The 43507-nt window shown below is 49.2% G+C and carries 34 protein-coding genes, 1 tRNA gene and 1 other annotated feature; of the genes, 15 read left to right on the plus strand and 20 right to left on the minus strand.

The window, feature by feature from the left end; genetic code table 11:
* The first annotated feature begins 282 nt into the window (after positions 1-282).
* The 5 genes from A7K91_RS00750 (at position 283) to A7K91_RS00770 (ending at position 4044) form a co-directional block, all read left to right on the plus strand.
* Complete coding sequence (locus tag A7K91_RS00750) at positions 283-1266, plus strand: serine hydrolase domain-containing protein (protein ID WP_068678689.1); 984 nt, start codon at positions 283-285, stop codon at positions 1264-1266.
* Between the two features lie 406 nt (positions 1267-1672).
* Entirely contained in the window at positions 1673-1870 is a 198-nt protein-coding gene (locus tag A7K91_RS00755) for a helix-turn-helix transcriptional regulator (protein ID WP_245697140.1), read from the plus strand.
* Between the two features lie 7 nt (positions 1871-1877).
* Entirely contained in the window at positions 1878-2165 is a 288-nt protein-coding gene (locus tag A7K91_RS00760; protein WP_156739218.1) for a hypothetical protein, read from the plus strand.
* 17 nt (positions 2166-2182) lie between these two features.
* Complete coding sequence (locus tag A7K91_RS00765; protein WP_068678694.1) at positions 2183-3100, plus strand: ABC transporter ATP-binding protein; 918 nt, start codon at positions 2183-2185, stop codon at positions 3098-3100.
* The gene (locus A7K91_RS00770) at positions 3100-4044 is read left to right on the plus strand and encodes an ABC transporter permease (protein ID WP_068678696.1); all 945 of its coding nucleotides are present in this window, start codon (positions 3100-3102) and stop codon (positions 4042-4044) included. The genes A7K91_RS00765 and A7K91_RS00770 overlap by 1 nt, the downstream gene beginning before the upstream one ends.
* 296 nt (positions 4045-4340) lie before the next feature.
* On the opposite strand, the gene A7K91_RS26310 is transcribed toward A7K91_RS00770, so the two are convergent.
* Genes A7K91_RS26310 through A7K91_RS00780 form a run of 3 tightly spaced genes read right to left on the minus strand, consistent with a single transcriptional unit; the run spans position 4341 to position 6648 of the window.
* On the minus strand, positions 4341-4502 hold the full coding sequence (locus A7K91_RS26310) for a hypothetical protein (RefSeq protein WP_156739222.1): 162 nt from the start codon (positions 4500-4502) through the stop codon (positions 4341-4343).
* A 29-nt stretch (positions 4503-4531) separates the two neighbouring features.
* A complete protein-coding gene (locus tag A7K91_RS00775) occupies positions 4532-5377 on the minus strand; it encodes an NAD-dependent epimerase/dehydratase family protein (protein WP_068678698.1) in 846 nt (281 codons plus the stop codon).
* A 17-nt stretch (positions 5378-5394) separates the two neighbouring features.
* Positions 5395-6648, minus strand: a complete 1254-nt coding sequence (locus A7K91_RS00780; protein ID WP_169833358.1) for an MFS transporter — start codon at positions 6646-6648, stop codon at positions 5395-5397.
* Positions 6649-6781: 133 nt separating this feature from the next.
* Here A7K91_RS00780 and pdxR point away from each other — a divergent pair, with 133 nt between their 5' ends.
* The gene (gene pdxR, locus A7K91_RS00785; protein ID WP_068678699.1) at positions 6782-8173 is read left to right on the plus strand and encodes a MocR-like pyridoxine biosynthesis transcription factor PdxR; all 1392 of its coding nucleotides are present in this window, start codon (positions 6782-6784) and stop codon (positions 8171-8173) included.
* Positions 8174-8470: 297 nt separating this feature from the next.
* Positions 8471-8704 (plus strand) — a binding site (T-box leader).
* Positions 8705-8801: 97 nt separating this feature from the next.
* Positions 8802-10355, plus strand: coding sequence for a 2-isopropylmalate synthase (locus tag A7K91_RS00790; protein WP_068678701.1), 1554 nt, complete (start codon positions 8802-8804; stop codon positions 10353-10355).
* A 71-nt stretch (positions 10356-10426) separates the two neighbouring features.
* On the opposite strand, the gene A7K91_RS00795 is transcribed toward A7K91_RS00790, so the two are convergent.
* The 5 genes from A7K91_RS00795 to rlmD all read right to left on the minus strand — a co-directional run bounded on the left by A7K91_RS00795 (position 10427) and on the right by rlmD (position 15595).
* Positions 10427-10810 carry a VOC family protein gene (locus tag A7K91_RS00795; protein WP_068678703.1) on the minus strand — a complete coding sequence of 128 codons (384 nt, stop codon included), beginning with the start codon at positions 10808-10810 and terminating at the stop codon, positions 10427-10429.
* Positions 10811-11106: 296 nt separating this feature from the next.
* Positions 11107-12105, minus strand: coding sequence for a restriction endonuclease (locus A7K91_RS00800; protein ID WP_245697136.1), 999 nt, complete (start codon positions 12103-12105; stop codon positions 11107-11109).
* Positions 12106-12545: 440 nt separating this feature from the next.
* On the minus strand, positions 12546-13133 hold the full coding sequence (locus A7K91_RS00805; protein WP_068678705.1) for an ATPase: 588 nt from the start codon (positions 13131-13133) through the stop codon (positions 12546-12548).
* On the minus strand, positions 13126-13302 hold the full coding sequence (locus A7K91_RS26665) for a hypothetical protein (RefSeq protein WP_169833359.1): 177 nt from the start codon (positions 13300-13302) through the stop codon (positions 13126-13128). Before A7K91_RS26665 ends, A7K91_RS00805 begins: the two co-directional genes overlap by 8 nt.
* A gap of 469 nt (positions 13303-13771) precedes the next feature.
* Complete coding sequence (rlmD, locus tag A7K91_RS00810; RefSeq protein ID WP_082967155.1) at positions 13772-15595, minus strand: 23S rRNA (uracil(1939)-C(5))-methyltransferase RlmD; 1824 nt, start codon at positions 15593-15595, stop codon at positions 13772-13774.
* 209 nt (positions 15596-15804) lie between these two features.
* On the opposite strand from rlmD, the gene A7K91_RS00815 reads away from it, so the two are divergent.
* Both A7K91_RS00815 and A7K91_RS00820 read left to right on the plus strand, forming a co-directional pair.
* Positions 15805-17385 (plus strand): hypothetical protein, encoded by a 1581-nt coding sequence (locus A7K91_RS00815; RefSeq protein WP_068678707.1) that lies wholly within the window; start codon positions 15805-15807, stop codon positions 17383-17385.
* Between the two features lie 78 nt (positions 17386-17463).
* Positions 17464-17730 (plus strand): hypothetical protein, encoded by a 267-nt coding sequence (locus tag A7K91_RS00820; RefSeq protein ID WP_068678709.1) that lies wholly within the window; start codon positions 17464-17466, stop codon positions 17728-17730.
* On the opposite strand, the gene A7K91_RS00825 is transcribed toward A7K91_RS00820, so the two are convergent.
* Positions 17710-20406 (minus strand): glycosyl hydrolase family 95 catalytic domain-containing protein, encoded by a 2697-nt coding sequence (locus tag A7K91_RS00825; RefSeq protein WP_245697138.1) that lies wholly within the window; start codon positions 20404-20406, stop codon positions 17710-17712. The genes A7K91_RS00820 and A7K91_RS00825 overlap by 21 nt on opposite strands.
* Positions 20407-20546: 140 nt before the next feature.
* On the opposite strand from A7K91_RS00825, the gene A7K91_RS00830 reads away from it, so the two are divergent.
* The gene (locus A7K91_RS00830) at positions 20547-21437 is read left to right on the plus strand and encodes a helix-turn-helix transcriptional regulator (protein ID WP_068678713.1); all 891 of its coding nucleotides are present in this window, start codon (positions 20547-20549) and stop codon (positions 21435-21437) included.
* Between the two features lie 106 nt (positions 21438-21543).
* Here the strand turns inward: A7K91_RS00830 and A7K91_RS00835 are convergent, their stop codons facing one another.
* The 8 genes from A7K91_RS00835 to A7K91_RS00870 form a co-directional block, all read right to left on the minus strand.
* A complete protein-coding gene (locus A7K91_RS00835; RefSeq protein ID WP_068678715.1) occupies positions 21544-21864 on the minus strand; it encodes a cupin domain-containing protein in 321 nt (106 codons plus the stop codon).
* Positions 21865-21931: 67 nt separating this feature from the next.
* Positions 21932-24361 (minus strand): hypothetical protein, encoded by a 2430-nt coding sequence (locus tag A7K91_RS00840; protein WP_068678717.1) that lies wholly within the window; start codon positions 24359-24361, stop codon positions 21932-21934.
* Positions 24362-24381: 20 nt separating this feature from the next.
* On the minus strand, positions 24382-26511 hold the full coding sequence (locus tag A7K91_RS00845) for an alginate lyase family protein (RefSeq protein WP_068678719.1): 2130 nt from the start codon (positions 26509-26511) through the stop codon (positions 24382-24384).
* Between the two features lie 132 nt (positions 26512-26643).
* Positions 26644-28044: an ABC transporter substrate-binding protein gene (locus A7K91_RS00850; RefSeq protein ID WP_068678721.1), complete on the minus strand. Its 1401-nt coding sequence runs from the start codon at positions 28042-28044 to the stop codon at positions 26644-26646.
* A gap of 154 nt (positions 28045-28198) precedes the next feature.
* Entirely contained in the window at positions 28199-29833 is a 1635-nt protein-coding gene (locus A7K91_RS00855; RefSeq protein ID WP_068678723.1) for a response regulator transcription factor, read from the minus strand.
* Positions 29830-31593 carry a cache domain-containing sensor histidine kinase gene (locus A7K91_RS00860; protein ID WP_068678724.1) on the minus strand — a complete coding sequence of 588 codons (1764 nt, stop codon included), beginning with the start codon at positions 31591-31593 and terminating at the stop codon, positions 29830-29832. Before A7K91_RS00860 ends, A7K91_RS00855 begins: the two co-directional genes overlap by 4 nt.
* Positions 31594-31654: 61 nt before the next feature.
* Positions 31655-32491 (minus strand): carbohydrate ABC transporter permease, encoded by an 837-nt coding sequence (locus tag A7K91_RS00865; RefSeq protein ID WP_068678746.1) that lies wholly within the window; start codon positions 32489-32491, stop codon positions 31655-31657.
* Between the two features lie 19 nt (positions 32492-32510).
* Positions 32511-33401, minus strand: coding sequence for a carbohydrate ABC transporter permease (locus A7K91_RS00870; protein WP_068678726.1), 891 nt, complete (start codon positions 33399-33401; stop codon positions 32511-32513).
* Positions 33402-34886: 1485 nt separating this feature from the next.
* Here A7K91_RS00870 and argS point away from each other — a divergent pair.
* Positions 34887-36638, plus strand: coding sequence for an arginine--tRNA ligase (gene argS, locus A7K91_RS00880; RefSeq protein ID WP_068678729.1), 1752 nt, complete (start codon positions 34887-34889; stop codon positions 36636-36638).
* A gap of 74 nt (positions 36639-36712) precedes the next feature.
* Positions 36713-37843 (plus strand): hypothetical protein, encoded by a 1131-nt coding sequence (locus A7K91_RS00885; protein ID WP_156739224.1) that lies wholly within the window; start codon positions 36713-36715, stop codon positions 37841-37843.
* Between the two features lie 92 nt (positions 37844-37935).
* Here the strand turns inward: A7K91_RS00885 and A7K91_RS00890 are convergent, their stop codons facing one another.
* From A7K91_RS00890 to A7K91_RS00895, 3 genes are read right to left on the minus strand one after another with little or no spacing between them, the layout of a single operon-like run.
* The gene (locus A7K91_RS00890; protein ID WP_068678734.1) at positions 37936-40296 is read right to left on the minus strand and encodes an ATP-dependent helicase; all 2361 of its coding nucleotides are present in this window, start codon (positions 40294-40296) and stop codon (positions 37936-37938) included.
* On the minus strand, positions 40265-40450 hold the full coding sequence (locus A7K91_RS26800; protein WP_211274490.1) for a hypothetical protein: 186 nt from the start codon (positions 40448-40450) through the stop codon (positions 40265-40267). The genes A7K91_RS00890 and A7K91_RS26800 overlap by 32 nt, the downstream gene beginning before the upstream one ends.
* A gap of 47 nt (positions 40451-40497) precedes the next feature.
* Positions 40498-41313 (minus strand): polysaccharide deacetylase family protein, encoded by an 816-nt coding sequence (locus A7K91_RS00895; protein ID WP_068678736.1) that lies wholly within the window; start codon positions 41311-41313, stop codon positions 40498-40500.
* 140 nt (positions 41314-41453) lie between these two features.
* On the opposite strand from A7K91_RS00895, the gene A7K91_RS00900 reads away from it, so the two are divergent.
* The 3 genes from A7K91_RS00900 to A7K91_RS27410 all read left to right on the plus strand — a co-directional run bounded on the left by A7K91_RS00900 (position 41454) and on the right by A7K91_RS27410 (position 43076).
* Positions 41454-42428: a substrate-binding domain-containing protein gene (locus tag A7K91_RS00900; RefSeq protein WP_068678738.1), complete on the plus strand. Its 975-nt coding sequence runs from the start codon at positions 41454-41456 to the stop codon at positions 42426-42428.
* Between the two features lie 134 nt (positions 42429-42562).
* Positions 42563-42636, plus strand: a tRNA-Pro gene (locus tag A7K91_RS00905).
* 356 nt (positions 42637-42992) lie between these two features.
* The gene (locus tag A7K91_RS27410) at positions 42993-43076 is read left to right on the plus strand and encodes a putative holin-like toxin (protein WP_425415633.1); all 84 of its coding nucleotides are present in this window, start codon (positions 42993-42995) and stop codon (positions 43074-43076) included.
* Positions 43077-43507 lie beyond the last annotated feature (431 nt).

Raw genomic sequence — 43507 nt, forward strand, 5'->3', positions numbered from 1 at the left:
TATTCCAGGATTTCCAGCTCCACAGATTCGTCGCCCCCACTTCCACCCCTTTAGCCCGGCTCTAATTCCGAGAGGCTATTAAAGCAATTATACACTAATCATCCCTAAAATTTAACAAATGAACTAAATCCCTGGAACTCATAATTACAAATAAAAAAGGAGGTCTGTGTAGGCCTCCTTACTTCTATTTTACCACAACGGCGAAAAAACTATAAGACTTGTTTTACCAATGATTTCCCATATGATAATAGATAGATCTTTAAAATACTGGGGGATGAATGATTGCGAACTCTAGAAAGCGAAATTCATGATTTCTTTACATCTTTGGAAAAAAACGAAGAATACAGCGGAAGTGTGTTGATCGCTAAGGATGAGAAAATATTGTTTAATCGCGGATACAACTTTGCGAATCGAGAGCACCAAGTAAAGAATACACCTGAAACTAAATTCAGAATTGGATCGATAACAAAGCAGTTTACAGCGATGGCTATCACAATACTTCAGGAGCATGGTGAACTAAACGTAGCAGATCATATCTCCAAGTTTATACCCTCATACAAATACGGTGATCAAATTAAGTTACATCATTTATTGACACATTCATCAGGCATCCCCAATATCACACAACTCCCTACTATTGGAGAATTAATGAAGCAACCAACCACAACTGAAAAAACAGTTCGTTTAATAATGGACATGGAGCCGGAGGTTAATCCAGGTTTTAAATTCCAATACAGTAATTCGGGCTATATTTTATTGGCTTATATTATAGAAAAGACTACAGGACTTTCTTATGGAGAATTTTTAAGGAAGCATATCTTTTCTCCGTTGGGTATGAACAATTCAGGCTGTGATAACCAAAAAGAAATAATCCCCAACAGGGCACAAGGTTATGAATACGATAATGGCATTGTTAATGCAGAGTATATTGATATGAGTTTCCCAATGGGTGGTGGAAATCTTTATTCGACCACTGAGGATTTATTCAAGTGGGACCAGGCATTGTATACAGATAGATTAGTTACAAAGGAAAGCCTTGAAACTATATTCACTTCCCATGGCTTTGGTTATGGTTACGGTTGGTTTATAAATGAAGACCCGAATCGGAGTAGCATTTATCATGGCGGAGGCATTGTTGGCTTCAAAAATGAGATCATCCGATATGTTAATGACAGGATAACAATCATAATATTGAACAATTTATCAACTACAAATGTGGAACAGATTAGAAATGATCTAACAAAAATGGTTTTTCAAAAATACTAATGCGCCATATATTCCAAACAAATATACGTTAATGCAATAATCACTCGGGGCTGTCCAAAAAGTCTGTTACGGTGAATAATGATTCAGCAAAGCCGATTCCTGCCGGAACTCTCTGCTGAATCATTATTCGTTCCGCTTGACTTTTTGGTAAGCCCCGTTTTTGTTCAATAAAAAAGAGGGGTTCAGCACCTCAATCTCCTATTTCCGCCAATTCATCTCCGCTATTAGCCTTTCCCGACAAACAGTGAGCAACACTCCACATAACTCCTCCGAGTAAGCTATTTCTAACTAAATGAAATAAATTTTTAACCTAAAGAAATATATTCTTGACTGAATGTATGAAATATATTACACTTTAGATAAAGGAGGGAGTCACTTGACAGAGTTATTGAGTAACAACATTTATATGCTGCGTGCTGAACGAAGGTGGTCACAAAAACATCTAGCTGATCTGGTCGGTGTCAGTAGACAAACTATCGTTTCACTTGAAGCAAACCGCTACAACCCTTCCTTAGTTTTAGCATTTAAAATTGCAGAGGTTTTTGAGGTGGGAATTGAAGAGGTATTTCAATATCTCCCTCAGCAACAGAAAGGGGATGAGTGATTTGTTTATGACTTTTTTGATGCCAGCCGCTTTGTTTATCTACTTTTTGTCCAGCTTGTATTTTCTGTTTGCTTTTCCGAGGAAAAAAGATGAACGCTACAACTTAATTATGATGCATGCCTTCAAGTATGCCTACTATTCCCTGATGGTGACGCTGCTTGCAACATTTATTCTTTCAAAATTAATGAACGTCGAGGTTATAAATAAATACTTTACAGAGGCCATTCTGGTCGATCTGCTTGTAGCCCATGTCGTATTTACACTGTCGGCCATCATTTTGAATAAAAAGATGTAGGTGATCATGTGGTGAGTATGAAGCCCGTTCTTGCTGTTAATCAGTTGACCAAAAAAATGAACAAGGAGCCGATTATTCGCTCGGTTTCCTTTTCCATTGAACGAGGCACCGTATTCGGTTTAATCGGGGAAAATGGCGCAGGAAAAACAACAACCCTCGGGATGATTTGCGGATTAATTATACCGACCTCCGGCTCCATTTATATCGAGGGGATACCCGTTCGTTCACAGAGAAAACATGCGCTCAGGCACGTCGGAGCATTAATTGAAGAACCTCACTTCTACAAGTACTTGACTGGGATGGAGCATCTGCTTTACGGCAGTCGTCTCTATGGAATAGATGCAAACGAACGTCTGGATGAAGTACTTTCTTTGTTAAAGATGAGGAGCTTCATCCACAAAAAAGTGGGACACTATTCGTTAGGAATGAAAAAACGACTTGCGATAGCTCAATGTCTACTGCATCGCCCTTCCTTGCTCATCCTGGACGAACCAACCAATGGATTGGACCCGAGCGCGATGATCGAATTTCGAGAAATAATCCAGAGCATTACGACCAATTTTGAGCTTTCCGTATTGATATCCAGTCACCATCTCAAGGAAATTGAACCCATATGCGACCAATTCGGCCTCTTGCAAGATGCCGAGTTAACCTTGCTTGGCGGGAACAGCACCCGTTCTTCCAATAGCGTTGTGTTTGTTATTGAGGCTAAAGAGCTTGATAAGGCTCTCGCCCTGCTTCAACAACAAACCTACATCTTTGAGCCGCGGCTCTATCATCACGATAAAATCATGTTTAAGATGGATCGCAGCCACTATTCCTCCCTGCTCATGCTGCTTAGTCAAGTCGGAGTGCTTTCAATAAAGGAAAAGTCGTTTGATTTAGAGGAAGCATATCTGGAAATGACCCGCACGGCTGAAGGAGGTGGGAGCTGATGTTGGCATTGTTGCAGGGCGAATGGTTGAAAATACGGCGGCAGAAGGTTATCTATCTTGTTTTTTCAGCGCTTTTTGTGTTGACGATTGCACATGGGATCTATCAAGCATTCCAACAACCTGATCCGGTACCAGAGTCGTGGCAACCGGCTTTGCAGAGCGAGTTGGCCCAATTGCAGGAGAAACAGCCTGAATTGAATCCAGGGACACTAATGTATGAAATCAATCGGGACAAAATCCTGCTGTATCAATATCAGCTTGAGCATCAAATTCCGCCGGACAAGGGCCAAAACGCATGGAAATTCCTCTCCAGTAACAAAATGTTATTGACGATTACCGGATTGTATCTTATTACGATGTCCGTTTATATTGTAGCTTCTGAATACCAGCAGGGCACCGTCAAATTTCTTTTTTTAAAGCCAGTAACGCGTTTATCCGTTATGGCGGCAAAATGGTGCATTGTTTCTCTACTGCTGGTGTTCACTGTTGTTTTTTTAATTATCGTTTCATTTTTAACCGGGCTTATCTTATTCGGTAATGCTGGACCAGCTGAAACTCTTGTGGTGGTAGGGGACCAGGTAATCGTTCAAAACGCAGCCTTCGCCGCTCTCCGCTATTATTTGTTTACGGGCATAGGAATAGGCGTGATGTGTGCGGGTGCGTTTACGTTAGCCTGTCTATTAAGAAGTGTAGCTGTTGTCACGGCCATCTCGATCTTTCTGTATTATTCCGGAGAGCTGGCAACCCGGTTATTAGCTGCCAGATTTAATGGGGCTAAATATATATTATTTGCAAATACGGATCTGAATGTTTACTTTGAAGGCAACGCCTTCGCGGCTGGAATGAGCATGCCGTTTTCAATAACGATCCTCTTTGTTTACCTGCTCCTCTTTGCAGCTGTTGTATGGAGGAGCGTGCATAACAAGGATGTTCCCTTGTCGTGAACATGAGATAGGGAATGAAGCGGATTGAGGCTATGACGGGTTTTGCACCTCTTCATCTGGCCTGATCGATTTTATCGAGAATTTGTACGATATTACGTATAAAAGCTGTGCTTATGATTGCTCTTAGGGTGATGTTGTACGATAAATCGTACAACATCACCCGTTGAGAGGGAACGATCCTTTATTTTTATACGGTATTTCATACAAGTTGTATGTATTGCGGTCAATGAAATCGCATTTTGAGTGTACATTCATACAAAATATAACATCCATGACATTTCAGCAAGCAGAACCATTTATCCATAAGTCCCATCTGACACCTGAATGCCTATGGCATGTCCACGTTCATCAAAAATAAAACTAAAGATATACAATTTATCCATTTCAGGTAGCTGCATTCTCTTTGAAATTCCAGTTAAATCCTCTGTAGTTAGAAATTCTTTACCTAATTTGTTCAATTCTATCGCTTCGACTTACTTCTTTCACGTTATTCGAAAAACCCTGTCCTCCATGTGGGATGCTGAAGCTCCCAACCACACTCCTTTTTGGCTTTGCTGTTCGAAGCGCCTCTCTCCCACGGACTGCAGCCGGATTGAATTTCTGGTCTAGGCGCATGTAAGGCGTGCGCATACACGGGCAGCCACTCTGTACCTTTAGCAGGTTCATCATCAACGATGTTGTATGTTCCTGTTGACCACTCCAATGCCAGGAAAGCGGCGTTCGCAGCATCTTGCACATGGACAAATGAAGAGACTCCGTCTGTTGCCTGTACCCCCTGATTCCTTACTTTTTCAGCCATTGCCCCATCTTTGTCATACCAAGTGCCAGGTCCATACAAAGTGCCATATCGCAAAATAACATATTCCGGAAATTGCTTCACCGCTTCTTCCAGTGCCACTACACCGTTAATGGTTGTGTTTCGAGGAGCAGGCGCATATAAGTCCAAAGCGGACTCTTCCGATGCGGGACCAGAACCTGGTTCATACGCCCATGAAATGCTTTGCGCAATCATTTTGTGTACATTAGCTTGTTTCGCCGCATCTACCAGGTTTCGGGTTCCTTCAATCCGAATGCGCGCATTCTCTGCGGAGCTTCCTTCGCTCAAAGCCGTTAGTTGGTGGATAACAACATCCGGCTTAATTTCATACAAGAGGTCTGCCATCTGTTTCCGGTCAAATACATCCGCAAGAACAGCTTTTGCTCCTAATTGTTCGAGAGCCTTTTTTTGCTCCTCCTTGCGCGTCATGCCAATCACTTCGTGACCTGCCTCCATCAATTTCGGAAGTAAACTACGTCCATTAACACCACTTGCCCCAGCAACAAAAATGTTCATAATTATAACCTCCGCATTCATTTTTGTACATTTCGTCGTGGAATAATAAATAGGGACAGAATGCCCATAACTGTTGAAATGAGTACTAACCCCATTATGCCCACATGAAAATTGCCCATACGGTCATACAGATAGCCCATTAACAATGGTCCGGCCGCTCCAATAAGAAAACCAAAGCATTGGGTCATGGCTGCCCAAGCGGCCGCTTCTTCGGGTGTTGATGCGGCTTCAACCGGGAGCAAGTTGACTAATGCAAACAGCATGCCTGCCCCTAATCCACAAAGAAGTATCGCGAACCACAAATAGAGGGAAAAGAAAAAAAGCAATAGACCTGTTGTTTGCATAATGGACAATACAATGAGCCAATCCCGCCTTGAAGCATGTATGCTGAGCAGGAATTGCAGAATGATGCCGCTCGGGATTTGCACCATTGCAAACAAGGTCACCATAAACCCGGCTTGACCCCCGGATGCACCGGTTGCAGTTAGCATTAACGGGAGCCAACCCAGAAGTGAATAAAAGATAAGCGATAACATGCCAAATTGTATAGCCAGCATCCACACTTTTCCGGTTTTCCATGGCAGCTTCAGCGGCTTGCCCGAAAAGGCTTGCGGAACAGAGCCAGGATTCCGGCGTTTTTGCACACCAAACCACAGAGGTAAAGCCAAGATCGCAGGCAAACACCAGAAAGCGAGTGCCATTTGCCACGAATCCAGCCTCCAGTACAGCGGCGACGTAAGACTCGAACCCAATGCCGCCCCCAATGCCAAAGCCATGGAATAAATCGCAATCATGGAAGGAACGCTGCCAGCCATATGCTTTTTAATGAAGCCGGATAATAGAGGCCCCAGCATGGCAATGCCAATACCAGATAACAATGCCGTCAAAAATAATAAAGCGGCTGATTGAATAAACAGGCGTAACAGCGTACTTCCGCCGATGAGCGCCAAGGATAATGCGATGACCCGTTCATTGCCTAGTTTGCCGCTTAATTTTACAGAAAACGGGGCTAAAAGACCCATGCATATCATTGGGATAGAAACCAGAAAGCTGGAAATAGCGCTGCTTAACCCAAGATCATGCTGAATACTTCCCAAAACAGGTGCAATCGAGGCAACTGCCGGTCTCAAATTTAATGATGCCAAAAAAAGCGCGGTCACCCCCAGCCAACGATTCAATCCTTGCTCTTGAACGCTCGACAAAGGAATGCTGGCTTCAGGCGCAATGTTCATCATGAGTGCTCTGGAACCGTTGTGTCTACGATCTCTCATCAGTGTTAGCTTCCTTCGGCAGTTAATTTTGTAATGGCATAACTCATGGTAACATGATAAATTGGTTATCATAAGTACCACTTTCATTCAATTTGACCATACCAATTTTAAATACCAGAAGGAGGCGCCTTGGATGGAATCCACGCAAAATGAAACGAAAACAAGACAGGTGTATTCCTATATAAGGGATCGAATCTTTCAAGGAAGTTATGAGGTGGGAAGCGCCCTGCCCTCCACTCGGGATCTTGGAAAGGAACTAGGCGTTTCACGCGCGCTTATTGTAGGGGTGTATGAGCAGCTAACGGCTGAAGGCTACTTGGAAGGACGACAAGGTTCAGGAACCTTTGTAAAGGATATCGGGACAAGCAGACCGCTTCCCTTGTTTTCTGAAGACCTGCGTGCAGCAAATCAGCCAGCTTCTCACGCGGACTCTGAGCAGCTGCACAGCATTGATTTTCGTCCCAGCTTTCCTTCACTCGAGCATGTTCCGCTTACGAAATGGAAGAGAGCTGCAATGGATGTATATCATGATGCCCCCTCTTCTGCATATGGTTATCAGGAAGACATGGCGGGCTGTCTACAGCTTAGACAAGCCATTCATCAGCACCTTCTCAGTATTAAAGGCCTTTTCTGTAAGCCCTCGCAGATCATCGTCACGGCCGGAGCAACCCAGGCTTTTTCCCTATTGAGTAAGCTGTTAGTAAAGCCCAATGGCTCGGTGGCCATGGAAGATCCTACGGCAACGTTTATTCATGATATCTTCGCCTCGACGGGCGCCCGAATCCTCCCTGTGCCTGTGGATGAACACGGGCTTTGTGCAGATAGGCTTCCAACTCAGGAGCAGCCCCAATGTATTTTTGTTACACCTTCTCATCAATTTCCGTTTGGAAGTATTATGTCTATCAGCAGACGCCTGCAATTGCTGGATTATGTCCGAAGCACGGGAAGTTATATCATCGAGGATGATTATGATAGTGAATTCAGATATGGCGGAATGCCCGTTCGCGCCCTCCAAGAGCTTGATGCTGAGCGTGTGATCTATGTGGGAACGTTTAGCAAAAATTTGTTCCCTTCACTACGACTCGGTTATATTGTTGCTCCGCAAGAGCTGATAAATCCAATCGTGCAACTAAAACGCAAAGCGGATATGCAATGTCCAACCCTCACTCAGTTAACGTTGGCCCGTTTTATTAACGAAGGACATCTGGAACGCCATATTTTGAAGATGAAACGAATCTACGGCAAAAGAAGAGCACATCTGATTTCTGTCCTGACGGATACATTCCGGGATAAGGTGCAAATATCCGGTGATGCCGCGGGCTTGCACCTGATTGCGACATGGCCGGGGAAAAATGCTGATCACCTGACAGCCATTCAGCTTGAAGAGCATTGTATCAAAATCTATCCTGCCGAGCGGTATACGATTTGCAAAGATCAGTATAACGAAAGCCTTATCATGGGATTTGGCAATGTTACTGAGTCGCAGATTACCGAAGGCGTTCAGACGCTTGCACAATTTATTTAACGAAGCAGGAACTGCATTATAGCAATCGCATAATTATTTACAGTTTATACGCAAAAAAGGTACACAAAAAAGGAAAGGCGTTTCGCCCTCCCTTTTTTATGGCTATCTAATGGACTCCCTTGTTGTAAACTGTAAGAATTATGGTAACATTTTAATTTAAGCCTAAGTAAGTACCACTTTTTAATGGTTTACAGCATACCAATTCTCCTCTTAACTGAATCGTCTGGCACGCAAAATATTTGCCCAGGGCATTGACATAACGGAAATGATGCCCTATTATAAATTCAAATTCCAAATTCAAATGTTACGATTAGAAATAGTAGAAGTGATTTGACCTTTCAGAGAGCCGTTGGGTGGTGCGAAACGGTAGCGTTAGTCATTTTGAACTCGTCTATGAACAGCTGCCTGATCATGTAGGGTAAGCCGGAGTTCCACCGTTACAGGGATAGATGGTGATTGCCATCGAAAAAGATCATTTTCCAGCCGGGAAATGAATTAGAGTGGTACCGCGGATTCAACCCCGTCTCTATACGTAGAGACGGGGTTTTTTTGTTGGCTAAATTCCGGGTTTAGTCAACACCGCTTCACATATATAGGTTTAAAATCTCTTATTTGGGAGGAAATAAAGATGACGCACCGTAAAATTATCGTATTGGATACAACGCTTCGCGATGGGGAACAGGTTCCCGGCGCCAAGCTGAATAGGCATCAAAAAATAGAGCTGGCTACGCAATTAAAAAGGCTGAATGTGGACATTATCGAAGCCGGCTTCCCCGCTTCATCCCAAGGGGACTTTCAAGCCGTGCAGGAAATTGCGCGCACTGTCGGCGACACCATATCCATTACAGCACTGGCCAGGGCGGTCAAAAACGACATCGACGCTGTATATGATAGCATAAAGGAAGCAAAAAATCCGCTGATCCATATCGTGCTTGGCACCTCCAACATCCATGTGGAGAAAAAATTCAACCGCTCCAAGGAAGCGGTTATGCAAATGGGAGTCGACGCGGTCAAATACGCCAAGACGCTGCTGCCTTATGTGCAATATTCGACGGAGGACGCTTCCAGATCGGATTTTGAGTACTTGTGGAAAACGATTGAATCTGTGGTCAAAGCAGGCGCAACAATGATCAATGTGCCCGATACCGTAGGCTTTGCCATACCGGAGGAGTTTGGGGATCTCATTCGCCGTATTAACGAGCGTCTTAAAAACTTGGACGACAAGGTGATTTTGAGCGTGCACTGCCACAACGATCTCGGTTTGGCCACGGCTAACACGTTAAGCGCAATTCGTAATGGTGCGGATAAAATTGAATGCACGATCAACGGCCTTGGCGAACGTGCGGGCAATGCTTCTTTGGAAGAAGTCGTCATGGGCTTGAAGGTAAGAGAAAGCGCCTATAAAGCGTATACGGACATCAAAACGACGGAGCTTTTGCGCACCTCCCAACTGGTCACTCATCTGACCGGTCTCGATGTGCAGGTCAACAAAGCAATCACCGGCGAAAATGCGTTTGCCCATTCTTCCGGCATCCATCAGGACGGTCTGCTTAAGGATAAGCAGGTGTACGAAATTATGTCGCCGGAGGATGTTGGGGCCGATAGCATGGAATTAATTCTGACGGCCCGCTCAGGCCGCCACGCATTCAAAAACGCCGTTGAAAAAATGGGGTTTGACACGAGCGACGCAGCCGATTTCGAGAAGCTGTTCCAGAATTTTCTGACGCTGGCCGACGCCAAAAAAGAAGTGTACGACCATGATGTCTTCTATTTGGTAACGAGCCACAGAACCGTCAGCACCAGCGACAAACAGCTGTATGAGCTGGAATCGTTCCAGGTTGTCACTAATGACCTGTGTCCAACCGCTACCGTCCAGTTAAGAAAAGGGGACGAAATACTCACAGGCAGCGAAGTCGGAGACGGTCCGGTCGATGCGCTGTACAGCGTCATCAAATCGCTTGCAGGGATGGACGTTGAGCTGAAGGACTACAAGATCAACAGCTTGTCCCGTGGCAAGGAGGCCATCGGCCGCGTCAATATTCGGATTCAATATCAAGGCAAGACGTATTCCGGCCGCGCGTTGGATACCGATATTATTAAGGCAAGCGCCCTTGCGTTCCTGAACGCGGTCAACAGCGCCTTGCTGGACGCTTCGATCGAGGCGGTTGGGAGCGATACGTAAACAGATTCAAGGATATGTACAGTTAAACGAAATCGCCGCAAACCTATTTTGAGAATAGATTGCGGCGATCTTTAACCCACTTTTATTCCAAATGCTATCCATCTTCCATCTATATCTTCAATTACAAATTCTTTGTTATTATAGTCTGTATTATCTAATGAACGGACAATTTTAACATTCGAGTTAATAAACTCTTCTTGAAGTTCCTCTTGATTTTTTGTTATGAAGTAAGCGTCATATCCATAGCCATAAAGTTCTCTATGGGGAATTACTTTTTGTCCATTAGTCTTAGTTAAGATAATTTCCGTTGTATCACGGTATAAACAGATATGAGGCTCATTTGCATCCAAATACTTGACAACTCTAAATCCCATCATTTGTTCATAGAAATTTGCAGTTTTAATTATATCTGGTGTAGGAAACACACAGTGTGACTCCAATAATAAATTCTTCATTTTGCATCTCCTCCTAAAATTACGCCAGAAAACTTTCATTCATTAATCAATCGCATCGAAATTAAAGCTGAAGGGAGTTCGACAAACTTTTACAGATTCTCAAACCCTTCTGCTTATTCTTTACTCCTCACTATCAACGCACAACACTCCACATGCGTTGTCTTCCTGTCCTTTCTCTTGCTCATGGCAGATTAATTCAGTCTCACTGATTTGACTCGCTTGATGTTTTCAGAAATTCCCCACTGCTTCAGTGTCAAATGTCAGTATTCCTTTGAACGTAATAATATTACTATATCCTACACAGGCCTAGTCACCCTGCATTTAGGGAATGAAGAGCAGCCATAGAACTGCTTTCCGTATGGACTCTTTCTTAGCACCATCTCTGCACCGCATGAACAAGCATCTTTACTTGCCGCAACTTGTACTTTAGCTGTCTGTATTTCCGATCTAGCAGACGATTGGGCTGATACTCTGGACTTTCTAAAATTATCACCTGGTTGCCATTTCCCCCAAGCTTTAAGCTTATTCTCAAGAATACCACCATGCCAATATTCCACCTTGAATTGCTCGGCTTCTTTCTTAGCAGGTGCAGTCAAATCCGAAGTCGTAATAAGCAAGCTTAGGATACAGTCATGATTGCGCTTTGCACCGACCAATTCTCTCACAACAGATACCCCTACCGTATTATGAGCCGCATAGCATTTGGCTTGTACCGCGGTTTTTTCGCCGCGCTGGTCGATAATGACTAGATCCACACCGCCATCGCGCCCACCGATACCAACCTCTTGCACCTTATATCCCTGATCTCGAAAATATAACGCAAGCAATCTCTCAAACTCTGCACCGGACAATCTATCGAACGAACTTTGTAAAATCTCCTGGTCTGTTCTATTCTCTTTTCTTTGAATTCTAGGTTTGGAACTATTCGATGCATTCGATCTATTTGGGGTAGCACGTTTTTTGGATTTCGGTTTTATTTTCCTATTACGAAGCAATAGACCACTGAGCACACCAATCATAACGAACAATACAATTAGAGCAACCACCATTTGCATACCACTATAGCCGGATATTAATTTCTTTACATCGTCAAACCTACTCGAAATAAAAAAGATCACATAAAATAATCCGCCGCCACCGACAAGCCTAACTAGTATTTCAGGCACCCAGCTAAACAGATAGTAATATAGCAGCATCCCAACAAATATATAAAGAGTCATGCACATGATCATAAATATTAATGGACCTATCAAACTATCCGTAACTAACTGTGTAAGTTCACTATTCACATTCACGTTTCATGTCCCCCTCGAGATCCGATACCTAGTACTCTACTAGCAAAATCTTACTGATCATGATCTAGCTCAACCTCCACTGAACTTCGTCCCCCTCGGACACATAGAGCGCTCGGAGGCTTTCTCTTGACTGTCCATAATAACCTCACCTAGAGAAGCCGTATAGCTATATTTCGCCAAAAAATCCCAAAGTCCTCCTTGAGTAATAGGGACATAGCACTAAAAGAGGGACATCATCGCATCGTGCTACACAACCGTCCCAGTAATCGGCTGTAGAATCCAAAAATTAAAGCTCAAGCGCTGTAGGCGCCTGAGCTTCGTATGATCGGTAAATGCGACTCCAATATTCTATTTCCTCACAAGCGACACACAGCACTCCACATGTGTCGTCTGGGGAATAGTATCATGTATCGCTCGCTGTATAGATGGTACGACTTCAATCACTTCAGATATCTCTTTTCAATTTGTTCTACCCACCTTGGAATTGAATCTAAGCGATGTGTAATTGTGCCCTTGCTTATCTGAAGCACGATATCGCCTTTATCGCTGCTATTATCAATGACTATTAGATGATCGATTAAATGTGGGTTGTTAAGCAAATTCTGAATTGAAGTGTCGTGCCTTCTGATAATGTCCTCAGTCGGAATATGATGACCGCCATTTTCAACTCGTGCTGCAACCCGTTCTATGTTCAAATGATAATCACCTAAACCTACGTAAAACATTGTGGTCTCAAATTTGTTGGCTTTGGCGTCCCGCATAAGACGAATCGCGTTGCCTCCTGCCAATGTACTTTCAACGGAAAAATCTCTCCCATGACGAATACAGTCTTTGGCTAATTTAATTGCCTCTTTACCTGCAGTTACTTTTCGCCTTTCAGGGTGTAACGAATCAATCCCTCGTGCCAAGGCGTCTGGATCGATGTTCACACTGATTCCGAGTCTATCAACGATCAGGTTTCGAATCGTACTTTTACCGCTGCCATTATTGCCTGCAAAGACGTACATAATTGGTGTTTGTTCATGCATGCGAGGCATCCGAATCTACAATAGGGACTACATCTCCATTATTGTATTCTTTTACAATTTGGCCTTTCGCAGTTTTATATACAATGTACGTGTCATTTGCTTTTGCATCCAGCTTGGCGCGATCTCCTGTAAGCTTAATGAGTTTCTCCAGATCTTTAAATTTATCCATGGGCTTCACCTTCCCATAATCACAGTATCGACGTTGAATTAATTATAACACAGCATTCAGAAACCTGCCTTGGCTAAAGAGAAAGCGCCCAACAAGGGGCTCTCCATGAAGCAGTACGATTGAGCGATGAAATTGGTCCAAAGAAAGCCGCCGATCAATTAGGCATGCCTTACCATACGTTGCAGGGATGCAACAAGGTAATCCTGTCTCAAATAAATAAGCTGGAGGTGAACCTCTGGCTTATGAGGCAAAAAAAATTATGCTCCATCTTACCCATGTAACCCATGTCTTTGATGATGTGGAGAAGTATTCCTTGTACCTCCGGCAATCCCCTACACAAGGATGGCCATTCTTCCGCCCTTCTTAATGCTCGTATATACTTTGGCATGCTTTAAATCCTTATTTTTGAAATCAGGCCCATCCTTCGTAAAATTCGTAAACGGCGCAAAGTGTTGAAAACAAAGGATTTCTAGGTATCTTTGCGTTGCATTCCTATTACTACCTCCACATGGCTCGTCTGAGGAAACATATCCACCGGCTGAACCCACTCCAGCTGGTAGCCGCTCGCTAACAATGATTTGCAGTCCTTGGCAAGCGTGGAAGGGTTGCATGAGACATATACAAAGCGTTTGGGACGAGCCTCGGCAACGGCTTTTAATAACGAAGGCTCGCAGCCTGTGCGAGGAGGGTCGACCACGATAACCTCAGGGCGGAAGCCCTGGGCAACCCACTCTGACAGCAGCTGTTCAGCGCGACCCTCGTAGAAAAGCGCATTTTCGATGCCGCTTGTTCTGGCATTGTCTCTAGCGTCACGTACCGCCTCCGGGATTACCTCGATGCCGCGCACCTCGCCTGCATACGGAGCCAGCCAAAGCCCGATAGTCCCCGTTCCGCAATAAGCATCCACCACCAGCTCCGAGCCTTCAAGCGCTGCTGCCTCCTGAACCGAGTTGTACAGCTTGATCGTTTGCTCGGGGTTTAGTTGAAAGAAAGCCCTTGGCGACAACGAAAACTCTACCTTTCCCAGCCGCTCCTCCAGTCGCTCCGCTCCCCATAGCATCGTTGTCCGCTCTCCGAAAATTAGCGGAGTTTTGCCACGGTTAACGTTATGGGCAATGCTTTTGACCTTGGGCAGGGATTGTCTGATGGCGTTTACGAAGCGTCTAGCGTCAGGAAGCTTGTCGGTTGCGGTAATGATGGTAAGCTGGATTTCATCTGTTGCTCTGGCCACGCGCGCTACAATCGTCCGGACCGCGCCTTCGCGTGTCCGTTCATTATAGATCGGAATATCCAGCTCGCCCATCAAACGTTTAACCTGCTCTATGGTGTCGTTAACGGCTGGATGCTGGACAGCACAGCCTGTAATATCAACCAGTTGATGCGAGCCGGCGGCATACAGGCCAGCGATAATTTCTCCATTGCTTCGGCCCGTCTGAAGCTGCGCCTTGTTCCGGTAATGCCAAGGCTCGTCCATGCCGATAATCGGCCTCATCGGAAGCTGCTCCAGTCCGGCGTAACGGCGGAACGACTCCCTTACGATTTCCTCCTTGGCAGCCAGTTGCGCGTTGTATGACATATGCTGCAGCTGGCAGCCGCCGCAGGCTTCATAAACCGGACAAGGCGGCTTTTGGCGATGCGGCGAGCTTTTTTCGACGTCTATTAATTCAGCATTCAAATATCCAGGCTCGACAAGGCTTACCTTCGCCTTAACGACTTCGTCAACCAAAGCCCCTTGTATAAAAACGGCTTTGCGTTTGTAATAACCTACGCCTTCACCGTTAATGCCGATCCGCTTGATAGTCACAATGATCTTGTCGCCAACCGACACATCCTCCGCAGTTTTCGCAAATGTTCCATATTGCTTTGAAGCTACAGCCCCGCCCCGTGTACCCTTTGTAGATGCGGCATTACTTCTCTCTCCACTTCCCTTTGCTCCCTTGCTATACTCCTGCCTCGGAGACGGAGCTTGGCTGGTGGGAGCAGTACGTTGCGCGGGCGCAGCTTGTTTCTGGGAAGCGATTTGTTTTGCAGACGAGGCTTTTTTCACGAAAGCAGCCTGCTTCGCGGATGCAGCCTGTTTCGCGGGTGCGGCTTGTTTACCAAAAGCACCATGTTGCTTTGAAGCATCAGCCCCCTTAACGGATGCCTTCCCATTTCCGCGCAGTTGTCCGTCCGGCTGCGCGCCCCGGTTCTTTTGGCTTTTTTCCCTGCTTTTGTTTGTGCTTTTGTTTGTGCTTTTGCCGATGCTTTTGTCCGTACTTTTGTCGTTGCTTATATGTTCTTTCCGAGACATTTTTCCGTTCGCTCCATTCAACCTGATCTTCTCTTCACTATATCACAGACCCAGCGGGAAAACGTAATGATTAAGAGGCTTAGTCTTAAAGTCTGATTTCTGCGCGAAATAAGGCTTATTTTGGAAAGGCGCCCTCATCAGCCGCTTCTCTTCCATGCTATACTCAGCGTAATAAACACCTAATGGCATGAATGGAGGGATTATACGGCATGACAAAAGCCGGAAGCATCTATTGCGTATGGGAGCCAAAGCTGGGACTCCACACAGCGGTTCAGATTACGCATGTATTACAGCCGGAGAAAAAAGGAAAAGAACCAAATGTAGCCGTGCTGCTGCTGGACTGGACCGGGAGCGAGCTTCCCGCTATCGAGGAGCTGCAATCCATCAAGCCGCTCATTATTAATTTTTATTTCTGGAATGATAGGTATGACCACTATATAACGGACGGTCCCGTTCCCTCCAACTATATATACATCGGCGAGCTGCCTGTGCTGGAGGAAAATAAGCCCAATTCGTTTTCCGGCTGGCACGGAGGCTCCAGACTGATCAAGCAATTGTTATGGAATCGGATACCCGAGGATAATAGAAACGCCTTCAAAGCCGCCAGCAAGCGTTACGATGCCAGAGTCGTTATTGGAGAAAAAGAAATAAATGCGAGATCAAACTCGCTAGATTTGGCCGATTATCCGAATCTCGCCGATTATACAGAGCTGGACAAGCTTCCTTGTTTGACCACCCTCGTTGCTCCTGACTGGAATGACGGGATAGCCGCTTACTTGCGAACTCAGCCCCTCCTGTACAAAATAGAGCTGGGCCAAGGCGCCGATACCATCGACCTCACCTGTACGGCGATCACAGAGGTTGCGTTGAACATTGAGCATACAAGCAAGCTGATTTTGCCCGAAAATGTGGAGAGTCTTCGGCTTAGCGGCCTGCCCGCGTCGGGCACTCTCACCATCCGGCATGAAGGACGGAAAGGCTTTTGCAACGGAAAAGGGATGACATTGCGGCTGGAGGGCGGGCGTCCCGAAATGCTCCAAGCCATAAGCGGCCTTGATGAGCTGGACTCTCTGGAGCTATACAACGTGTCAGAAGCCGATGCTGGAGAAATTGTCTCCCGCTTCCCCGCTTTAACAAGCTTGCAGCTATGGGGCAAGCCGGGGTACATCCGCAATCTGGAGCGGCTTTCGGATTTGCCGAAGCTGGAGGTTTTAACAACAAAGGATATGTTCGGCTTCCAGAGCGAAGATTTCCCGAAGCCGGAGCAGCTTCCCAAGCTTTATATGCTCTGGATGACCAGCTTGCCTGAGGATGCGGCCAAATCCATCAAGCAAGCTTACAAAAACAGGGTCAAGCAAGGACTGGACCTGTCAATCAAGCAACCGCGCAAGCCGGAATGGCTGGCGGATAATCTGGATAATCCGCTTCGGAGCTGGGACGGCAGGGAAGGCATCTCGCCAGCCTTGTTCAAAAAAGCAGCTTCCCTCTACAGACAGCTATCCGCGCAAGCCCGAGCCTTGACGGCCGCTTCTACCAAAACCAGCCCAAGCGCTACAAACGCAAGTGCAGAGGGAATCCGGCAGAGCCTTGAGACCATGCTTGGCGAATACGTTGAAGGCTTCAACAAGCTGGACCGCCGTCACGAGTTTATATATACCGAGGAACGTGAAGAGATTATGGGTGCGGCGCAGAAGGCCGTTAAGGATACCTTCGATGCCTTAAAATCTGCGTCAGTCAATATCGACGAGCACGCCATTTGGGAGCATGTCGACGGCTTGCGAGACTTTTAAGAAAGCGTTGTTTGAGCCTGAAGTAAACCGGAAGAGGTGCCGTCTGCCCTCACTCCAAAAGAGGAGTCCGTCACCCCCATGCCAAAAGAGGAGCCACCCACCCCAGCGCCAAAAAGCGAAGGTGACTGGCTCCTCTTCTCTATATACAACGCCAACTATTCACTGGTTCATGGTCACTACTTGGCGCTCTATATACACTTGCGTTTGATGGTCCTCCCGACTCAGTCCATCGTCAATAACGTTCAGCGTTTTATTGGAGTTGAACGCCATAATTGGCATCCGCGTATTTTATTGAAATTCGACGCTATATTGAAATTCTCCGCATTATTGAAATACGACGTTTAAATCTTCATCAGCGTTTAGTGTAATCAGGATATAAGGCTTTGCCTCATCTCCAAGCACCTGGACCTCCTGTCCGTTCACAAGGGCCTTTGTCCATTGTATCCCCGCGCCAAGCCTGATTTCGTTGCCGTCGATCCCCGAACGCAAAGTCGCTTGCACCGTTCCGTTCCGCAGGTTCCACGACAAGCTTTTTACCTCTGTTTGCGTTCTCGCCATCAAGCCGTTCATAGAGCCTTCGCTCCAATGTGACGGGAGCGCAGGCGCCAGCTGTATTTCTCCCGTATTGGAGAACAAAACCGCTTCATGGACAGCGGCCACTACGCCATACGAGGTGTCCGTGCAATAGCAATGATTGCGCCGGTTGGTGTCATGGTCGGTCATAAGCGAAGGATAATAGCCCCCTTCCGCCATCATCGGAAGCAGCGAAGCTGCCATTCCATCCCCGTCCTTTAACCGGGCGCTAACAAGTGCTTTGTGCATCCAGCCATGTCCGGCCGTTGCATCCTCCGTATTGTATTTGTCCCTGTTCTGGAGGGCGATTCGGGATGCTTCGGCCAGTGACGCATCATTTTGCGTCTCATATGCAGGCCATGCCCCATACAGATGGCTCAAGTGGCGGTGGTTGTTGTTTTCCGTATATTCGGCCATCGCCCATTCACGCAAGGCGCCGTCCGCGTCAAAACGATAACGGGGCAGCTGCTCCAGCAGCCCTTCCCATTTCTCCACCGCTTTCTCGTAGCCGGGGCGTTTGACCGCTTTCTCCATCGCGATAACCATCCACAACCCGTCCCTGGCGGCGGAAATATCCATCGTTGCGTTGGCGGTAATGGTGCTGTTATAGCCAATCGGGTTATTTTCGGGCGAATAGGCCGGTATGATCATGTAACGCTCTCCGTCCTCAAGCGATGTTTTGCCTGCCTCGTAACGGGCATTGCCATCGGCATCCGTATAATATTCCGGCGCGCAGATCTGCTCCCAGAAGTTCGCCTGCCTGGTCAGAAGCGGCAGCAAAATATCCCTTTCCAAATCCAGATAACCTCTTTTTACGAGCTCCGCAAACGCCTCATCCGAAAGCCCTCCGTCTTCAACTCCCAGCAGCGGCTGCAAGGCGTGGATGTTCATGCTGTCCACAATCGGGATACGCTGATTACCGTAGCATTGCCAATATTCAAAAATGGGAAGCAGACACCAGCTTGCCCCCGCGTTCCAATATTGGAAAGGGTAGTCGTTGTCGTACTCCACATGCATCGCCCGGTCGCCGTCCGAATTAACGGATACCTGCAGCGCATCGTGCATGCCGTAAGCCATGGCGGCATTGTCTGCGAAGTCGGGCGCGTTCCGCAGGAAAAACACGATGTATCCCAGTTGAGCTTGCGTCAAATGGCCCGTATTCATAGCCGCAACCTGCAAGTTAACATTGGCATCAAGCGTATAGATGCCTCTCCAGCCCGGATTCCATTCGCCGATCCACATTCCGCACAGGCGCGGCGCGCTGGACCCGCTGGAGCACACCATGGCGTAGCGGCCCTGATGATATGCCTGCTCCATGAAGGCATGATGGATGCGGGAGCCTGCGGCTTGCTGCAAGGCAATCAGCGTTACGTTGTCCGCCCCTTTGTCCGCGTCGTCGCCAGCAAGAGTAAAGGCAGCAGCGTTGAACTCGGCGGCATGAAGTGTGGCATGCGGGGCAAGAGCAGCAGAGTATTGAAAGTGTCCGCGGGCGTCGCTATATTTTTGGAACACCGCCCGGCTTCGCCGCAATAAATCCTCCACGATGGCGTATTGCGTCATCGCCGGAAAATCCTCTATTTTCCCCATCGCATGAGTACGGTCCGAGCCTGTAATGAGGTAAACCTCATCGGCGTCCTGAATCTGGATAGCCGGATTTTGCTCCTGTCCCACATTCATGACTTCATGGCTTTCGTCCAGCAGCACTCTTTTTTTCGTGCCCCCAATGACGACGACTCTAGTAACGCCCGCATAACCGCCCTCCGCAAGCTCGCTTCCTTCATAGGACGGATAATGGACAACCTGAGCAATGTATTCAGCCTCTTGGTCCACCAGCTTCTTGTAGCGCAGCGCCTTGACCTCGGACATGCCGTTATGAGCCCGGCACATCGCGGAAATATCGTCGATGGATATGATCAGGTTTAATTTTGCCCCCGTGCTTGAGCGCTCCAGCTTTGTAATCGACACATTGTCTTCGCGCGAGGCAAACGAGGTTCTTGTCCAGCGGCCGTGCTCGTCCGTAAAGCTGACGCCGGTTTCCGCCGTTTCGTGATTGGTCCAGCGCTCGTAGCCCGACACGCTCCCGCGCTTCTCTATATTCAGGCGGAGCTGATGGCCGGGATGGTAGCTGTAATAAAACGTTCTCCTTCGGGTTTGGCCATGCTCGTCCTTGATTTTCCATTGATCGTTCAGACCAAACACGTTTTGCCTGGCTTCCTCCAATTGTCCCGTCAGCTCTGCCGGAATCTGTCTAGGCTCCGGGGAAGGGTAATTAAACCACATATGCTGAAAAATAAAGCTGTCCATATAAGGCGAGCCCGATGTAACGTATCCGATTTCCCCATTGCCGCTAACCATGCCGTCCCGCCAGGCATAACCCGGATTGATGAGAGGCACCTCCGTCCAGCTTCGGGCGTAGTTTCCTTTTTTGAACCTGTGTATAGCTTCCATTGGCGTCATAGCCTTCACCCGTTTCCGATATACTTGGTATTTCGCTATAATTATAACGGGGCAAGCAATTTTACGTTATTAACGGAAGCGACGAATAGCGACATCCGGGCGTCGCATTTAGACAGAGGGGGAATATTGGCATGCGTCCGCCTTTTATTGATATAGACCATATAGCTATCAAGCTTGAAGTCGGAGAACTGCTCCTAAACGTTCTTTTTTTCAAATACGGCTATTTCCATGAGTCAGTGCGGGAGCACAGCCACAGCCGGGGAAGCTACGAGCTGCATTACATCCCTGCCGGCAAGGGCACCCTGATTGCGGATGGGGAGCGTTATCCCTTGACGCCCGGCACCTTATTTGTGACAGGCCCTCATATTGTGCACGAGCAAATCCCGGATACCGATGATCCCATGGCGGAATATTGCGTATTTTTTGAAGTGTTGCCCATAGAAACCAGGCCAAACGAGGGAAAACGCCGTCCCCGGAAGGAGGCGGCTTTATCCGATTTGCTGGTGGCCACCCCGTTCTGGATCGGCGCCGACAAGGAAAACCTGCTGGCTTTATTCGAGATGCTTGCTCATGAATTGTCCGCAAAACGCATCGGCTTCTATCATATGGCAACCAACCTGCTGGAAATGATCGTAACGCGGACAATCCGGCAATACGCCGAGCACGGTCCATCACGGCTCCATGCTCCGGTCAAAACATTGGACGACAGCCGGCTGCTGACGATTGAATATTGCTTTCTTTACGAGTACCATTCCCTTACGCTCAAGCAGCTTGCGGACAAAATCGGGTTAAGCACCCGGCAGACCGAGCGGACGGTGCGGAAGCAATACGGTCTTTCCTTCAAGGACAAAAGGCAGCAATCCCGCATGAGCGAAGCTGCGCGTCTTCTGCTGTCAACGAATTTGCCCGTCAGCGCCGTCGCCGCCAACACGGGTTTTGCCACACTGGAGCATTTTGGCCGTTCGTTCAAGCAATATTATGGCGTTACAGCCTCTCAATACCGGAGCCGGGAGAAGCAATAATCTAACAAAAATGAAAAGCCCGGGAATGCTGTGAAATCAACATTCCCGGGCCTGTCCCCTGTCGGGGCTTGCGCCTATACGTTATTTATAGGAATAGCTCGCAGCTCTACAAGCGGCCAAGCAAATCCAGTCTGAGCGGAGTGAAGGTATCCAGCAGCTTGCTGGCCTTTAGCGCGCGGCAGCCATGCTCGGCATTGCCCGGGATAACGATGGTTTCGCCTGCGGAAAGAATCGTTTTGACCCCATCAATTGAAAACTCCAGCTGTCCTTCGATACAATAGGACATTTGCTCATGCGGATGGCTGTGCAGGTAGCCCTCGGCTCCTTCCTGGAAATGAACCTCCATCATCATCACAGCTTCGCCGGGATTAAAAATTTTCCTTTTGACCCCTGGCTCCGCGTTTTCCCATTCATTCAGCTTTTTCATCCCTAGTCTCCTCCCATGCTTAAATCCTGTGTCGTTTCCTTCCAAACTAAATCGGATCAGACCTGGCTTACACGTATTGCGTCTTGTTTGTATGACGAATAAAGGTCAAACTGTACCCGTCGCTTGCCTCCAGCATCAGCGTCCGCGGATTAAACTGCGGCGCAAGGCTCAGACAAGCCTCGCGGAAAGCATTGAAATTCCCGTACTCCTCGCGGGAGCCCAGCTTGCAATAATAGGCGGAAAGCCGATTGTACGCCCGGTATTCACAATGGAACAGGAGGTCGTCATGAGGCGTCAGCCCTTCGCTGCACCAGATGCCGATGTAGCCGCCGTCCTTATGGCCGAACAGCCAATGGCCGTCCCGTTCAAAGCCGTCCAGCTTGTCCTCCGGGAAAAACAGATGCGTAAACGCTACGGGATGATCGTCCGCGATTTCGTAAATAGCGCCTAGCACGCTGCCAGCCTGCCGGATGGCCGGCATAATGCCGTTGCCGTACCAATAGCCGGGCCTCATGCCGCCTTCGTCGGCAAGCTCGCCGGGATGATTGCTGAAGATAACCGTATCGTTGTCCAGCGCGGCGTACCACATATGCTGCTGATACCCGTACACGCCCGGCTCGAAGCGCGTCGTACCGTGAAACCTTTCGTTAAACGACTTTACATAGTCGTTCGATTCCACGTCCACCCCTTCATCAAAGCTGATATTATCCCAAAATACTTGCGGCTCGTCCCATCTCGGCGACTGTACCGAAGTCAGCATGTACCGGCTCTGCTTGTTCAGCTTCACCCAGGCATTTCCCGTCCGGTACGCTGTCTCCAGCGGCGCATCCATAAGCTCGCTGACGGAATAAGGAAGATGATAACGGCTGTTCATCAAAAAGACAAGCCACTCGCTGTTTCCGGCCGGCGTCTTTGGCTCAAGCAAATGCATAAGCGACTGGGCCGCCTGTGTAAACGGCAGGATAACCGAACGATAAATGCGGGCTTGCGGCGCAATGATAGAGCCCCGGAACGTATGGCGGGCGAATGCCGCCAGCATGGAATCAATGAGCGCCATCGCCCGGCTCGACTCCGGCTCGTCCATATAATCCGCCACATTAAGCAGCGCGCCCATCGTAACGCACATATAATCGGCGCTCAGAAATTCCTCGAAGCCCCACTGCTCTACATCCTCCAGCCATTCGCGGATTTTGCCCAGAGCAACCTCCTCAACCTCCAGACCGCTTCGTCCCGATCTGTCGAAATGCCGGTCCCGGTATTTTTTTCCCGCCATATAAGTGCAAATGTAAAACATAAGCGCGTGGTTTTCACTCCAGAAGCACATCGCATCGGAGCCTTCCTCTGTCATCCAATACCGGTAGCTCAAAATAGCGCGCTCCGCTCTTTGCTCCAGCGCCTCCGGCAGCTCATGCTGCGCCATAAGGCGAAGCAAACCTGCCAGGAAAAAATCTGAGCAATCCTCGCGCTGCTCAATTTGACCCAACGCCCGCGAGATATGCTGCTCGTCGCATGGAGCTCTCAGTCCCAAATTCCAGCGCGCCAGCACGTAAAACAGACCAAATCGCAGCGGCTGGAAAACTTCCCCGGCTCCAATTTGCGCCAGCTCGCGAAACAGCTCATTTTTAACCGTTTCACGGTCAACTCCCTCGCGGTAAACGGGGCGCTGATTGTGCAGCAGCTCGATTTTACGGCTCAGTTTATTGTCTCCAATCACTCCGTACACTACGGCAAACGGTGCACCGTCGTGAATTTGAAACGGTACACTCTCTTCAATGGAGCCGGGGATGGAGATATCGGTAATCTCCTGACCACCCTCCGCTTCATCCCCATAAGCAAGGAACACCCGGCATGGAGGATCGGGGGGAAGCAAAAGCTGCCCTTCTCTATAGCCAATGCCCGACAGCCAGCGGTCCAGACTCAGAAACGGAGCGGCGGCTTCGGTATCCGGCACGCCTGCCGTTAGCTTGTCCAGTCCGTCCAGCAGTTGAATGCCAAAAATCGAGCGGGTATCCCGCACCGCAAGATTTTGCATGGACACAACCAGATTATTTTCTCCCTTACGCAGTCGAAGCGTCATGGCCGTCTTCCCGATTGGCTTGTAGACGGGATCTTGCACCGAAGCCGTTTTTTCGCCGTTGAGCCACACATCCACTGCCGCGTATGTCCAGAGCAAGGCGGCGGCATCCACTTCCTCATCGGCATGAAGGACGGTCGAAGCCAGCAATTCCACCTTGCCCAGCGTTAGCGCAAAATGGCTGAAGTTGACAAGCCCGCTGCAGGGGTACAAAAACTCCCACGGCTCTCCAAGCTTGCTTGCTTTGCCCAGCGCAATATCCTCCGCGCGGACAGGAAGCTCCTGATTTCGGTCGGCAACAAGCGATCTCAAATATTGCTCGTACTGAATGCCGTTTTGACTTCGATTGGCGTGTCCGTCAAAGTGGCTAATCCGTGGTCCCGAGACGAGATAATGCGTCAAAAAACCGCTTTGCTTGTCCATTGTACTGGCCCCCTATGTCCTTATTCAGGCAAAACAAACGTCTTTTCTTCGCCGTTCCTTCTTAACAGGAGCGCCGGACTTCCCGCTTCGTCCTGCTGAATTCTCCAATGGGATGGCTCCAGTCCCTTGCTCCCTGCATGAGGCTTGATCACCGTAGCAAACCAGCTTCCCTTATCCGATGCCGACAGCCCTTGCACAACCTTCAGCGGCGTCATCGTCATGGGATGCACCGATTCCCAGCTATCCTCGACATCCAGCTCCATTCCTTGGGGGCCAAATAGAAGAAGCTCGCAGCCCTGCAATTGCGGAGCTTGCAGCCCTGTCTTTTGCGCTTCCGTCTGCGGTTGCGTCTGCGGTTGCGTCTTCTGTGCTTCCGACTTCTGCGGTTGCGTCTTCTGCGGCTCCGCCTTCTGCCGCTCCGTCCCAATGTCCGGCCCGCTTCCATCCGCATAATAGCAAACGGTCTCTTGTTGACCGCCGGTATCGGCATTCAGCCGCTTGACGTCCCACTCCAGCAAGCGGGCATGCAGTCTGTGCTGATACACATGCTCCGTCCCGGCCTCCGCAGCAAGCCGGTCAAGAATCACCCATTCCCCGCTGTCCAGAAACCAGACCGCCCGGCGATGCATGACCCCGCGCAGGGCATAGCCGTCATGCTCCGCGCATATCAAGCCTTGCTCCGGCTCCCACCGGACAAGAGCAACCGAAGCTTCGGGCGCGCCCCAGCGCTGCGTACGCAAATAAGGCGTCTGATCCTGGCCGTCGACCAGGACGGTATTATGCGCGGCGGTGCTTTTGAAGTAGCGGCGCCATGGATTTTCCATGTAGGTGTATGTTCCGGGATCAACAAACAAAGCTTCCCCAAAAGCACATAGCTCAAACGACAACGCATCGGCATGACCATGCGGACCACCAAGGGCGCCCGCATCAAAGATCATCTGCTGGCCGCCCCCGCCAAGGCCGTAATACCCCGCGTGCGGGAATGCAAACGGCAGCTCCACAAGCGAGTTACGGGGAGCCTCCCCCGCCTCCATCGATTTATCGGCGCTTGCGTTTGGCTCAGTCGCTACTCCAGTTGTTGTCGCTTCTCCTGCCTTAACGTTCCAGGCAGCTTCTCTGTTCAGACCCGCTGTCTCCTCCGCCGCCGCAACCAGAGCATGGATGTCATCCGGCCCGACGGTCCACATCTGCTCGTGAAGCTGGTCGTGCAGCAGCAGCTCGGGACGTTTGTAATACAATGCCGCGGCGTTGAGATCAGGGGGCTGATTGGCGAAGGAATCCGCAAATGGAGCCATGCTGCCGTCCTGCCTTTTCATGGAATAGGCAAACCGGGCCATCCCGGCCAATATATCCTCATAACGCTCCGAAAATGACATACCACGTTTTTTAAGCATGACCGCGCAATCGACGAACAGCTCCAGAGACACCATATGATAATGAGGCGTCAACTCCGCATGTACGCCGTCCGGCAGCACCTGAACGGCAATACATTCCTCCAGCCGCCGGATCGCCGTTTTGGTCCACTCCCCGCTTTCCTCCCAGGAATGAAAGGTCAATGCGGCGCTGAGCAAGCCGATCATGTGCATAATGGAGTGATTGATTTCGATGCTGGCTTTATAATCGGCGAGGAAATGAGCGTGCTCCTTGACCGATGCCAGGAAGCGGCTTTTCCCCTCCTCCGTCCAGCTGTCCGATCCATCGAAAAAATGATAGGCATACGTCCATTGACGAAGGCGCAGTCCTGTTTCCAGAAGACGCCAGGGACCCGGCCTTTGGAAATAGGTCAGCTCTTCGGCAGGCAGGCCATGGGGACAAGGCTGCGTTTCAATCCAGCTCAGGATATGCTCCAGCGCCTTGGCGGCATATTTCTCATCGCCGGTACAGGCATAGGCAATACCCAAGGAACGGAGATGCTTGAAGCGGTTGATTCCCCAAGTAAATTCCTTGTCTCCCGTTGGGTTGTACAGCCAATTGATTGGCGTGCCCAAGTCGATCAGTTGATTTTTCCATAGTATTTCGCCGCTTTGGCACCAGCGTTCCGCCTCAATGATCGCCTGCTTGGCTTGCACAGGAAATAACCTCGCAAACGTCTTCCCCCATTCCGCTCTCTGTCCCGGTTCAAAAAACAAGTAGTCCTCCACTGCCCCCATCCTCTCTCCTCATCTTTTTGCGTGATAGCAGCAGAAGCTGCCCCTTGGGACAGCCTCCTGACTAGATATTATAAAGGTTCATTCCTGAAGTTTATTGGTTATTCCGGGATGCTTAATAGTTGTTCCTGATGCTTATTTGCCTAATGTGCCTTGCAGCTTTTTGGCGCTGAACGAAGGATCGGCTTTAATATCGGTCAAACCTTCGGATCTTGCGGCTGCAAGCGCCTTGCCGTAACGGCTGTTCAAATCGGAGATTACGGCTTCAATATCCTGATTTCCAGTCAAAATATATTCGTTAAACAGATCCGCAGCTTTCTTTCCTTCCAGCTTGGTTTCCGTAATGGAAAGAGGAGTTGCCGGATAAATACCGTCGTATTGAGTCGGCAGGAAGCCTTCGATTCCTTTCAGCTCCGGTTTGCCCGCTTTTTCGTTGACGAATGGCAGCACGGACAAGCCAAGGCCTTTTTCCTGATAATCGACGCGTAAATCCTCGCTGTACAGATATTCAACAAACTTGGCCGCGGCTTCCTTATTCTCGGACTTGTCGCTAATGCCTACATAACCCGTCGCATTTACCCAGCTTACGCCGTCGATTACGCCGTCTTTGGTTGGCACCGGGGCAGTCGACCAGTTAATATCGGTCGGGAATTGCGATGAATAGACCGCCGGTTCGCCGGAATGGTTAACATACATTCCAATTTTACCTTGAGCAAACTGGGCGCGCAGCGGATCGATATCCAGCGATTCAGCCCCCGGCAGCAAGCTGCCGTCGACTTTGATTTGGCGAAGCGCCTCGCTAATATCGCGGTACATGCCAAAATCGAATTCTCCCGTCTGGAAGTTGTAGCCCTCATGGCCGGTTTCCGAGTCAAGCGTGCCGCTGGCAAAAGCCGGACGAGTAAAGCCGGAGCCGGATTTGAAGTTGCTCGCGAAGCCGTAAATGCCCTCCGCCTTGCCTTGCTCCGTAATTTTTTTGGCTGCGTCCACCATTTCATCCAACGTTTTAGGCGGCTCGGAATAACCCGCTTTCTCCATCAAATCCACATTGTAGAGCAAGCGCCAGAACTGGCCGGTATTGGGCAGCGTATACACTTTTCCATTCAGCTTGTAGACGTTGTCCACCAGCAAGCCGTCAAACTTTGCCATCAGATCGGCGCTAAGCAAGCCGTCAAGCTGAGTCAAATAGCCTTTATTGACATAGGTCTGAAAATCATAAATTTTCAACACGTCGGGAGCCTGGTTGCTCGCAAATGCTACTTCAACGGCCTGATTGTAGTTGTCGGCCATAACCTTCATTTCGACTTCGATATTATCGGTGTTTGTTGCATTATATTCATCCACTTTTTTCTGCATATAATCCATATCATGCCGATCCGCCGTCCAATAAGCGATTTTTGTTTTTGGAGTCGCCCCCGCGCTTTCCTCAGGCTTCGGATCGGAACCTTTGTTTGTGGAGCAAGCCGCCAGTGTAAGCGCAGTCACCAGCAAGCAACAGATCAGAAACGAGCTACGTGCAAGCATTCTTTTTTTCATCTGTCTAACCTCCCCTTTGTTTGACAAGCATAAGGCCTCCTGTCGCCGCAGTCTCCTTGCGGAAGCCTTGGTCAAGCCCTGCTTGCTGACCTCATTGTAGCATCGAACGCTTTATGTCCATGAAGGACAAAGATACGATTTAGGGAGGGTAAAATCACTCTGATTCCCCGTGCAAGGAAGCTTGTCCATATTTGCCCCGGAATTCCGTAGGCGTTAATCCTGTGTGCTTTTTGAACAGCTCGGTAAAATAAGGACGGTCCTTGTAGCCTAGCTCAAACGTAATATCCTGCACCTGCATACCCTCCAGCAGCAGCTCCTTCGCCTTGTCCATACGGGCCGAAGTGACGTATTGCATAAAGGTCATTCCCGTCTCCTTTTTGAATAGATTGGAGAAATAACTGGGGCTAAGATGCACTACGCCCGCACATTCCTGAACGGTCAGCTCGCTGCCAAGCTTGGAGGCTATATAACTCAAGGACTGGTGAATCAGCTGTCCCACATTGTTTTTTTGCCGCTTCTGCACCCACTCGCAGCCCGTCATGCCCAACGCTTTTACATCCTGAATCAGATCCGAGGTGGAGGAATACCTGCCCTTTTTGATGACGCTTAACCTCTCGTCCAGCCACACTCTTTGTTTGTCATCCGCTTTTTCGGCCACAACCCGGTAGATGGTAAACGCCAAGCCATAGAACAGATTGGTCATGACTTCCGGGTCCGGCGGCGCCGGGTATCGCAAGCACTCTTCCGAAATGGCATCCAGCAAGCTCTCGACGCCTTCCCGGTTTCCCGACCGCAGGCAATAAAGCAGCTCCACTTCCTTGTCCAGCGAATATTGAGGGGTGATATGGGCTTGCGTGGCAATATCGCTGTAGGATATGATGCAGCCGCCGTCGGAGTAGAACTGATAGCTGATTGCTGTTTTGGCCTGCTCGTAGGATAACGAAATGTCGCAGATTCCATCCACCGGCCCGCCTACTCCGATCGAAAGCTCGCGTTTGGCGTATTGTCTGACATTGTGACGGCATGCTTCCGCCAGCGCCATCGCCTGGCTATCTTCCTTCAGATTAAGCAGCAGGACAAATTGTCCCAAATGCTCCCTGAATACAACACCTTTTGTTTCCTTGCGGAAGGTCTCCTCCATAATATTTTGCACCGCAAAACGGGCAAGCTCCACCTCCCGCACAGATAAACGGGCGTTTTCATCCATAAAGCCGTCTAGTTGGGCTACCATGGCTACAAATCCGCTTTTGTCCAGCTCGATGCCGAGAAAATCCCACTTTTCACCCGCACGCTCCGGCAGCTCGCCATGCCGGATCAGCAAGCGGAAATATTCCTGTCTCAGGTAAGGCAGGCTTTCCCGGACCTTGCGCTCCAGCTCCATGCGGTTTGAACGCGCCAAACGCTCCGCCTCGATCTGGGCCTTGGCGCGCAGCGCCACCTCCAGAATTTGAGCCGAGGTGAACGGCTTCACCAAATAATCGAACGCTCCGAGACGGACAGACTCCTTGGCGCATTCAAAATCGGAGTACCCGCTGAAAAAAATGACCTTGGCCTCCGGCTCGGAGCCATTCCGCATCTCACGAATCATGTCGATACCGCTCCGGCCCGGCATGCGGATATCCGTCAAAACGATATCGGGCTTCCGCTCCCGGATAAGCTCCAGCCCTTCCTGACCGTTCATCGCCGTACCCGCAATTTCGATACCGTGCTCCGACCACGGTATTTTTTTCAGCAAGCCGTCGATTACTGCCTTTACGTCATCGATTATACATATCGTGATTGCGCTCATTCGTGAATCACCTCGTGTATGGGAATAGTCAGTTTAACCGTCGTTGCAACGCCGGGTTCGCTGTAAAGCTCCATGGCGGCTTTTTCCCCGTAATACAGCTTTAGCCGCGATCTCACGTTGGCAAGCGCATAGCTGTCCAGCTTGTCGGGAGGATGGTTCAAAAGGCGCTCGACCTGCGCCGCATCCATGCCGGTTCCGTTATCGGTTACTATAAGCGTCAGCAAACCGTCGGCCTCAATGGCCTCAATGACGATTCGGCCCTGATGAGGCAGCTCTTGAAAGCCGTGCAGGATGGAGTTTTCGACGAGCGGCTGCAGCACTATTTTGAGTACGGGATAGGCTAGAAGGCTGTCCTCTGCCGGTTTGATTTCGTAGCGGAACAAATCGGGATAACACATGGCCTGCAGCTTCAAATATTGCTCCACATGCTCAAGCTCCTGACGCAGCGTCGTTATTTCCTTGCCATTGTTCAAACCTAGCCGGAACAGCAGCGACAGCGATACAATCATTTCCCCGACAGCCTGGCTTTCCTCCATTTCGCTTTTCCAATAAATTGTATTTAGCGTATTGTACAAAAAGTGGGGATCAATCTGCGCCTGCAGCGCCTTGATCTCCGACTTGCGCTTGGCCTGCTCCGAAACCTTGACCTCCTCCAGCAGCTCCTGAATTTGCTCCAGCATCCGGTTGAACTTGTGCCCCACCTGGCTAATCTCATCCTCAAAGGCGCTTTCGAACCGGACATCCAGCTTGTTCCGCTCCACCTTCATCATCAGGTTGCGCAGCTTGAACAGCGGCTTGAGCAGCAGCTCCGACAGCATGCTGGACATAATGAGCGCCAACAGAACGCATGCCCCCATAATGGTCAATATAGTCCATCGCATCCGGCTAATTGGCCGCAGCAGCTCGGACTTGGACTGATAACCTACAATCGCCCAATCGGGATTCATGCCAAGTGCGGCATAGTTGACCAGAAAAAGCTCTCCTGACGCGTTGCGGTATTCAAAATTCCCTTTGCTGTCATCACCGGATTGCTCGTAGATACGGGAATTATCGTTAACCGGATTGTTGATGGAGGACAATACGCCTTGTCCTTTCCGATCAATGATCAGCTGATTAATGCTCGTTTCGCTCCTATTGGACATAATTAGCTTCTCCAAGTATTCCTCGCGAATATTGACTATGACATAGGTCGATGCAACCGGATTTTCGAACAGCGGCTTGATAATAAGCGATATAACGGGATTGCCTCTGCGAAACAGCTCCTCGTCGTGTCCGGGTACCCATAGCATGTTCCATGGACCATTTACGGTATTAATTTTGTCATATAAAAGCGTGTCTTCAAACGCCCGCCCGCTTCGGGAATTTTCGGTGGGATAAAATTCTCCGATTGGCGTGTGCAGCAGCACCGTATCAATGGACTGATCCGCTACCATAAGCTGGGCGAAGGCGGTTTGCATCTGCGAAAGATGATAAAAATAGTTATTTCCGCTATCTCCCTGAACGTCCTTCATCGTTTGCTGAAAAGGCTCGCCCATCATCAGCGTTGAAACGAGCACCACGATATTTCTCAAGCGTTCATCCAGCACCTGCGCCGTTCTGTTCAGCGTATCCTGGCTTGTTTTGGTCGCTTGCAGCTCCATTTCATGAGAAAAAAACACGGAAACATAAGTTCCCGTGGCGGATATGCAAACAACAGTTAATAAAACAAACGAAACCCAAAGCCGCTGCTTCAGCGACATTTTCCGAAAAAAATGCTTCATTCGTTCATCGCCTTTATCTGTGGATTCCTCTATATGCGGATGCCCTATCTTTGCGGATGGATCAACCCTTGACGGCTCCTACATTCACCTGCATAAAGGAACGGTTGGCAAACAGATAAACGAGCAGGAGCGGCAAAATGGAGATACAAGCGCCGGCCAGCATCAGCTGGTTTTCAACCGCGGCCCCCGCCCCGTAGCGCAGGCCAGCCAGTCCAACAGGCAGCGTTTGTAATTCCGGACGAGTCAGGGAGAACACAAGCGGCAAAATATATTCGTTCCAGGCTCCTCTGAAGGTAAACAGCGCAACTACCGCCAAAGCGGGCCTCAGGAGCGGCAAAATAATCCGCCAGAAGATAGAGTAGAAGTTGCAGCCGTCAATCAGCGCCGCTTCATCAAGCTCCTTGGGAATGCCCCGGAAAAAGCCGATAACCATAAAGAAAGCGGTTGCGTGCGCACTAATTAGAATGATTATGACACCCCATAATGATTTCTGCAATCCAATAGAAACCATCAGATCAAATTGCGGGCGAAGCACAACCGCGCCGATGGAAATAAAAAGGGTGAACGATTGCAGCAGGATATAAATCCTTTTTCCTTTGAAGGCCACTCTGTCCACCGCGTAAGCGGCCATCGCCGCCACAAGCAGCGTGCCGACAGTAACAAATACAGATACAAACAAGCTGTTGAAGGTAAAGGCGGAAAAATCAGCCTGCGTCCATGCCGTGAGATAGTTTTTGAATTCCCACGTAGAGGGCAGGAAGGTTGCCCCCGTCGTAAGCTCCAGATTGGTTTTTAGTGATCCCAATATAGCAATAATGATTGGAAACAGCATCAGCGCAGAGGTCGTCAGCAGCAAAAGCCAGACCGGAATGCGGAGAATAATTTTGCGAATGGACATGGACATGATGGTTTCCCCCTTAGTATATGCTGTTAAGCTTTTTGGACATCCAGAAGTACATCCATGTAATCAAGCCCACGATAACGGCCGTTGTAAAGCCAACTGCGCTGCCGTATCCGATATTTTGAACGGAGGTTCCGGTGGTCGTAAGCGGGAAAAAGAGCTTGTACAGGTAAAGATACATAACCTCTGTTTTGCCGAACGGGCCGCCTTCTGTAAGCACCATGATGCTTTCATAACCTTTAAGAGAAACAGTAATGGCCAGCATAACAATCATTTGAAGCACAGGTCCCAGCATGGGAATGGTAATATACCAGAGCCGCTGGGCGGGATTGACGCCATCCAGCGAAGCCGCTTCATAGATATCCTCGGGAATGCTCTGCAATCCGGCGAGAAACAATAGCATATAGTTCCCGACCGCTCCCCACACCGCAATAATGATAGTCGTCAGCATAGCCATGCCCGCACCCAGCCAGTCAACCGGCGCGGATACGATGCCGAGCTTCAGCAAATATTGATTGATAACGCCGTTATAGGAATTAAATACGATGTAAAAGACGATGGACATAACGGATGCGCTAAAGATGGTAGGCAGGAAAAAAATTGCCCTGAACACATGTCTGCCGCGCAGCTTCCGATTAAGAATAACAGCCAGGATAAGCGATAGCGGCAGCGTTATAATCAGTTTGCCACCGGCATAGACGAATGTATTCCCGACAGAATGCCAAAACTCCGCATCCCTTCCCACGCGGGCAAAGTTGTCGAGTCCGATAAAACGCGGCGTGCCGTAGCCCTGATAATCAAAAAACATATATCGAAGCGCCCAAACGATGGGATACAGGCCTAACGCCACGGTCAGAAAAAAGCTGGGAAAGCTGAACAAATAAGCTCCGAGTTTACTTCTATGCATGCCCTCATCTCCCCTTAGTATCATGTTACGGTATATGGTGCTTTGTTTCTTTTTAAGTGCTGCTTGGTGCTCTGTGGTGCTTTGTTTCTTTTAAGTGCTGCTTGGTGATCTGTGGTGCTTTGTTTCTTTTAACTAGCTTTGTATACCTTAATCGTTTCTTCTTTTGTCGTGTCTTCATTGTAAATTAAGGGGCCTTACAGACGGGACGGGGCAATTCATGAAGCAGGGGGGATAAAACAACTATTGTTGCGGCTACGCAGGTTTAGGTTGGACTTTTTGTGTTTCAATTCAATTAGCAATCTGCAAAAACTGACACTACTTTTTGTAAACTACATAACCAATACTATTTGTTCAATCTACATTCATTCAGCAGGAATTTGTTGCTTTCTTCTGCCAAACGCTTATAATGATGAATAATATCTGCGAACGGGACAGTAGTTTGCCGCGGGCGTTGCCAAGCGAGCCGGGAGGGTGGGAGCCGGTCAACCAGCGTCAAAGGAAGAGGACCCGGGAGATGGCTTTCCGAAACAGCCGCGCGATTGTGCTCATGCACAGGGAACATGCCCATAGCAAGCATCTATGCTCACGTTCAACAGCATGTTCTTGCTAAGCAACATGCTCACGTTCAACAGCATGCTCTTGCTAAGCAATCATGCTCACGTTCAACAGCATGTTCTTGCTAAGCAATCATGCTCACGTTCAACAGCATGTTCTTGCTAAGCAATCATGCTCATGATCAAAAGCATGTTCTTGCTAAGCAATCATGCTCACGTTCAATAGCATGTTCTTGCTAAGCAATCATGCTCATGTTTAAAAGCATGCTGTTGCACTTAGCAAGCTTGCTTATTCCAAGCGCCGCTGCACGTAGGTTTGTCCGGCTTTGCGCCGTTACCGCACAGAGCGATTTCGAGGCCGCCGGCCCCGGAATAATTAGAGTGGCACCGCGGGTTCAGCCCCGTCTCTTTGACTAGAGACGGGGCTTTTTTGCGTTCATGTACACGTAACGCGCAACAACACGTTTCTGCAGTTTACTTTACGTGATACCCCGGCAACGCGGGGCCATTTTGTATGATTCTTCATACAAAACGGCGTTGAGCAGACCGCGCGGAGACCTTTTTGTACGATCCTTCATACAAAACGGCGCTCGACTGCCAACGCGGAGTCCTTTTTGTACGATCCTTCATACAAATCGGCGCTGAGCAGCCAACGCGGAGAACTTTTTGTACGATCCTTCATACAAAACAGCGCTCGACAGCCAACGCGGAGTCCTTTTTGTACGATCCTTCATACAAAACGGCGCTCGACTGCCAACGCGGAGTCCTTTTTGTACGATCCTTCATACAAAACAGCGCTCGACAGCCAGCGCGGGGACCATTTGCACAGCAGCCAACGTGGGGACCATTTTGTACGCAAATCCATACAAATGGGCATTACAAAAGAAGCAGGCAGAGTTCAAAGTATCCATTACCATAGGGAGGTTACATTATGATCAGAGAACAGCTAGCGGAGGCGCTGGAAACGAAGCTTCCAATGACACGGGACGAAATTATCAAACTGCTGGAATATCCGCCAAACCCGGATATGGGCGATGCCGCCCTTCCATGCTTTACGCTGGCCAAAACGATGAAGCAAAGCCCCCAGCACATCGCCATGGAGCTTGCCGAGGAATTAAAGGATTCCGATTGGATCGCCGAAGCTGCGGGCCCTTACCTCAATTTCCGGCTAAATCGCCGGAGCCATGCTTCCGTATTGCTGGAGCGCATCCAAAATGGCTCCTTCGGCAAACCGGATATCGGCAAGGGAGAGCGCGTAATTATCGACATGTCCTCGCCCAATATCGCCAAGCCGTTTGGCATCGGGCACCTGCGGTCCACCATGATCGGAAACGCTTTGTACCGCATTTTGCGCGAAACGGGCTACGAAACGATCAGCGTCAATCACTTGGGCGACTGGGGCACCCAATTCGGCAAAATGATTACGGCCTGGCTGCGCTGGGGCGGGGAATCTACGCAAAACGATACTCCGCAAAACGCCAATGAGAATACCTCCATCATCAAAAAGTATCTGGAGCTTTATGTCCGTTTCCACGATGAGGCGCAAAGCAAGCCGGAGCTGGAGGATGAAGCACGGGAATGGTTCAAACGGCTGGAGCAAGGGGACGAAACTGCGCATAGCCTGTGGCTCGGATTCGTGGAGGAAAGCCTTAAGGAGTTCCGCAAGCTGTACGAGCGGCTCGGCGTTTCGTTCGATCATTATCTTGGCGAAAGCTTTTACAATGACAAAATGGAGCCAGTGCTGGAGCAATTGAAGGAAAAAGGGCTGCTGGAGGAAAGCGACGGCGCAATGGTTGTAAGCCTGGAGGAATTCGGCATGCCGCCGTGTATTATGGTCAAATCAAACGGCACATCCATCTATGCGACGCGCGATCTTGCAACTGCGCTTTACCGCCGCAATGAAATGAAAGCCGATACGCTGCTTTACGTAGTAGGCGGCGAGCAGGCGCTGCATTTCAAGCAGGTTTTTCATGTGCTTGGCAAGATGGGCTTTGAATGGAGCAGCGAATGCAAGCATATTCCTTTTGGCCTGATGCGTATGGAGGGACAAAAGATGTCTACCCGCAGAGGCAAGGTGCTGTTTCTCGAGGATGTACTCAACGAGGCCGTAGATCGCGCCAGAGCGCTGATTCAGAGCAAAAGCCCCGGCTTGGCGAATGCGGATGCCGTTGCCGAAGCTATAGGTGTAGGTGCCGTCGTGTTTGGCGATTTAAAAAATACGCGTACGCTGGACGTTGACTTCTCCTTGCAGGAGGTGCTGAACTTTGATGGCGAAACGGGGCCGTATTTGCAATATACGTACGCACGGACAGCCAGCATTGTCAAAAAAGCCGCAAGCAGCTTCATGAATAAGGAAGCTGGCGCTCCCAAACACGGCTCAGCGGATAATGAAATAGTTGCCGACTTTAGCCTGATGGAAAACAATTTTGCCTGGAATTTGGCGGTTACGGTGGGCAAATACGAAGAAGCTCTGGTTCAAGCTGCATCCCGTTACGAGCCTTCCGTTCTAGCGCGTTATTTGCTGGATCTCGCTCAATCCTTCAACCGCTTTTACCACCATATCAAGGTGCTGTCGGGTACAGAAGAGGAGCAAGCGGCCAAAATAAAGCTGGTCCGCGCCGTGGGCCAAACGTTGGGCCGGGGCCTGAACCTGCTTGGATTGCAGACACCTGAAGAAATTTAACTTTTTTAAAACATTTTTCATTTATATTGCGTCTTTCTGATTAGTATAAGTAATGATCAGGGGTGTGATGGCAGGTGAACCTCTCACAGCGGCTTAACCAGAGGAAGAAGATTGCAGCAGGATGCGTCGTCCTCGCCTTATTGGCAACCACAGGATGCGGCTTGGTCGGAACGACAAATTCGGAGGAGAAAAGAAACGGCATCCGGGTTTCCGGCAAAGGTATCCCTGGCAGCGGCACTTCCGGCAATGACAATACTGGAATATCTTTCTCGGAATCTGTTATAGCCAAAGCAACTGAGCCGTCCGGCAGTCCAGGGGTTCATTCAGCAGAAAATCCAGGCTTTGAATCAGCGACACTGCTTGATCAGCTTCAAGATATTGCTCAGAATGCCGAGACGGCGACTCCTATAATGGATTTTATTACAGTCCATATCGAGAAGGCTGATCAGAAAACAGCAGATGCCATGCTTAGTGAGCTCCAGACCTTTTATGCTCGCAATCTGGATGATGTGAGCTACCTCTATTATTCTATAGAGGAGAAGTTAATAAATAAGATGTATGATTATTCGCTGCAATGGCCTGTTGATGAAAATGCGGCTGCTGCTATACTTGATGATGAAGCGCGAGAATTTATTTTGCAGCTATCCATGAGTGGATATAAACTTGGTCTCGCGCAAGGAACATTTGAGCCGTTGATTGATTACAACCGCCAGATGCAATTCGGCAAATGGCTTTCAGAAACAATGAACCAATATATCGAAATAGAATGGATCGAAGCAGAACAACCCTTTGCCAAAGATGGAGGCCTTCTGATTTCATGGGATGAATTGGCCCAGCGCGCTTTGCGGGCGGAGTCATTCCTTCAGAAGTATCCTGATGCTTCTGAAGAAAGCCGCGTGCGAGAGCTGTTCGACATGTATCTAAACGTCTATCTTGGAAATGCTCATACGCCAAATACACTGGTCTATGATTACACCACATTGAAACTGAACGCCGAGGTTAGAGAAAGCTATGGGGAAACGATGAAGGAATTTCCCGATACCGTAACCGCCAAGCTGATCGCCGGATTACTGGAGACCCTTGTCTCCACAAAGGATCAACTTATGATGAAAGATCAAAGTAACGCATATCTCTTCATGCCTGCCGTTAAAACATTCTATGACGACCTCCCGTCCAAAATAGACGATCTTTTGCCAACGTCATAACTCTTAAAATACAGCTTTAGGGCTCTCTATGGGAACTACTAGATTAAGTGCAGCCTCACTAACCTCACTGTTCAATGCTTCCCCTCAAAGCTCTACGACTGCTCCGATTCATTGGATTCCGGGTTTTCCATTGGCTCCAGCAGCCCTTTGTCCAGACACATGGCGATGGACAACGATTTTACCGGCTTGTCGCCAAAGCGGATATGGATGCTGTCATCGCCGACCTCTTCAATGATACCGCGACCGAACACGCGGTGGCGGACAGCCGCTCCGGCAAACAGGCCGGAGCGGTCGGCGATGGCATCCGGATTTGCCGGAGCCGTTCCTCCATCCTGCGCTTCTGCCGCGCGGGCGGCGGCAGAGCCGTATTTGACGCCTTTAGGCGAAGCGGCATAAGTCCCAGTTGATGCTCCGGCCAGCCCTCTTTTGCCCCCGGAATCAGTCCCGAATTGCAAGGCTGTCCGTTCCGGCTGTACAATATTACGCACCGCCTCCATGAAGGGAGAAGGCGCAGTCCGCTCTCCATCCTTGCTGGAATAAGCGATCATCTCCAGATGATGGCGCGCCCGGGTCATGCCGACATAAAACAGGCGAACGGCCTCCTCCAAAAGCGGCTGACTGCCGTCAGGGCCGCGTTTGCTGTCTTCTGCGCCGGGAATGATGCCGTCGATCAAATCCACCATATAGACCCTGTCGAATTCAAGTCCCTTGGAGCTGTGGAAGGTGGACAACGTCACGGCATTTTGGCCGCGCCGTCCCTTGGCCATTTTTAAAAGCTGCTCCAGATATTGAAGCCGGGCCGCGAAATCAGCCAGCGTTTCCAGTCCCTCCGCAATATCCTCCAGACTGTTGAGGATGCCGATCAAATAATCCTTGCGAAATCCCAGACGCTCGCACATGCCCTCCAGCGCTTTTTCATAGCCCAAGCGATCACGGATAACCCGAATAGCATGAAGCGGCGGCATCTCCTTCATTTCCTTGAAAATATCCTTACACTCCATCAGCAGCTTTTCCTGATAATCCTTAAGCGCCACAAAACGGATCAGATTGTCGAAGACGGATTCGTTATTGTTAATTTCCTTCACTACCGCCATCTGATGCTTGGAGATATAGCCCTTGAATTTGAGGTGGATGCGCTCCAGCAAATCCGGTCTTTTGTCCGTAAAGGACATCCGCATGAAGTTAAGCACATCCTCGACCACCCAGTGGGAGAAAAACCGGTTATCCGCATCCTTCATATAAAAGGGAATGCCCGCCCGGTCCAGCTCGTTCATCAGCATGATGGAGGACGATTGGTTGCGGAACAGCACGGCAGTCTCCGACAGCTTTGTTTCCTTTTGCAATTGCTGGGCCAAATATTTGGCTTGCTTGCGATAGCTGGCGAGCTGCTTGAACACAATAGGGTCCCCGTCGCTATTTTCCGTAAACATTTCCTTGGGGTAACGGCTCAAATTGCGCTTGATAAAAGCATTAGCCGGGGCCACGATGGAACGGGACGAGCGGTAATTTTGCTCCATAAACAGAATGACGGCTTCGGGATACACTTCCTTGAAGTCAAGCAAATAAGCCGGCTCAGCCCCCCGCCAGCTGTAAATGGACTGGTCATCATCCGCCACTACGCACAAATTGCGATGGCTTCGCGCCAGCATTTCGATAATGCTGTGCTGCACAAGCGACGTATCCTGGCTTTCGTCGGTCAGCACATAATCGTAGCGCCTCTGGTAACGCCGCAGCATGTCCCCGTTATGCTCCAAAGCAGAATTGGCAATCGTCAGCATATCGTCAAAATCCAGCAGCAGCTCCCGGGCATTGCGATTTTTGTAATCCTCATAAAGCTGAGCAATCGTCTCCGCATGCGGAACCCGGCAGTTACCGGTTGACCATTTGTCGCGGGGAAGCATTTTGTTTTTGATATAGCTGATAAAGGTAGACAGCTCCTCCAGTTGATCGTCGGCAAGCTTTTCCCTTGCCGTCTCCTGGAACAAGGCGCGAAGAATGGTCCGTTTATGGGCAGGGTTGCCATAGGCATCAAAGCCATATCCCGCCGCAGCTCCTTCACGCTGCGCTTGATTACCTTCCTCGCTCCCGCCCTCAATGATCCGATAGCCCTTTCCTTCGGCCCGCAAATGCTCCCTTGCCACCTCGAAAGCCAAGCTATGAATAGTCGAAAAGTCCACCATCGGCAGCCCGGGAAAAAATCGCCGAAAACGCTCCTTCATATCCTGCGCGGCCGCGCGGCTGAACGTCACTGCCTTGATCCGCTCCGCCGCCGCGCCTTTTCCTTCAATTAAATACCCGATTCGCATAATCAGGGTTGTCGTTTTGCCGGAGCCGGGAGAAGCAAGCAGCAGCAGAGGGCCATCTGTTGCTTCGACAGCCTGCTGCTGAACATGATTCAGCTCCACGCCCAGCTCCGACTTTTTATGCTCCAAAAATGTTTGTAAAGCCTTCATGCCTTCCCCTTTCGCCAAACAAGCCTGAACAGCTTGAATTCCCTGTAGCCCGGACCAAATCTACCTCATAAGCTTTTGATGCTTCTATTGCTGCACTTGCATCTAATGCTTCACTTACTTCATTTGCTTTACTTGTTTCACTTGTTTCACTCACTTCACTTACTTCACTCACTTCACTTACGTTTATTGCTTCTATAGTTTCTAAAGCTTCAGCGTTTGTCCCGAGCCTATTTTGACCGCTTCTCCGTCCACGCTAATCCACAGCTCCAGTGCTGAAGGATTATGAACAAGGCTGCCATTTGCTCCAAAACGAAGCTCGGCCAGCCCCTTGCGGTATGCTGCAATTTCCGACATCGTTGCATGCCAGACAGGAGGAGCATCCTTGCGTGAGCCCAGCCGTTTGCCCGTCTCCTCCATCAGCTCCCAATTATCGTCATCCTGAAATTCATAGCTATGTCCCCATATAAAAAGCAGCTCCATGTAGCTGAAGTACGGAGTGGATGACAGGAAGGCTTCCGTTTTTTCAGCCATTTCTTTGTGATGGCAGGTAGGATGCCAGCGGAGCAAATCCTCAGGCATATGAAAGCCGCCGTGACTGTTTACGGTGCGGGCGTATTCAATGCCAAGGCCGGGCAGCATCGCAACAACCCGATCATCGTAGGTGCCGAAAGGATAACTCATGCCGCGCACAACCTGCCCTGTCAGCTCCTCAAGCGCCGCTCGGTCCTCTATCATTTCTTTTATAATCAATTCATTTGGCGTCTGCTGTAAAAACGGGTGCGTGACGGAGTGGGCGGAAACCTCGTGACCTTTAAAAAGCTCCGCAACCTCGCTTTTTTCGATGTAGCCCTCTTTTCCGAATACGCCGGAGTTCAAATGAAACGTTCCTCTAAGCCCACAATCGTTCATTATGTCCACCAGCCGGCGGTCATGTACCCGTCCGTCGTCAAAGCTGAATACGACCGCTTTGCGCAGTCCTTCCGGAAATAAGTCGAACTTGATTCTTTTTGCTCCCATGTTCTGTCTCCCCTTTATTCATAGCTTTGATGCAAGTATACCATGAAAGGACGGGCCGATTCGCCCTCCGGTCCGTTTAAAAAGGCAAATATGATACAATAAAGGATAAAAGCAACTTACGGCGTTTGGAGGATGGGACGATGTCTCACGAGGAATCTTATACAGCCAGCGAAATTGCCGGGCTGCTCAAAATATCTAAATTAAAGGTTTATGAGCTTATTAATAAAGGGGAGCTGCCCTCCTATCGCGTCGGAAAGCAAATGAGGGTGGATGCCAGCGATCTGGAAGCGTACAAGCAGCAGGGCAAAACAGGAAGAACCCAGGCTATCGCCTCCCGTGAATCAAATCGCATTTTGGAGGATCAACCTTTGACAGGCGAGCGTGAAGGCGGCAGAGTCAACGCTTCACAGCGTTCTTTTGTTCTGTCGGGACAGGATACCAGCCTGGATATTTTGACCCGCCATCTGGAGCAGCGGATATCCAGCTTGCGCCCCCTGCGCTCCCAATCCAGCAGCATGGACGGCCTGATTTCTCTTTACAAGGGGGAATCGGACGCCGCAAGCGTACATTTGCTGGACGGAGATACCGGAGAATACAATTTGCCCTATGTTCGCAAGCTGTTAACCGGCTTTCGTTATGTGGTCGTTAATGTGATGACGCGGAGCTCCGGCTTCTACGTGGCCCGCAACAATCCTAAAGGGATTAAAACCTGGCATGATCTGACCCGGCCCGGCCTCCGCTTGGCTAACCGCGAACGAGGCTCTGGCGCGCGTGTCCTGCTGGATGAAATAACGCGCACGCTTGGCATAGCTGCGCATCAGATCGAGGGATACGATAACATTTTTACCAATCATCTCTCCGTTGCCGCTCAGGTTTCATTGGGTGAAGCCGACGTTGGCATTGGAACAGAAAAAGCGTCCTCCGGTATTGAAGGCATCCGGTATATTCCGCTTGTTCAGGAGCGCTATGACCTGGTTATGGTAAAACGGCCTGATAATCTGCGGCGCATTCAGGCCATTCTGGACATATTGGCATCGGAAGCCTTCAAAAAAGAGCTTCAGGCATTGTCCGGCTATGATTTTTCCTCTACGGGCACCGTTTGGCTGGAGGGGTAATCAACACAATTAAGACCATACTATTTGCATGCTGTAAGCCGATAGCACAAAAATAGCTAAAGCCGCCTTCCAGTCTTTACAATTGAGGCGGCGGCTATTATAATAGTGGCTATCGGACTCTATGTCCGGCTTATCGGGGTATGGCGCAGCCTGGTAGCGCGCACCCTTGGGGTGGGTGAGGTCGCACGTTCGAATCGTGTTACTCCGATTTTTTAGCAGTATCAAGGCTTGCAGCAGTTTTTATACACTAATTAATTTAGTGGTCAGTACGGGATACCGTATTGGGACAGATGGCCATTTCACACTTGGATAAAACAATCCAATGGGGAGTGGTTTTTTTGTTGCTTAAATTTGGAATTAAAACTTTAATGGATGATCGGAAACTTGGCAACTTATCAAAGCATAGTATTGAATCTGAATCCAACGTTAAACCGCCTCCAATAATTTCCACAAGAATTGTAGCATCAGCTACTCCTCTATGACAAATTGTGCTATAATTGGACAGGCAATAGAATGGCTTATATGGGCGGTCGGCTACCTCTCGAAGAAGGGAGGGATGCCTATATGACAGTATATGAAGCACTCATGTTAATGCTTACTTTCGGCATATTAATTGTTGCCATGCTGTCATTTAGAAACGACAAATAGACCGCCCTCGAACAAGGATAACGGTCAATTTGTCGTCTATACTTCGTTTCGTTTAGCCACCGCCCTTAAAAGCGGCTATTGCCCTAGGAGTCATGTTCCCGCATGGCTCCTTTGTATTTCCATTTTAGCATTGAGTTCAAAAAGTATCAATATGTACTCATAATGTATTAATATGAACTCATTTAATGTCAGCTTCCTATGCATCCGTAGCGGTCCCGTTCAATCGCCAAATAAACGTATCGATTAAACAGCTTGCTTGATTTCGCAACTACTGCGACCAGAAGAACTTTTCACATAGCGGCCCTCTTCGCTGCATTCTTTTGTTCAACCTATATATTTTTAAATCTATATAACATGACTTATGCAGTTCGTCCCAATTGATGGAAGTTTCATAGGTGTCATGCAAATGTACTCAAAAATCCTGAAAACCC

Origin of the sequence: Paenibacillus oryzae, assembly GCF_001675045.1 — a bacterium.
GTDB classification, from domain to species: Bacteria; Bacillota; Bacilli; order Paenibacillales; family Paenibacillaceae; genus Pristimantibacillus; species Pristimantibacillus oryzae.

Bases quoted from the DNA above. Each gene is read 5' to 3' on its own strand.
- A7K91_RS00755 (WP_245697140.1), top strand. From the start codon at position 1,673: ATGCTGCGTGCTGAACGAAGGTGGTCACAAAAACATCTAGCTGATCTG.
- A7K91_RS00760 (WP_156739218.1), top strand. From the start codon at position 1,878: ATGACTTTTTTGATGCCAGCCGCTTTGTTTATCTACTTTTTGTCCAGC.
- A7K91_RS00765 (WP_068678694.1), top strand. From the start codon at position 2,183: ATGAAGCCCGTTCTTGCTGTTAATCAGTTGACCAAAAAAATGAACAAG.
- A7K91_RS00770 (WP_068678696.1), top strand. From the start codon at position 3,100: ATGTTGGCATTGTTGCAGGGCGAATGGTTGAAAATACGGCGGCAGAAG.
- A7K91_RS00775 (WP_068678698.1), bottom strand. From the start codon at position 5,377: ATGAACATTTTTGTTGCTGGGGCAAGTGGTGTTAATGGACGTAGTTTA.
- A7K91_RS00780 (WP_169833358.1), bottom strand. From the start codon at position 6,648: ATGAGAGATCGTAGACACAACGGTTCCAGAGCACTCATGATGAACATT.
- pdxR (WP_068678699.1), top strand. From the start codon at position 6,782: ATGGAATCCACGCAAAATGAAACGAAAACAAGACAGGTGTATTCCTAT.
- A7K91_RS00790 (WP_068678701.1), top strand. From the start codon at position 8,802: ATGACGCACCGTAAAATTATCGTATTGGATACAACGCTTCGCGATGGG.
- A7K91_RS00795 (WP_068678703.1), bottom strand. From the start codon at position 10,810: ATGAAGAATTTATTATTGGAGTCACACTGTGTGTTTCCTACACCAGAT.
- A7K91_RS00805 (WP_068678705.1), bottom strand. From the start codon at position 13,133: ATGCATGAACAAACACCAATTATGTACGTCTTTGCAGGCAATAATGGC.
- A7K91_RS26665 (WP_169833359.1), bottom strand. From the start codon at position 13,302: ATGGATAAATTTAAAGATCTGGAGAAACTCATTAAGCTTACAGGAGAT.
- rlmD (WP_082967155.1), bottom strand. From the start codon at position 15,595: ATGTCTCGGAAAGAACATATAAGCAACGACAAAAGTACGGACAAAAGC.
- A7K91_RS00815 (WP_068678707.1), top strand. From the start codon at position 15,805: ATGACAAAAGCCGGAAGCATCTATTGCGTATGGGAGCCAAAGCTGGGA.
- A7K91_RS00820 (WP_068678709.1), top strand. From the start codon at position 17,464: ATGCCAAAAGAGGAGCCACCCACCCCAGCGCCAAAAAGCGAAGGTGAC.
- A7K91_RS00825 (WP_245697138.1), bottom strand. From the start codon at position 20,406: ATGGAAGCTATACACAGGTTCAAAAAAGGAAACTACGCCCGAAGCTGG.
- A7K91_RS00830 (WP_068678713.1), top strand. From the start codon at position 20,547: ATGCGTCCGCCTTTTATTGATATAGACCATATAGCTATCAAGCTTGAA.
- A7K91_RS00835 (WP_068678715.1), bottom strand. From the start codon at position 21,864: ATGAAAAAGCTGAATGAATGGGAAAACGCGGAGCCAGGGGTCAAAAGG.
- A7K91_RS00840 (WP_068678717.1), bottom strand. From the start codon at position 24,361: ATGGACAAGCAAAGCGGTTTTTTGACGCATTATCTCGTCTCGGGACCA.
- A7K91_RS00845 (WP_068678719.1), bottom strand. From the start codon at position 26,511: ATGGGGGCAGTGGAGGACTACTTGTTTTTTGAACCGGGACAGAGAGCG.
- A7K91_RS00850 (WP_068678721.1), bottom strand. From the start codon at position 28,044: ATGAAAAAAAGAATGCTTGCACGTAGCTCGTTTCTGATCTGTTGCTTG.
- A7K91_RS00855 (WP_068678723.1), bottom strand. From the start codon at position 29,833: ATGAGCGCAATCACGATATGTATAATCGATGACGTAAAGGCAGTAATC.
- A7K91_RS00860 (WP_068678724.1), bottom strand. From the start codon at position 31,593: ATGAAGCATTTTTTTCGGAAAATGTCGCTGAAGCAGCGGCTTTGGGTT.
- A7K91_RS00865 (WP_068678746.1), bottom strand. From the start codon at position 32,491: ATGTCCATTCGCAAAATTATTCTCCGCATTCCGGTCTGGCTTTTGCTG.
- A7K91_RS00870 (WP_068678726.1), bottom strand. From the start codon at position 33,401: ATGCATAGAAGTAAACTCGGAGCTTATTTGTTCAGCTTTCCCAGCTTT.
- argS (WP_068678729.1), top strand. From the start codon at position 34,887: ATGATCAGAGAACAGCTAGCGGAGGCGCTGGAAACGAAGCTTCCAATG.
- A7K91_RS00890 (WP_068678734.1), bottom strand. From the start codon at position 40,296: ATGAAGGCTTTACAAACATTTTTGGAGCATAAAAAGTCGGAGCTGGGC.
- A7K91_RS00895 (WP_068678736.1), bottom strand. From the start codon at position 41,313: ATGGGAGCAAAAAGAATCAAGTTCGACTTATTTCCGGAAGGACTGCGC.
- A7K91_RS00900 (WP_068678738.1), top strand. From the start codon at position 41,454: ATGTCTCACGAGGAATCTTATACAGCCAGCGAAATTGCCGGGCTGCTC.
- A7K91_RS27410 (WP_425415633.1), top strand. From the start codon at position 42,993: ATGACAGTATATGAAGCACTCATGTTAATGCTTACTTTCGGCATATTA.